The sequence below is a fragment of the Marinobacterium profundum genome, from assembly GCF_001528745.1.
Classification (GTDB): Bacteria; Pseudomonadota; Gammaproteobacteria; order Pseudomonadales; family Balneatricaceae; genus Marinobacterium_A; species Marinobacterium_A profundum.
Genome location: NZ_BCNS01000207.1, coordinates 1 through 57376, shown reverse-complemented (window position 1 = coordinate 57376; position 57376 = coordinate 1). Strand labels below are relative to the sequence as shown.

The window sequence follows — 57376 nt, the reverse complement described above, 5'->3', positions numbered from 1 at the left end:
CATGACGCTGGATCAGGCTGCTGAACTGAAAAACACCCAGATTGCTGATGAGCTGGCATTGCCGCCGGTGAAAATTCACTGCTCGGTGCTGGCTGAAGACGCGATCAAGGCTGCGGTTGCCGATTACAAGCAGAAGCAGGGTAAGTAAGGCTTCATCTATTCAGCTGTGGCGCCGTGTAACACGCGGCGCGGGGAAGTATTGACCTATGGCTATTACCATGACACCGGCCGCTGTCAAACACGTGGTCGGCTATCTTGAAAAACGTGGGCACGGTGAAGGCGTTCGTCTGGCCGTCCGCACTACGGGGTGTTCAGGCATGGCATACGTGCTTGAATTTGTCGATGACGTCGAGGCGCAGGACGAAGTGTTCGAGGCCAGCGGTGTCAAGGTTGTGGTGGATCCAAAGAGTCTGATTTATCTGGACGGTACAGAGCTGGATTATGTACGCGAAGGGTTGAACGAAGGTTTTCAGTTCAATAACCCGAATGTGCGTAATGAATGCGGTTGTGGCGAAAGCTTTAACGTCTGATCCAGTTCGTCCGGAGTCGCATGGATATCAAGCAAAACTTCTTTGAGTTTTACGGCCTGCCCGAGGTCTTTGATATAGATCTTGGGCTGCTGTCGCAGCGTCACCTTGAACTGCAAAAAAAACTCCATCCCGATCGCTTCGCCCATCTTTCCGACCAGGAACGCCGACTGTCCGCGCAGTACACAGCCTATCTGAATGAAGGCTATGCCACCTTGCGTGCGTCCTTGTTGCGGGCTCAGTATCTGCTCAAATTGCAGGGTATTGACACCCATAATGAGAGTAGTGCACCTATGGACCCTGTGTTCCTGATGCAGCAGATGGAGTTGCGTGAGCGGCTCGAAGATGCACCGCAGCATGCTGATCCTGAGTCTGAACTCGCTGCGCTGGATAAGGATGTCGAGCAGATGATGGCACCCTTGCAGGCCGAGTTTTGCAGTCAGATTACGATCCCCGCCGAAGCCTCGCTCCATGCCGCTGCTGCGGCCGTCAGGAAGATGCAGTTCCTGGATAAGTTGAGGCGTGAAATAGAGCGTCTTGAAGACGACTTGTACTGATTCTGAGTTGAACAAATGGCCTTGTTGCAAATAGCTGAACCCGGACAGAGCCCGGATCCCCACAAGCGCAAGCTCGCGGTGGGTATTGATCTGGGTACCACAAATTCACTGGTCGCGACGGTTCGCAGTGGCGAATCGGTGACTCTGCCAGATGAGCAGGGGCGGCATACGCTGCCATCCGTTGTGCGTTATCTTGCCGAAGGCGGGCCCGTAGTGGGTTATGACGCCCATGCCCAGACGGTTGCTGACCCCTTCAACACCATTCAGTCCGTCAAGCGCCTCATGGGGCGCGGTGTTACTGATATCAAGAAGCTGGGCGATGAGTTGCCTTACCGGTTTGAGCGTCTGGACGAGGGCATGCCCTATCTGTCGACGGCCGCCGGTGTGAAGAGCCCGGTGGAAATCTCCGCGGATATTCTGCGCACCTTGCAGCGCCGCGCCGAAGATTCCCTGGGTGGCGAGCTGACAGGTGCCGTGATTACGGTGCCAGCCTATTTCGATGATGCACAGCGTCAGGCCACCAAGGACGCGGCGACTCTGGCGGGGCTTAAGGTGCTGCGCCTGCTGAGCGAGCCGACTGCGGCTGCCGTGGCCTACGGGCTTGATGAGGCTGCGGAAGGCGTGATCGCGGTTTATGACCTGGGCGGCGGCACTTTCGATATCTCCATTTTGCGCCTCAGCAAGGGTGTGTTCGAGGTCATGGCGACCGGTGGCGACAGTGCTCTGGGTGGAGATGATCTGGATCTGGCGCTGGCCAACTGGTTGGTGGGTCAGCTGGGCGTTGCCCGTGGCTTGGGTTCGGCAGATGCACGTTACCTGACAGAACAGGCGCGCAGCATCAAGGAGCGCCTGACTGATGAGCCCGTGGTTGAGGCGCTGCTTGCTGTTGCCGGTGTCGAGAAGCATGTCTGTATCGACCGGGACCAGTTTGGTGAGCTTATCCATGACCTGGTCGCACGCACCATTCGGGCTTGTCGACGTGCCCTGAAAGATGCGGGTGTTAGCGTGGCGCAGGTGCAGGATATCGTCATGGTGGGTGGCTCGACGCGAGTACCCCAGGTACGCGAGGCCGTACAGCAGTTTTTTGGCAAGGCACTGCGAACCGATATAGATCCGGATCGCGTGGTGGCGCTGGGTGCGGCACTGCAGGCTGATGTGCTGGCGGGTAACAAGCCTGACAGCGATATGCTGCTGCTGGACGTTATTCCGCTCTCCCTGGGGCTGGAAATCATGGGCGGGCTGGTTGAAAAGCTGGTACCTCGCAATACCGCGATTCCAGTCGCCAAGGCACAGGAATTCACCACCTATCAGGATGGCCAGACGGCCATGGCGATTCACGTGCTGCAGGGCGAGCGCGAGCTGGTTGACGACTGCCGCTCACTGGCACGCTTTGAGTTGCGAGGCATTCCGGCCATGGCTGCCGGTGCTGCCAAAATACGCGTGACCTTCCAGGTGGACGCTGATGGCCTGTTGAATGTGGAGGCCAAGGAGCTGTCCTCTGGTGTCGAGAGTCGAATCCAGGTCAAGCCGTCCTACGGTCTGAGTGATGTCGAGATTGAGCGCATGCTAAAGGAATCCTACAGCTTCGCGCAGGACGATCTGGTGTTGCGCAATCTGCGCGAACAGCAGGTGGATGCAGATCGTTTGCTGCACTCGCTGGAGCAGGCGCTGATCGAGGACGGTCCTGCATTGCTGACGCAGGCAGAGCGTGAGGTTCTGCAGGCCGCCATGATGCAGCTGCAGGAGGTGCGTGCCGGGTCTGATCACCGCGCCATCGAAAGTGGTGTAAAAGCGTTGGCTGTCGCCAGTGACGAGTTCGCCTCGCGCCGGATGGATGCCAGTATTCAGCGTGCTCTGCAGGGGCACAATATTGATGAAATCGAGGAGAGTCGTTAATGCCGCAGATTATATTCCTGCCCCACGCGGATCTGTGCCCGGAAGGCAAGGTTATTCAGGTGGAACCGGGTGTGACCGTCTGTGATGCGGCTCTGGCCAATGGCTTGGAAATTGAGCATGCGTGCGAGAAATCCTGCGCCTGCACTACATGCCATATTATTGTGCGCGAAGGTTTTGTCTCTCTGAATGAGGCGGATGAGCTGGAAGAAGACATGCTCGACAAGGCCTGGGGGTTGGAGCCGGAGTCGCGGCTGAGCTGTCAGGCACTGATTGGGGATGAAGATCTGGTTGTCGAGATTCCCAAATACACCATCAATCAGGTTTCTGAACGGCACTGATCCAGGAGGCTAGTGTGGGAATAAAGTGGGTAGATGTTAACGATATAGCCATCGAACTGTGTGAACGGTTCCCTGATATAGATCCCATTACGGTCAGCTTTCCGGATTTGTATCGCTGGGTTATGGAGCTTGAGGGGTTCGATGATGACCCGAATCATTGCGGCGAGAAAATCCTCGAAGCCATTCAGATGGCCTGGATAGAAGAGCAGGACTGAACAAGCCCGTCTTCGAGCGCTTTTACAGAATCCGGTATTCCTTGTGGGATACCGGATTTTTTGTGGCTGTTTGGCAGCTTGCTGCGCTGTGGCATCGTTGATCGGTACATCTTGTTTATGCGTAGACCTCTACTATGGACGGTGCTGTGATAGCGCCCGTTAAGGTCGAAGCTGCGTTGGGTGGAAGGCGGGCGTGCGGGTTCCGCTTGGGGTGAGATTGCTTGTCGCACGGCTTTTGGTCAGTCTTGTGGTTCTGTGGTAGCGTGTCAGCAGCTTCCATTTTGTTGAATACATGAATAAATACTTTGCTGCAAAGACGGCGCTGATTGTCGACAGCAATCGGGCTGATCTTGGCGCATTGCGTGATATCTTTGGGCAGTTTGGTCTGGCGACTGTTGCCGTAGCGCCATCGGCCAATATGGCGTCGAGCTATCTGCAGGCGCAGACATTCGACTTTTGCATCGTTGCCCATGATCTGGGGCGAGGGGAAAAGAGCGGATTGCAGATAGTGCAGGAGGCCCTGCTCGACGGCTATCGCCATCGCCGCACGATCTTTGTGCTTTTGGCTGCGGCGCCCCAGGCATTGCAGTGTGCCGGTTTGGTTGATTATGCGCCGGATATCTGTTTGCCCAAGCCCCTGGATAGAGTCAGGGCGCAGGAGCGACTGGAAAAACTGGTACAGCTGAAACGGGTGCTGGCCCCAATCGACAGCCTGCTTGAGCAGGGGCACTGGGCGACCGCGCTCAGTGAGTATGAGAAGCTGGGTGAGCGCTTTCCGGGGCTGCAGGGTTTGTTGTCTCGCTTGCGGGGTCAGCTTCTGCTTCGGCTGGGTAATTTCGATGCTGCGAGAGATCTGTTTGCGAGCCTTGGGGTACGGCAGTCGCAGCGGTGGGTCACGGTTGGGCTGGGTCGTGCGCTCTACGGGCTCGGCGATTATGTCAAAGCGCGGCAATGGCTTGAGCGGGAGGACGAAAAGACGCCGCTATCCCCTGAGGTCTGTTTGCCTCTTGCTCGCAGCCTGAGAATGGAGGGGCAGCGCCCCGCGGCACTAGCTCTGCTGCGCAAGGCTTTGATTCAGAATCCGGCCATGGCGCAGCTGCAGGCTGAGCTGGGTAGCATGCAGGGGCAGTCGGGCGACTGGGATTTGGCGACTGCTGCCTATAGAGAGGCTGTGCGTTACGCGCGCTTTTCACCCTTTCAGTGCGTCGAATATTACTGTGCCCTGGTGCGTGCGCTGTTGTCTCAAATCGATGGATTGGGCACAGAGCGTTCGGTCGCCGCCGAAACAGAGGCCGTTCAGACTCTTGAAAATCTGTTGCGGGACTTTCAGGATGACCCTGCAACCGTTGTGCGTGCAAAGCTGATGAGCGTTGAGGTCTATCTTGCCAGCGGAAACAGGCAGATGGCGGATCAGGCGGCGCGGGATGCGTTTCGCCGCTTTGAGGCGCTGGAGCTTTCTGAGCAGCTGCTGTTGCCCGACCTGCTGGTGGATACGCTTGAGCAAAGCTGTATGGCGGATGTGGCGCAGACTGCCCGCCGGGAGGCAATTCGACAGATGTCACGTCTGGGCTGGGGGCGATGTAATTTGGCGGGCATGCTTAGCTATCGCAAAGGAGACTTTGCCGCAGCCTATGAGCAGTTTTGTACGGCGGACGAGCTTTGCCCAGGTAACCCGAGCATTGTGCTTAATCTGGTGCAGTCGGGGCTGGAGCTGGCGCGCTCGGCCCCCGATCAGTTCCAGCCACTGGTGTGTCGCTGTAATGACGCACTCAGCGTAATCCACTTTGGTGCTCTGGGAAATCGTCAGCGGGAACGCTGTCGCAGCCTGTGGTTGCGACTTGAGGCGTTATACGGTGATCACTCAGAGCCAGGATTCGTCGTCCTCGATGAGGATTGAAGGGGTCTGCAGGGTGTCAGATGTTTTGGTGTCTGGCCCAGGCGATTCTGATTGGATAATGCTGCGCGCCAGTTTGCGGCTGAGTAGCTTTTTCTGCGAAGCGAGCGGGAAGTCCGTAAACAGAATCAGATTTTTGGAGATAAGAATCTCGATCATGTCCTCAATAATACGAACAGTACTGACATCGGACTGGTCGAGAAAATCTTCGGCCGAGAACTCTTCGTCGTTGATTGACAGGAATTCCAGAACTTCCCTGTTTTTTACGTCTACGGCCTGCAAACCGGGCCGGACAGATTCGGTCAGGCCAATGATGCGGCCCTCCGGGTTTCTTATGGCATAGAGCATCAGAGTCAGGGATATCAGGTAGTTAGGTTGCATGCTAGTATGTAGGCCGCGTTCCGAGCAGGTCAAGGACATGGAAGAAATTCAAGACCCCCTTCTGAGTTGTCTGGTTGAGCTTAGTAAGCAGAATCACAATCCGTTGTCGGCGGCAGTGCTTAGTGCTGGGCTGCCACTAGAGGCTGGTCGGTTGACACCCAAGCTGTTTGTGCAGGCGTCCAAACGCGCCGGTCTTGCAGCACGGGTATTGCAGCGCCCACTGGCTGAGATAACTCCGCTGGTACTGCCTGTAGTGCTGATACTCGAAGGCGGTCAGGCCTGCATACTGCAGGAACTGGATGCTGAGGATGGCTCGGCCTTTATCATTCAGCCCGAAAGTGGCGGCAAGCATCGTATTGGTTTAAGCGAACTTGAAGAGCACTATACCGGCTTTGCCATTTTCGTGCGGCTGGAGTATCGCTACAGCGAACGTGTATCCAAGGTGCTTGCGGATCGGGAAGGACACTGGTTCTGGGGTACGCTAAAGCGTTCAGTGGCTATATATAGGGATGTGCTGCTGGCGTCCCTGATGATAAACCTGTTTGTGCTAGCCAGTCCGCTATTCGTGATGAACGTTTATGACCGGGTGGTGCCGAATGCGGCTATTGAAACCCTGTGGGTGCTGGCGATTGGCCTGTTCGTGGTGTATATCTTCGATTTTGGCCTGAAAATGCTGCGCGCCTACTTTATCGAAGTGGCGGGCAAGAAAACCGATATTCTGTTGTCGGCACTGTTGTTTGAAAAGGTGCAGGCCATCAAATATGGCTCCATGCCGCGTTCTGTCGGTTCCTTCGCCAATAATCTGCGCGAATTTGAAAGTATTCGCTCAATGCTTAGCTCCACCGTAAATACGGTGCTGATCGATATTCCCTTTGCACTTATATTCCTTGGGGTCATCGGCCTGATTGGTGGGCCGCTGGTTATTGTGCCGGTGGTGGCTATTCCGATTATTTATATTTTCTCGCTAATTGTGCGCCCGCGTCTGCGAGAGTCCGTTGAAAAAACCTTTGAGTCAGCCTCTCAGAAAAACTCTATCCTGATTGAAACCCTGACGGCTATGGAAACCGTGAAAACGCAGCGTGCCGCCTCACCGCTACAGTTGCGCTGGGAGCAGGCCGGCGGTTATATCGCTCGCTGGGGTTTACGCTCTCGGATGCTGTCGTCGTCAGTGGTCAATTTTGCCGGCCTGGTGCAACAGTTAACCTCAACCGCGCTGGTGATCTTCGGTGTTTATCTGATCAGTGAAAACGAGCTGACCCTCGGTGCCCTTATCGCCAGTGTCATTCTGGCCGGCCGGGTTATCGCGCCCATGGGGCAGCTGGCGGGGCTTATTACCAATTTTCACCAGGCCTCCACGGCACTGAAAACACTGAATCAGATCATGGATATGCCGGAGGAGCGGGAGAATGACCGGCACTTCGTGCATCGCCCGGTACTCAAGGGCGCAATCGAATTTAATCAGGTGTCGTTCGCTTACCCTGGAGAGCAGCAGAAGGTACTGGATCAGGTGTCCTTTCGCCTGCAAGCTGGGGAAAAGGTCGCGCTCATTGGTCGTATTGGCTCTGGGAAATCCACGATTGAGAAGCTGCTGATGGGGCTTTACAGTCCGACCGAGGGCGCCATCCGCATTGATGGTATCGACATCAGTCAAATTGACCCTGTCGATCTGCGCCGTCACTTGGGCTACGTGCCGCAGGACATCATGCTGTTTGCCGGCAAGCTGCGGGATAATATTACCCTGGGCTCACCCCATGCCACCGACGAGCAGGTGGTGCGGGTAGCGGAGCTGTCGGGCGCGGACCATTTTATCAACCGTCATCCGCTGGGCTTTGACATGCAGGTGGGGGAGCGCGGCGCGGCTTTGTCTGGTGGTCAGCGCCAAGCCGTGGCTGTATCGCGGGCGCTGATTCATGACCCCAGTGTGCTGGTGCTTGATGAGCCGTCCAATGCCATGGATAACGCCTCTGAAGAGTATCTGAAGAAGCAGTTAGCCAGCTATGCCAGCGAACGTAGCCTGCTGCTGGTTACGCACAAGATGTCGCTGCTGACGCTGGTGGATCGGCTGATCGTGATTGACGGGGGCAAGGTGGTGGCTGACGGGCCCAAGCAGGCCGTGCTGGATGCGCTGAAGCAGGGCCGCCTGCAGATCCGGACCTAGGGAACTGACATGAAAAGCATCGCCAAACAGCAGGACATCCAGTTCATGACCAGCATCAGTGAGGCCATGCTGGAGCAGACACCGCGCAGTGCCCGGGTTCTGCTCTGGGCTATGGCACTGTTTGTGCTGCTTGCGGTGCTCTGGGCCAACTGGGCCGAGCTTGATGAGATCAGTCGCGGAGAGGGCGAAATTATCCCGTCGCGCCAGTTGCAGGTGATACAGAACCTGGAAGGCGGTATCGTCTCCGAAATTCTGGTACGTGAAGGCGACCTGGTCGAGCGGGGGCAGGTACTGCTGCGTATAGACGATACCCGCTTTGCCAGCTCTTTTAACGAGAGTCAGGTGCGCGAGTTCGAGCTGGTTGCCAAGGTGGTGCGGCTGCAGGCCGAAGCGGATGGGGCGCCCTTTGTTGCGCCCGACAATTATCCAGTGCAGTTCACGCTACAGCTGGAGCGTGAGCGCAACCTCTATCGGGCCCGCGAGCAGGAGCTGCGAGCGAACCTGGCGGTGACAGAGCGTCAGCTTGAGCAGCGGCAGCAGGAGCTGCGTGAGGCCCGGTCCAAGGAAGAACAGATCCGCAGCAGCTACAGCCTGATGCTGCAGGAGCTCGATATCATGCAGCCGCTGGTGGGTGAGGGCGTGATTTCTGAAGTCGAGTATCTGCGTCTGCGCCGCCAGGTCAATGACATGAAGGGCGAGCTGGCCGGTATTCGCCTCAGTGTGCCCCGGATAGAGGCGGCGATTTCCGAGCATCGCAGCCGTCTGAATGAAGGCGAGTTGCAGTTTCGCTCCAAGGCCCGTGCCGAACTGAATGAAATGAGCGGCGAGCTGGCCCGCCTTAAGGAAACGCTGCAGGGCATGCAGGACCGTATTACCCGCACCGAAGTGCGGTCGCCGGTCAAGGGTACGGTCAAGCAGCTGCTGGTAAATACTGTCGAAGGTGTGGTTCAGCCTGGCGATCAACTGCTGAATATAGTGCCCTGGGAGGACCGCTTGCTGGTTGAGGCGCGGGTGCGTCCAGCCGATATTGCCCAGATTCGGGTCGGACTACCGGCAAGGGTAAAAGTTTCTGCCTATGACTTCTCCATTTATGGTGGACTGGATGCTACCGTGGAGTTTGTTTCACCGAGCACCATACTCGATGAGGAAAAGCAGGCCTATTATCTGGTGCGTCTTGAAACCAAGCAGCCTTATCTGGGGCCTGCGGACAAGAAACTCCCGTTGATTGCTGGCATGACAGTGAGTGTTGATATTCTGACAGGGAAGAAAACAGTAATGGATTACATTTTGAAGCCGATACTTAAAGCCCGGGATCGGGCTTTCACGGAACGCTGACATGCATCTTGGTTTTTTTTCAGTACAGACGAATGTTGCGAGCCGGTGGGGGCGTCTGCTCTCTGAATATCAGGTGCGCCAATTACAGGTGGAGGAACTCGCTGAAGGGCTGCCGGGTGGTCTTATGCTGCTGCATCTGGATTCGGTAGCGCCGCAAGCGCGCCGTGATCTGCTACAGCGGCTCGAATCGATGCAGCAGCTGTTCGTTATTATGGCGGATCGTCCGCAGAATGATGAAGGTATTCGGTTGCTGGCTCAGGGTGCCAGGGGTTACGCCAGTACCTTTATTACCGGCTCACTTATGCAGCAGTTGCTAGAAACGGTGTGGCGTGGTGATATCTGGGCCACGCCCGCTGTGATGCAGCAATTGCTCAAGCGGCTGTTAAATGGTCATCCTTCATCCTTATTATCGGTACAGTCTGAAAAAGTAGGTCTGGCCGCTGATTTGAGTGAGCGGGAGCAGCAGGTGCTGGATATACTCATGACAGGTGCGTCAAACAAGCATATTGCGAGAGAATTGCAGATCACGGAGCGAACTGTAAAGGCGCATACAAGTGCCATACTAAGGAAAACTGGGGCTGGAGATCGGGTTTCTCTGATTCTGATGGCGCAGGAACGACACACAATTCATTGAACGGTAGGCGTAAGTCGCTGCCAAGGAGATTCGGAATATGATGAAAACGACAGGAGTATTGTTGGGTCTGGCAATTGCCTCGGCAGTTCAGGTGGCTCAGGCTACTCCGCTGGAACAGGTTGTGGCTGAGTCCATGTTACAGAATCCGGAAGTGGCGGCTGCAATCAATGCCAAGCGTGCCGTGGCCGAAGAGGTGCGTGAAGCCGTGGGTGGGCGTTACCCGGATATCGATTTGTTGCTGGGTGTGGGCTATGAGTGGACCGACAGCCCGTCGACCCGCAGTGCCGAAGGCGCTACAGGTGACGGCGACAAGGACATGTGGCGCAAAGAGGCGACGCTGAATTTCCGTCACATGCTGTTTGATGGTCTGGCTACAGAGAGCGAAGTACAACGTCAGGAAGCGCGTTTGCGTTCGGCCGATGCCCGCGTGCGTGAAGTGGCGGAGCAGTTTGCGCTGGATACCACCCGTACCTATCTCGAGTTGATCCGCCGCCAGGAGTTACTGCGCCTGTCCAAGGAAACCCTCTACAACCACGTTCGCATCTACGACCAGATTCGCAAGCGCTCCGAGTCTGGACTCGGCAGCCTGTCTTCCATTCAGCAGGCAGAGAGTCGTCTGTCGCTGGCTGAAGTCAATGTGCTGGCAGCGGACAACAATCTGCGCGATGCCAAGGCCAACTACATTCGTGTGGTGGGTGCGGAGCCGCCAGTACAGTTCGAAGTACCCATGGGGGTGAGTGTGCCGGCTAGCCTGGATCAGGCGCTGCAACAGGCGGCGGCCAATCAGCCCACGCTGCAGCTGGCGGCGTCCGATATAGACGCAGCCAAGGCGCAGTACGAAGCGGCCTACAGTCGTCGCTTGCCCACCTTCCATTTTGAAATGGAACGCACCCTGTTTAACGACATCGACGGTGTCGGCGGCGATAACGAAGATTTCACCGCCATGCTGCGCGTGCGCTACAACCTCTACAATGGCGGCTCAGACGACGCCCGGCTGCGCAAGACTCAGTATCAGATCCATGAAGCCGAAGAAATTCGCAACAGCGCCGATCGTCAGGTCGTGCAAAGTCTGGGTCTGTCCTGGAACGCCTATGAAATTCTTGGTCAGCAGGTGAAATTCCTTGAACAGTACGTGGCGTCCGCTGAGAAAACACGGGATTCCTATCAGAAGCAGTTTGATATCGGTCAGCGCTCCCTGCTCGATTTGCTGGATACTGAAAACGAGGTTTTCTCGGCCAAGAACACACTGACAGACTCCACATTCGATTACCTGATCGCCCAGTATCGGGTCATCAATGGAACCGGTCAGTTGCTCAGCGCCCTCGATGTTTCCCTGCCGCAGGATAGCGTCATGCAGGACTCAACCGCGATGGTGGGTAGCAATCCATAACAGGACGGGTTTGCATCTGCTCAGGCGGCTAGATAAAATCCGCGCTGCCTGAACATTCTTAGAGCTCAAGGGTTGCATGGCGCAACCCTTTTTAATTGGTGCGGCATCCTCCTTTATGAAAGCACACAAGATCCAACAGGCCCCCATACCGATGCGTTCGGTAGGGCCGATTCGTCTAACGGGCCATCTGGTTGACGATAAAGTGTGGGTGCCGCTGGCGACCTATGAAACACCGCTATGGCATTCCGTAGGTCGCGGGGCGCGTATATCGGTGCTGGCCGGCGGTATTAAAACGTCGGTGATAGACGAGCGCATGAGCCGCTCGATCTTGCTGGAAGCCGATGATGCCTGGGCGGCGCACCAGGCGCTACTGTCGATCAAGAGCCGTCGCGATGCCATGAATGAGGTGGTTGGCGCCTCCAGTCGCTTTGCGCAGCTGATCGACATGCATTCTCAGGTTGTGGCCAACCTGATCTATCTGCGCCTGGAGTTCACCACCGGTGATGCTTCGGGCCACAATATGGTCACCAATGCCGCCGACAAGCTGATCCCCTGGATTCTGACCGAGTACCCGGATCTGCGTTACTCTTCGATATCGGCCAATTACTGCTCAGACAAGAAGGCTACGGCGGTCAATGGCATCCTCGGTCGCGGCAAGTACGTAGTGACTGAAATCCTGATCTCGCGGGAGCTGTGTGAGCGCAAGCTGCATACCACACCCGAGAAGATAGTCGACCTCAACATCAAGAAAAACCTGATAGGCACCCTGATCGCAGGTGGCTTGCGCAGTGCCAATGCGCACTACGCCAATATGCTGCTGGCATTCTATCTGGCCACCGGCCAGGATGCCGCCAATATTATCGAGGGTTCCCAGGGCGTGGTGCATGCAGAGGTGCGCAACGGCGATCTGTATTTTTCCTGTACTTTGCCCAACCTGATAGTCGGTACCGTGGGCAATGGCAAGGGGCTCGACTTTGTCGAGGAAAACCTGCGTCTGCTCGGGTGCAAGGAAGACCGTGACCCGGGTGCCAATGCGCGGCGGCTGGCAGCCATCTGTGGCGCGACAGTACTCTGTGGCGAACTGTCTTTGCTGGCGGCACAAACCAACCCGGGTGAGCTAATGCAAGCTCATCTCAAGCTGGAGCGATAATGTCGGACCCGACGAACGAGCGCAAGATAGAGCATATCAGGGCCATCGAGAAGGATCCGGCGATTGAGCGCGCAGGGGCCTGGTTTGATCGCATTCATCTGCGCCACCGGGCGCTGCCCAACCTTGATCTTGCAGCCATCGACAGCTCGACCAGCTTGCTTGGCAAGACACTCAGCTTTCCGCTGCTGATTTCTTCCATGACCGGCGGTGATCATGCACTGGTTCGTACCATCAATCACAACCTGGCCGTGGCGGCCGAGCGCTGCCAGGTTGCGCTGGCCGTGGGGTCGCAGCGGGTAATGTTTACTCAGCCTGAAGCGCGTGCCAGCTTTGAGCTGCGGCATCTGGCGCCGACCACCTTGCTGATGGGCAATGTCGGCGCCGTGCAGCTGAACTACGGTTTTGATCAGCGTCAGTGTCAGCAGGCGGTAGACTGCCTGGAGGCCGATGCGCTCTATCTGCACCTGAACCCGCTGCAAGAAGCCATACAGCCAGAGGGCGATACCAACTTTGCAGGCCTTGGCGAGCGCATAGCAGCGTTGTCGAGCTCACTGTCGGTGCCGCTGATTTTGAAGGAAGTGGGCTGCGGCCTGGCACCTGAGGATATAGCCGCAGGGCTTGCCGCCGGTGTTACCCTGTTCGATGTGGCCGGCAGTGGCGGCACTTCCTGGAGTCGGATCGAGTACCATCGTTGTTCGGGCGGGGAAGATCCTACCGGGCTGCGTTTTCAGGACTGGGGGACGCCCACACCACTGGCATTGCAGCTTGCCCAGCCCTATGCAGACCGTGCCACGCTGATCGCCAGTGGCGGTCTGAGGGATGGGATTGACATGGTGAAAGCTGTTATACTCGGCGGCTCTTTGTGCGGTCTGGCTGCGCCCTTTCTGCGCCCTGCCATGGAGTCTGCGGATGCCGTGGTTGCTGTTATCGAACAGCTGCGCAAAGAGTTTAGAATCGCCATGTTTCTGCTGGGAACTCCGGATATCGCGTCGTTGTTCAGGAACCAAAATCTGCTTCTTGAAGAGCGTTGAGGAACACAACCACTTATGTCAGTCGGTATTGATGAAATCAGTTTCTATACCTCGAACTATTACCTGGATCTGCGCACTCTGGCCGAGGCCCAGCAGACGGATCCGGATAAGTACTATGTCGGTATAGGACAGGAAAAAATGGGCATGGCGGCGCCGGACGAGGACATCGTCACCATGGCGGCCAATGCGGCTATGCCCCTGGTTGCAGAAGGCGCAGGTGAGCGCGTAACAACGCTGCTGTTTGCGACCGAAACCGGTATCGACCAGTCCAAGGCCGCGGGTGTCTATGTGCACCGGTTGCTGGGGCTGTCGTCGAACTGTCGCGTGGTTGAGTTGAAGCAGGCTTGCTACAGCGCCACGGCTGCAATTCAGATGGCCTGTGCCCTGGTAGCACGCAGACCCGACACCAAGGTGCTGGTGGTCGCGTCTGATGTTGCCCGTTACGACCTGAATACGCCGGGTGAGGCGACCCAAGGTTGCGGCGCCGTGGCCATGATGGTCAGTGCCAATCCGCGGCTGGTGGAAATTGACCCGGAAGTCGGCAATTACACCGAAGATGTGATGGATTTCTGGCGGCCCAACTACCGGAGTACGGCGCTGGTTGATGGCAAGTATTCGACCAAAATCTATCTCAAGTCACTGAAAAAGGCCTGGGAAAATTTCCATAACGCCAGCTCGCTGCTGTTCACTGACTTCGGTTATTTCTGCTACCACCTGCCGTTTGGGCGCATGGCGCAGAAGGCGCATCAGCACCTGGCCAAACTGAACAAATGTGTGCTGAATGCGGAACAGATCGAGGGGCAGATCGAGGACACGCTGCTGTATAACCGCGCCATCGGTAACAGCTATACGGCCTCTATGTACATTGGTCTCGTATCACTGCTGGAAAACTGCCAGCAGAACCTGGCAGGTCAGCGCATCGGCTTTTTTAGCTATGGTTCTGGCTGTGTGGCTGAATTTTTCTCCGGCCGAGTGATGGATGGGTATGAGCGCTGGCTGCACCGCGATCAGCACCGCCAGTTGCTGGATGCACGCCAGGAACTCAGCTATGAAGAGTACCTGCAGCTGTATCGTTATCCGGACCCCCGTGACGGTGAGCACCACGATATCCCGGCGACCACTACGGGGCGCTTCCGTCTGGCGGCCATTTCCCACCACAAGCGCGAATACGTTGTGTGCTAAAGCAGGTTTGCGCCCCCGGCAAGATCATCATCAGTGGTGAACACTCTGTCGTATACGGGGCGCCGGCACTGGCACTGGCGGTAGATCGTCAGATGCGCGTCAGCTTTGAGCCCGACCGTCTGCCCAGGCTAAGCTGGCAGACCCACGAGAAGACCCATGTTCTGGGCTTCGACAAGTTTCATTCCCTGCGTACCCGACTGGACTCCTACTTCGAGCGCTATCTGCGTGGCGAGCTGTCCATCGGTCAGATCCTGAAAAAACCTGCTGAGCTTGTGTTCTATGCCGTGGATATGGCGCGCTTGCTGTCGGGTCTGGAGCATCTGCATGGCGGACGGGTGAAGATTGATTCCGATATTCCCATTGGCGCCGGCATGGGTTCATCCGCGGCGCTGATTGCTGCACTGTTAAAACTATTTGGCGAGTTCGATGATATTGAGGCGCTTGTCCAGCAGGTGCGTCATTGCGAGCGGCTGCAACACGGTCAGGGCAGTGCCATTGATGCGGCGGCGGTGTGCCATGGTGGTCTGGTTAAGGTGCGCGACGGCGCTGTCAGTCGCCTGCCTCTGGCCGAGCAGGGGCTGGGGGAAGGCTGGTTCTGGCTGTTTACCGGCACGCCTGCAGCAAGTACAGGCGCCTGTGTCGACCGGGTGCGGCGCAACTTTACCGGCTCCGCTATCTGGAAGGATTTTGCCGCTGTTACCGATCATGTGGAGCAGGCACTACTACAGGGTGAGTCGCTGGTGGAGCCGGTGCGGGAGAACCACCGTTTGCTGACACGCATAGGCGTGGTGCCAGCCCCCCTGGTGCGGCTCGCTGAGCAGGTAGAGCAGCGCGGCGGCGCAGCCAAGGTGTGCGGTGCGGGTTCTGTATCCGGTGATCAGGGCGGGCTCATGCTGCTGTGGTTGCCAGAGGGGGCGCCGGACAGGCTGGATCTTGCGCCGGATTGGCGCTGGGGCAAACTGAAGGAAGACCGTCAGGGCGTGCGCTGGCTGCCCTGAGTTTAAGTACAGCGATCGGGCGAGCGCCGGGAATCCGTAGAAACGCAGAGCCGCAGTGGAACAGAGGCACGAACATGAGTGAATGGACCGCCATCAGGGTCAGCGCGCCTGGCAGCATTATGGTTATGGGCGAGCACGCAGTACTCTTCGGCCACCGGGCCATCGCCTGTGCGGTGAACCGCTTTATGCACCTGCATCTGGTGCGACGCAATGATCGCGAGATACATGTGCGCTCCGCGCTGGGCACTGTCAGCGGTACCCTGGATACGCTGCCCAGGGATGAAAACCTCAGTTTTGTACTGGCCACCATTGGTCTGTTCGCCGAGCGCCTGCCGTGTGGCTTCGAGCTTGATATTCAATCCGAATTCTCCCATACCGTGGGGCTGGGTTCCTCGGCGGCGGTGACTGCGGCGCTGGTGGCGGCATTGCTGGCCTGCTGCAACGAGAGTACTGAGCCGGACTATGTGTTTGATCACGCGCTCGCGATCATTCACCGGGTGCAGGGGCGGGGCTCGGGCACCGATCTTGCTGCCAGCGTTTATGGCGGCCTGATTGGTTACACAGTGTCCCCCCGCAGTGTTGACCGCTTGCCGGGCCTGCCGCCGATAAGTCTGTACTACGCCGGTTACAAGACCCGCACGCCTGACGTTCTGGCGCTCGTGGCGCAGCAGGCGGCCAGCGGCCTTGAATCTTTGCATAGCGGGCTCTATGAGCTGATGCACCGCAGTACAGTGGCGGCTGAAGTGGCTGTGCGGCAACAGGACTGGCCGCAACTGGGCAAACTGATGAATATCTATCAGGGCCTCATGGACGCCCTGGGGGTGAATGACCCGACACTGGCGCAGATGATTTACCGCCTGCGCGCCAACCCTGCTGTGCTGGGGGCCAAAATATCAGGATCAGGCCTGGGCGACTGTGTACTGGCGCTGGGCGAGGATAGTACGCTGGCGGCGGAGTTTGAGCGTATCGAGGTGGCGGTCAGCGGTCAGGGCCTGCGGCTGGAGCGCGACTGAGGCGATTGGCATTCCAGAATTTTTACAGAATAGCGACAGGAGGCGTACAGCAGATGATCAGCAAACTACAGGTCGTACAGGCCCACCTTCCGGCGACGCTGGCGCCAGGGCACGAAGCAGAGGCCTTTGCGCCGAGCAATATTGCGCTGTGCAAATACTGGGGCAAGCGCGATGCCGAACTGAACCTGCCGATCAATGCGAGCCTGTCGGTGTCCCTGGCGCACCTGGGAACCCGCACCCGCCTGACCCTTGCTGCCGATGGCTGTGACCGGGTCTGGCTCAACGATGCGGAGCAGCCGCTGGACAGTGCTTTTAGCCGCAAGCTGCTGGCCTTCGTCGATCTGTTTCGCGCAGGCCGCTCGCTGCCGGTGCATGTGCATACACGTAACAATATTCCCACGGCCGCAGGGCTAGCATCCTCTGCCTCGGGTTTTGCCGCGCTGACGCTGGCGCTGGATCAGTGGCTGGATCTGCAGCTGAAACCAGCGGTGCTGTCGGCCTTTGCCCGCATGGGCAGTGGCAGTGCCTGCCGTTCGCTGTTCGAGGGTTTTGTGCAGTGGGACGATGGTGTTCGTGATGATGGCATGGACTCCCACGGTGTACAGCTGCAGGCAAGCTGGCCCGAGCTGCGCATTGGTCTGGTGAAGGTGGCGACCGGCAAAAAGGCCGTTGACAGTCGCGCCGGCATGAAGCGCACCATCGAAACCGCCCATCTTTATCAGAGCTGGCCGTTACAGGCCGCCGCCGATCTGACCCGGCTGCACCAGGCCATCGGCGACAAGGACTTTGCGCTGCTGGGTCAGACGGCGGAGCAAAACTCGCTGTCGATGCATGCCACCATGATCGCGTCCTGGCCGCCGCTGCTGTACTGGACACCGGATTCGGTAGCCGCCATGCAGCAGGTCTGGCAGTTGCGTGAGCAGGGTCTGGCGGTTTATTTCACCATGGATGCAGGCCCTAACCTCAAGCTGCTGTTCGAGGCCGCCGATCAGGCGTCGATTGAGCAGGCCTTCCCGGGGCTTGAAGTTGTGGCGCCCTTTCGCGCTTGAGTGCGCCGCCTGATCTGACGGGCTTTGTGCTAAGCCGGCAGCAGCGTGATACCCGCGAGGGTATCGAATTGAGCTACTGGCTCAGCACCGATACGGGCGCGCAGGAAGTGCGCATTGGCGGCCAAAAGGCCGTCTTCTTTGTCCGCCGCAGCCAGACCGATCAGGTAGAGCTGCTGCTGCAGGACCTGTCAGGCTGGACCCTGACCGAGCTTGAGCTGCAGGATCTTACCGGTGAACCGGTGTCGGCGCTCTACAGCCAGAGCCTGAAGCTGCAGCGCAGCCTGATTGAACGCCTGACCCAGGGTGGCGTTGCGCTGCTGGAAGAGGATATCCGCCCGGTGGATCGCTTTCTGATGGAGCGCTTTATTCAGGGCGGTGTCAGAGTGCTGAGCCGCAGTGATGCGACGCCTCTGCTGCGCCCGTCTGACTACAGCGCACAGCTGCGCATGTTGTCCATCGATCTGGAAACGACCCTTAACGCCGATCGAATTCACTCCATCGGACTCTATGGCGAGGGTATGCGCCGGGTGCTGATGCGCGGTCAGGGCGAGGATTCCGACTGGCTCGAGTTTTTGCCCGATGAGTGCGCTCTGTTGCATCGGCTGATGGCGCTGGTGCGGGAATTCGACCCCGATATTTTTATCGGCTGGAATGTAATCGACTTCGACTTCAGGGTGCTGTCGCAGCGCGCCCGGGCGCTGGGTGTGAAGCTCTGCCTGGGGCGGGATTCCAGCGTGCTTAAGTTGATTGATTCTGCTGCAGGCAAGGGGTTTGTGCGCCTTGCCGGCCGGCTGGTGATTGATGGCATTGATACCCTGCGCGGTGCCACCTTCAGTTTTGAGAGCTTTTCGCTGGAGCATGTGGCGCGGGTATTTTTGCAGCGTGGCAAGCTGGTCGACAAGGTGGATACGCGGGGGGAGGAGATCCAGCGCCTGTTCCGTGAGGATCCGCTGGCGCTGGCGCGCTATAACCTGGAAGACTGCGTGCTGGTGTGGGATATCTTCGCCAAGGCGCAGCTACTGCATTATCTGGTTGAGCGCGCCCGTCTGACCGGCCTGCCACTGGACAAGATTGGCGGCTCGGCGGCGGCCTTTGATAACCAGTATCTGCCGCAGCTGCACCGTCGCGGCTATGTTGCCTCCGAATATGCCTCGGGCCAGTCGGGGCTGTCGATTCCCGGCGGCTTTGTGATGGAGTCGGTGCCGGGGCTCTATCGTCAGGTGCTGGTGCTCGACTTCAAGAGTCTGTATCCCAGTATTATCCGTACCTTCTGTGTCGATCCCTACGGCATGGCCCGGGGATTGTGCGAGGGCGCCGAGCCGGATGATCTGGTGCCGGGCTTTAACGGCGCCATTTTTTCCCGCAGCCAGACCATTCTGCCGCGCATTATTGAGCGCCTGTGGCAGGCCCGGGATGAGGCCAAGCAGGCGCGCAATGCGCCCCTGTCCCAGGCCATCAAGATCATCATGAATTCCTTCTACGGCGTGCTGGGATCCACTGTCTGTCGCTTCTTTGATCAGCGTTTGGCCGGCTCCATTACCCTGCGCGGCCACGAAATTCTTAACCGCACCCGGGATGAGATCGAGCGGCACTTTGGCTACAAGGTGATCTACGGCGATACGGATTCGGTGTTTGTCTGGCTGGGTGACAGCTGCAGCGATGCAGACGCCCAGCGCAGTGGCGAGGCGCTGGCCGTACATCTGAATGGCTGGTGGCAGGACCAGCTAATGCAGCGCTTTGGCCTTGAGTGCCATCTGGAAATTGAATACGAAACTCATTACCAGCGCTTTCTGATGCCGCGCATGCGCCATTCCGACAAGGGCAGCAAAAAGCGTTACGCCGGTCTTAAGCGCCTGGCGGAGGGTGGCGAGGAACTGGTGTTCAAGGGGCTGGAGAATGTGCGCACCGACTGGACACCGCTGGCGCGGCGACTGCAGCTGGAGCTGTATGAGCGGGTTTTCCACGATCAGCCCTACGAGGACCTGATCCGCGATACCGTGGCCAGGGTGCTGGCCGGAGAACTCGATGAGGAGCTGGTGTATCGCAAGCGGCTGCGGCGGCCGCTGGATCAGTATCAGCGCAATCGTCCGCCCCACGTGCAGGCGGCACTGAAGGTAGAGCAGGAAATGCTGCGCCAGGGGCGGCGCAGTCCGTTTCGTCCCGGCAGCCATGTAGAGTATCTGATTACGCTCAGCGGTCCGGAGCCGCTGGGCTGGGTGCGATCACCGCTGGATTATCAGCATTATATCGATCGTCAGCTCAAGCCGGTGGTCGATACCCTGCTGCCGTTTCTGGGACAGGATTTCGATGGCCTGGTAGCGCCCCAGTTCGGGCTCTTCTGAAGCGCCAGCTACCTATGGTCAATCACTGGTTAATTACCGTACTGGCTGACGAAAGTATCGAGCCTGGCCTGGAGCGCGGCCTTTTCGTCATCGCTGATAAAGGCGCTGTCAAAGGCATTGCGGCTGAGCTGGATTGCCTGGTCTCGGGTCAGTGACAGGCCACTGTGCAGTGCCAGGAAGTTCTCCTCCATATAGCCGCCAAAGTAGGCCGGATCATCGGAGTTGATGGTGATGCGCAGCCCCTGTTGCAGCAGCTCCAGCACATTGTGATCCGACATTCTGTCGAATACCCGCAGACGCACATTGGACAGTGGACAGACGGTGAGGGGAATCTGCTCGCGCACCAGACGCTGGATCAGGGCCGGGTCTTCGCTGGCCCTGACGCCATGATCGATACGGGCAACCTGCAGCAGGTCCAGTGCCTGCCAGATGTAATCAGGCGGGCCTTCTTCGCCGGCGTGGGCTACGGTGAGCAGCCCCAGACTGCGGGCCTGGTCAAACACACGCTTGAACTTGGCCGGCGGATGGCCGGCTTCCGAGCTGTCCAGGCCGACGGCGACGAAGTGCTGCCTATAGGGCAGTGCCTGCTCCAGGGTGCGGGCGGCATCCTCTTCACTCAGGTGGCGCAAAAAGCACAGGATGAGCCGGCTGCTGATGCCGAGCTGTTCACGGCCGTGCTGCAGGGCGCGGTCTATGCCGCGGATAACTGTCCCTATATCAATGCCGCGGGCTGTGTGGGTCTGCGGATCGAAGAAGGGCTCGGTGTGGATCACATTCTGAATTTCGCACTGCTTCAGATAGGCCCAGGTCAGGTCGTAGAAATCCTGTTCGGTTTGCAGGACTGCAGCGCCCTGGTAGTAGAGGTCGAGAAAGTCCTGCAGATTGCCAAAGTTGTAGGCTGCGCGGATCTGGTCAACGGTGTCGTAGGGCAGGTCAATGTTGTTGCGCCGTGCCAGTTCGAACATGAGTTCGGGCTCAAGGCTGCCCTCCAGGTGCATGTGCAGTTCGGCTTTGGGCAGATTGTTGAGAAAGTGTTCCATGGCCGTGATCTCCTTTGCGCAGGTCCGGTTATCCGCCGCTGTAAACGGGCGAATCACTCCCTGAGTTAAACCGAAAAGAAGTCGGGATGCCAGCGTGGCGACACCGGACGATGCCGCCACTTGGGTATTGAAGAAAAATGCGGGGAGGGCTGGGGTATTTAGCGGTCGGCCATAGGAGGCGCGAAGGCGTAGTCCATGTCCCAGGGGAAGCGGATCCAGGTATCCTGGCTGACTTCGGTAATAAAGGTATCCACCAGGGGCTTGCCGGCGGGCTTGGCGTAGATGGTGGCGAAATGGGCCTTGGGCAGCAGGTCGCGCACGCATTGGGCGGTTTTGCCGGTATCGACGAGATCGTCGATCAGGATCATGCCCTCACCGTCACCCTCGACGCTTTTGATAATGTTGAGGTCTCCGCGCACCATGGCGGCACCGTCCTTGTCGTCGGCCTTTGCATAGCTGGTGACGCAGATGGTATCAATCAGGCGTATATCGAGCTCGCGGGCCAGAATGGCTGCCGGCACCATGCCACCACGGGTAATGGCGATGATGCCTTTCCAGGGGCCCAGTTCAAGCAGACGCCAGGAAAGGGCGCGGGCATTGCGATGCAATTCCTCCCAGGAAACCGGAAAGTCTTTGCGATAGGGCACTGAAGCCATGGGTCTGTTCTCCTGATCGATTCGGGGCTGCGCGAACGCGGCGATGCAGAATCATAACCGATTAGTCAGGCTTTGCTAAGCGGGAGCGGCCAGTCCGCCCCCGCTAGCTCCACAGAATGCTACAGGTAATACCGCAGGATAAGTAAGGCTTAGTGGCTGGCCATGGCCTTTGCTGCCAGTCGCTTGGCTGCCTGGCGATGCTGCGCCATTAACTGGTGCAGGTCCTGACCCGGCAGGGTGCCGTCTATCACTTTCCACTCGCCCGCTACCATTACACGATCGGCCTGCTGCGCACCGCACAGCAGCAAGGCTGCCAGTGGGTCGTGACTGCCGGAAAAGCGCAGTTCGTCGAGGCGGAACAGGGCAATATCGGCCTGTTTGCCAATATCCAGGGTGCCTATATCATCCCGCCCAAGCACCCGGGCCGACCCTGCAGTGGCCCAGCGGTAGGCATCAAAGTGGGTAACCCTGGATGCGCCGTAGCGCAGACGCTGCAGATAGAGGGCCTGGCGGACTTCGTTGATCATGTTGGAGCCATCGTTGGAGGCCGAACCGTCGACGCCCAGACCAATGGGGGATCCTGCGGCTTCGAGCTCGCGATTACGACAGATACCCGAGGCCAGCATCATGTTGGAGCTGGGGCAGTGGCAGATACCCACGCCGGCCTGGCCCAGGCGCTGGATTTCCTGATCATCGAAATGAATGCCATGGGCCAGCCAGGTGCGCGGCGACAGCCAGCCGACGCTTTCGAGGTAATCCACGGTGCGCATGCCAAAGCGCTGCTGGCAGAAGGCTTCTTCGTCGAGGGTTTCGGCCAGGTGGGTGTGCAGCCGTACGTCCAGGCGCTCGGCCAGGACTGCGCTCTCGCGCATGATGTCGGTGGTGACCGAGAAGGGTGAGCAGGGTGCCAGGGCGATCTGGATTTTGGCGCCCTCGCCACGCTCGTGGTAGCGGTTTATAAGGCGTTCGCTGTCGAGCAGAATCTGCTCTTCGGTTTGTACCGTGCTCTGGGGCGGCAGGCCGCCGTCTTTTTCGCCCAGGCTCATGGAGCCGCGGGTCAGTACGGCACGAATACCGAGCGTGCGGGCTTCCTCAACCTGAATGTCGATGGCCTGCTCCATGCCGGCGGGAAACAGATAGTGGTGGTCGGCGGCGGTGGTGCAGCCCGACAGCAGCAGCTCTGTGAGGGCCAGTCGGGTAGCCAGGGCGTGCATCTCCGGTTCCAGGTGCGCCCAGACGCCGTACAGGCTCTTGAGCCAGGGAAACAGCTCCTTGTTGAGGGCGTCTGGATAAGCGCGGGTCAGTGTCTGGTAAAAGTGGTGGTGGGTGTTGATCAGCCCGGGTATGACGACATGCTCGCGGGCGTCATAGGTGTTTTGGCAGGGTTGGGCCGGTTGCTGTCCGACAGCCAGCACTTCAACAATGCGGTTGCCTTGGACGACGATGCCGCCGCGGGCATCCTGGTCGGTGCCAGTGTAGATGGCTAGTGGGGATTTGATCCAGAGACGCGGGTTCATGGTGACTTCCTCAAACAGTTAGATCGTCGACAGTACGCATCGGTTGCGCTGTCGGTTCGGTCGGGTTGTTTTAGGCGTGAACCCTTCGCCACTGTCCCTGGTATCGGCGCCAGACGCCGACGTCAAGAGACGTTGCAGTACACAGAATATCTGTATACAAAAATAAGATTGTTCGTGCGCATTATGCGATGTTTGGGGGCCAGGCGGCAAGTCGGGGAGCTGGCTTGGCCGTCCGATCGGCTTGCTATCGATCTCATTTTTATCTATCTAAAGTCGTGGGCGGGGCATCTGTACAGATGGCTCAGGCGCCATTCATACTGGGGCCCCGATACTGCTGATTTTCTGCCGGAGTTGCATACTATGTTGTGCCGATTTTCGTCCAAGGGTTTTACCGGGCTTGTGTCTCTGGCGCTAGGCCTGTTCTGGCTGCTGAGCGCATCGGTCCAGGCGCAGGATCTGTCGACGCAACAGGTAGAGGCTTACATTGCCCTCATGCCTGAGGTGAAGACCTTCGCCAATCAGATCGACCCTGCCCTGGGCCAGCGCCTGCGTACAGAGTTGCAGCCCGTGGCCGGTGAGGCTTTTCGGCCCCATGCTCGGGGTCTGACTATTCTGCAACAGCAGCAGCCCGGCCAGTTTGGGCAACTGGATCAGCTGGCGCGCGGCGGCCGTTTCGTCGATGCCCAATCCTGGGCCTGGGTGGGGGATCGGGTACTGATCGGCTATGCCGCGCTCAAGGCCGAGGCGGCCTATCCGCAGATACTGGAACTGGCCCGCAGCATGCAAACGATGGACCCTGCCCTGCAGGCCATGATGCCGCCGCAGTTTCAGGCCCGAGTCTCCCAGATCGGTGTGATGGCGCAGGAAGTGTCCAAGGTGTCTGAGGCCGATAAGCAGGTGCTGCGCCCGTTTCTGGGGCAGCTGGACACACACTGGAAAAATGAATGGCAGGCGTATCAGTCCAGTACCACTGCGCGCTAAAGCGTGCGGCTGGTCGAGTACTTGGCTGAACAGGCCCTCCTTGCATTAAAGAGCCGCGGCAGCAAATGCTGAGCAACTCATATTGCTGAAAAGCCCGGCCGCCGAGCGGCCGGGTCTGACTATTAACCCGGCGGGTTAATACATGAAGCAGGGATGCTTCATCATTGGCCGCAGGCCAATGCGAACGCCAGAAAAACCAGCAAGTCCATGCACTTGCGCTAGTTTTTCTGTCGTGACGGACAAATAGGGAGGGAACCTATTTGTCCACCGGGTTAATAGTCAAGTACTGCTGTGCTGTCAGAGCGCCTGGTGCGGACCAAAGAGTTCGTAGTGCAGGCGACTGTCGGCCACACCCCAGGCTTTCAGCTGGCGGTGGATTGCTTGCATGAAGGGCAGGGGGCCACAGAAGTAATATTCAGTGTTGTCCCGCTCAATGGCTGCCCGCAGCGGTGCCAGATCCATCAGGCCTGTGGCCTGATAGTTCCTGTCGGCAATATCGCTTGCCAGCGGAGCCTGGTACCAGCTGAAGCTGTGCAGCGACTCGTGATTGGAACAGCGTTCTGCCACATGCCCTGCAAAGGCGTGCTGGCGACCATTCTCACAACCATGCAGATAGTACACTGGTGCGCTGTGATCGGACTCTGCCAGGCTGTTGAACATGCTGAGCATGGGCGTCAGGCCCACACCGCCACTGAGCAGCACCACCGGCGTGTCCGCGGCCACGTCCAGGTAAAAGTCCCCGGCAGGCGGCAGCAGATCAATTTCGTCACCTGGCTGAAGCACATCGTGCAAATAAGTAGAAACCTGTCCGGGGACGGGGGCGGTTTCCCGCTTGACGCTGATGCGGTAGCTGTGTCCATTGGGGGCGTCGGACAGCGAGTACTGTCGATACTCATGCTGGGCCAGGCTTGGGTGACTAATGGAGAGCGTCAGGTACTGGCCGGGCTTGAACAGGCTGACAGGCGCACCGTCGATTGGCTCAAATTCAAATGAGGTAATTAGGTCGGTTTCCCTGGTTTTGCTGGCCAGGCGAAAGCGCCGCGTGCCACGCCATCCACCCTTTGCATTCGCGGCCTGATCGTAGATCTCTGCCTCGCGGCCGATGAATATCTGGGCCAGCTGACCGTAGGCGAGCTCCCAGGCTTTGAGCACTTCGGGGGTGGCGGCATCGGGCGCGAGTTCACGGATGGTTTCGAGCAGGTGATGGCTGACAATGCTGTACTGTTCGGGACGAATCAGGAAACCAGTATGTTTCTGGGCTATGCGCTCAACCGCCTGGCTCAAGACCGCCGGGTTGTTCAGATGACGCGCGTAGGCAAGGATGGCGTTGAACAGCGCGACGGGCTGGGCGCCTGATGTCTGGTGGGCGAGGTTGAATACGTCCTTGAGTTCCGGGTTGTCGCGGAACATGCGGGCATAAAAGTGTTCGGTGAGGGCCGGACCTGCGGCCTCCAGCAGTGGCAGGGTCGCCTGAACGGTCTCGATGTGGTGGGGCTGCAGCATGGCAAAGTCCTCAAAGATGTCATTTAGGTGCATATTTAAAGATGTATTATCTATATATGTATATGGAAGTCAACAGAATCCGCGGGCCAGGGCGCTGCCCGCTGAACCTGTCGCTATAAAGTTACAGTCGTATAAGTAAGCGACTATTGTCTACAGAGTGCTTGGCCCCTCAAGATCATCTATTGTTAAACTTTGGCTTCGGGACTTCGCCCGCATCCATTTGGAGGCCTATACCCGATGAGTCCGTTGGACGCCCGTTATCTGCGCAGAAAACTACTGGAGGCTCAGCATGAGCAAACGCCGGTTGCACTGGGCGGGGGAGTTTTTGTGTCTGCCTGTGCCGGTGGTTACTATTGGTGGTTAACGCAGCAGGCGTTTTATCTCTATTGGCTGCTGATCGCGGCCCTGGTTATCTTGTTGCGTCTGTCGCTGTATCTGTGCTTTGCTGCCTGGCGCAGGAGCCAAAACGGCAAGGCTGTCGAGTCGGCCAACTGGCGGCGCCTGCATTTCGCAGGTTTCGTTGCCGCCGCCCTGACCTGGGCGACTATCGGCCTTTACGTTGATTACAGTCTGCCCTTTGCTCAGGCGGCCTTTATCTATGTATGCCTGGCCGGAATGGTGGCGGGCAGTGTGGTGAGTACCGCGTCAGTATCGCCACAAATGTTTCTGATTTTCTCTGGGATTACACTGCTGCCGCTGTCGCTGGTGCTGCTGATTTCGCTTGAGCCACAGAAGATGGCGATGGGGTTGGTCTGCATGGGTTTTTTCGTCTTTTCAATGCGTTCTATTTACCGTATCGCGGATATCTTTCAGGGGTTTGTGGCCAGTGGCCTGGTGAATGAACAGCTGCTGCATGAGCTGCGTCAGGAGCAGCGTCAGGTGCTCAAGCTGAATGAGCAGTTGCGTGAAGACATAGCAATACGTACCCAGACCGAACTGCAGTTGCGTGCACAAAAGCAGCGAGCCGAGTCACTGGCTGAAAAACTGTACGAGCTTTCCTCGATCGACGGTCTGACTGAAATTCCCAATAGACGCTATTTTGACGAGCACTTTGCCGAAGAGTGGAGCCGCGCTCTGCGCGTGCAATCGGTGCTATCGCTGATCATATGCGACATCGACTACTTCAAGGACTTCAATGATCACTACGGCCACCTGATGGGAGACGATTGTTTGAAGGCCGTCGCCAGTGCTCTGGATCTGCATGCACGGCGGGCGGGAGATGCGGTGGCCCGGTTTGGCGGTGAGGAGTTTGCGGTCATTCTGCCCGGTATCGGGCTGCCGGAGGCGTGCCAGCTGGCTGACCAGATGCGAGAGGCGGTGCTGGCGCTGGGGATTATGCATGCCGCGTCTAAGGTCAGTGAGCGGGTGACGATCAGCATGGGCGTGGCCTGTACCATTCCCAGTAAGGAGGCCCTGCCCGAGATGTTACTGCGCCACGCCGATGAAGCGCTCTATAGGGCCAAGCGCCGGGGGCGCAACCAGGTGGTCAGCGCCGGAGCTGATTAAGGTTTCGTTCTCGCGGAGTCGGTGTCAGCGGCGTTACTTGATGGCTACGCCACAGCCGCGCAGGATAATGTCGGTCAGCGTTCGGGTGGCCGTTTCGTATACATCGGGCCCCAGTGACTCTTCCCCGAGAGCGGCTTCAATCTGAACGGCGAAATCGGCATAGTGCTGAGTTGAGCCCCAGAGCAGGAAGATCAGATGGGCCGGATCAACGGCTGCCATCTTGCCATCGGCAATCCAGTGCTCGAATACCGCCGCTCTTTGCTTGAACCAACTGCGATAATCCTGTTTGAAAAATTTGCTCAGATGAGGGCCTCCGCTCAGTATTTCCATGGCAAAGATGCGTGAGGCCAGGGGATACTGACGGGAGAACTCGATTTTGGCGGCGATATAGCGCGGCAATACGATGGCCGGGTCATCTTCCGGGCTCAGTTCATTGAAGGTGCTGTCCCATAGGTCGATAATGTTGGCCAGCACTGCGTAGTAGAGTCCAAGCTTGTTGCTGAAGTAGTAGTGGATATTGGCTTTTGGCAGGCCAGCGCGATCGGCCACCCGCTGCATGCTTGTACCTTTGAAACCATGACAGGAAAACTCCTGCTCAGCCGCGCTTATAATCAGCTTTTCGTTTTGCTGCCGAATGCGACCGACGGGTTTGTCTGCGCTGTGAGCATTGACTTCAAACTGCATGCCTGCGAACTCTTGTGACCTGAACGATGCGTGCATTATAAGGGATCCGGTGCTCTTGCGGGGGACTCCTTTGGGCGCCGCTGCCATAGAGACGGGCGCTCTGTGTTTTCAACAAATTCAACGATACGGGTCAGGGATAGACATTCAATGATGGCGAAGAACCTGCAGGCCGACCTGCTAATGCTGCTGGTCACATTGCTTGCGGCGATGGGCTGGATGTTTTCCCACGAGGCGCTGAGGGAGATGCCGCCGCTGGGTTTTATGGGCGTGCGATTTTTACTGGCGGGCTTACTGGTGGGGGCGCTGGGCTGGCATCAGGTACGCCGTTTGCAACGGCAGGCCTGGCGACGTGCCGGAGCCACCGGGGTGGTGATGGGGCTGGCGATGGTGTGCTGGATACTGGGGTTGTCCAAGGCCACTCAGCTGGGGGTGGGTGCCTTTATTACCAGTCTGAGCGTGGTGCTGGTACCGGTGATCGGCTGGTTGTTTTTTCGTCAGACGTCATCGATCAGCACCTGGATCGCCCTGCTGGTGGCGACCCTGGGCCTTGGCAGTCTGTCGCTGGAGACGGGGCTGAACTTTGCACTCTCCGATGGCTACTTCGCGGCGGCGGCGGTGATACTGGCGCTGCATTTCAACCTTAACAGCCGCTATGCGCTCAGTATTCCACCAGTGGCGCTGACCGGGATTCAGCTCGGCGTCGTTGGTCTGATGGCGTTAGTGGCGTCCGGCCTGACCGAGACCTGGGCTGTGCCCATCAGCGGGGTTGGTATTGGCTGGCTGCTGGCGAGCATTTTGATCGCGACCAGCCTGCGGTTCTTCCTGCAGATCAAGGCCCAGGGCATGGCATCCGCCAGCCATGCGGCGATCATCATGACACTGGAGCCGGTGTGGACGGCGCTGCTGGCGATGCTCTGGCTGCAGGAACAAATGAGCCTGCAGCAGCTGATAGGCTGCTCGCTGATCTTTTTGTCGCTGCTGATCAACCGTTGGCGCTGGCTGTTGCACAGGCCAAGGTAGCCCTGGTCAGCACTGGGGGCTAAACGCCGGCCTCCGGCGTCGGTCGTGCTCGATCAGGAAGGGCGGGCGATGGAAAATAACTCACCCAGGCTTGCGTACTGAGCGCCGCCCAAACGGGTCAGCGGATCCAGTGCGGCGGCATCGATACTGTGGCGGCCGTTATTCTCACTCAGGATGTCGTCGCTGACGTAGAACTGGCGCACGCGGGCGTAAACGATGGCCTGCTCGGCCGGGCCCAGGTAGTGCACCTCGTGGAACTCACAGTGCATGGCAATGCCGCTATCGCTGATGCGCGGTACGCTGCAGCCGGGAAAGTCCGCCAGTTCCAGTTCCAGGGATGCCAGCTCGGACTCGCCGTACTCAAGGCTGGCTGCGCTGGCGGTCACGGCGGCGGCGTGATGGCGGGAGGGTATCTGAATCACAAAGTCCCGCTTGCTGAGAATATTGCGGCGTGAGTCCTTGATTTCGCCACCGTCCTTGCGCCCGATTGACAGCATCAGCAGCGGCGGATCGGAGCAAACAGCATTGAAAAACGAAAACGGAGCCAGGTTCAGGCTGTCGTTGTCGTTGCGGCTCAGAATCCAGGCAATGGGGCGCGGTACCAGGCCCTGCGTTATCAGGTGATAGCGGCGGTTGGGTGACAGGGTGTCGAAGTCAAAGATCATAGGCAACTCGGTGCTGATGGAGGTTGGCTGTCGAGGCGCGGGCGAGCCTTTGCCTGGCCGCCGCTGCACGGAGCAGCTTAAGGCCTTTGCGCCGGGCCGGCAATGTTGCCGGCCACCGGGTGACCGCCTTGCCCCTTGGCCGCTTAAAGCATGAGCGCCAGGTACACCTGGCCTGACAGCTGTGACAGACGAGCCTGATCGATACGCCCGCTCAGGCTGTAGCCCCAGTGTTCGTCAACCCAGTAGAAGGTCGAGACGCCTCGGTGCTCACTGAACAGGAAGCTGCTGGGCTGACTGTCGGCCGCCGCAGCAATGTACAGGGTGATACGTTCGCCACCGGCATCCTGGTACATCAGTTGAGCTGCAGGGCCGTCCTGGGCCGGCAGCAGGCGCCCGCCGAGCAACTGAAAGCCAAGGCCGCTCAGGTCGGGTGCTGCCAGCGGGCGGTCCAGTCGTTTGGAAAGCCACTTCAGCAGGTGGGCCTGCTCCTGCTCGCCGACCTCGACGGGGTGGCGTACCTCCACGCTGTAGAGCGCATGGGCTTGCATGGCGCTCTGCACAAAGGTGGGCTGGCTTGCAGGCTTAATGGGCGCGGTGGCCCAGAAAGGGATCAGCAGTGCGCTGCAGACTGAACCCAGGGCAAAGGCTGCCAGGGTGGGCAGTGCTGGCCAGCGCAGCCAGGGCCGGGCAGGCGGCGTTTGACGGGGCGCCAGCGCGTAGTCGTCGAGGTTGCGCTCATCGTGCACCGGATCAAGCTGCGCCAGCAGCCGTTGGTCCTGTTGCAATGCCTGCCAATAGGCTGCCTCTTGCGGATGCTGGCTTAGCCAGTCATCGATCCGGCGTTGCTGGGTGCCTGGCAGGCGTGCCGTCAGCCACAGCTCCATCTGGTCGGCATTGAAGGGCTGGCCAGCGCGCGGGCTTTCATGTGAAGTACTCATTGCTGTTCCCGGTAGCGGTGGTCGTCGGCCTGTTCTAGCAGTTTTCGCAGTTTCTGGCGTGCCCGGTGCAGCCGTGACATCACTGTGCCCAGCGGCAGGTCCAGAATATGGGCAACCTGCTCGTAACTGAAGCCCGCCTGGGCCACGAGCAGCAGCAGTGAACGGTCATCCACCGACAGGTATTGCAGGCCCCGGTGCAGACCGGCACAGGACTCGGCGAAGGGCTGTTCCACCGGGTCGCCATAGAGTGAAACCAGGCTTGGGAAGTGCTTCTCGCGGGTTTTACCCTGTTGCACCAAGTTGACGAAGTTGTTGTGCATAATGCTGAAAAGCCAGGGACGGCGTTTGCTGCGCCGCAGCCACAACGGCATGCTCGCCAGTGCCGACAGCAGGGTTTCCTGCACCAGATCCTCTGCATCACTTGGGGCGTAGAGCAGCGAGCGGGCATAGCGGCGCAGATCTGGCAAATGTTCTACAAGGTCATTCTTGTTCACGCAGTACGGTCCTTGGAGCGGCAGGTCGCCGGTGTCGCCGGATCCTGCCGCTGGCGCGATCAGTCAGGCGTTGCGGGCCTATGGGTCAGGGGCGAGCCAGGTGCCAGACATCCTTGACGCCGTCACCGGTGATGTCGCCGGCCTGCTGATCCTTGATGAAACCATAGAGCGGTGCGCCTTTGTAGGTCCACTGCAGGCCGCCGTCACTACGTTCGCTAATGGCAAAGTCGCCGTCTGCTTCGACGCCGGCTTCAGCCAGCAGCGGTGGCCAGTTCTGAGCGCATGCATCATAGCAGGCAGACAAGCCGTTGCTGTCTTTGTCAAAGGTATAGAGGCTCATGCCCTGGTCGTCGGTTAGGATCGCGCCCTTGGTGCTGTCGCCAGTCATGGCGGGTGCTGCGAACAGGGGAGCGCTGATCAGTATGGACAGCGCAGTCGCCAGTGTGAATTTACGCATGTTGAACGATTCCTTCAGTGGTTGGGTCTTCACACTCATGAACAGCTGAGCGATGCTTTTATTCCCAGCGGCCGCAATTATTTTTTCCAGGCGTTGCGCCGCCGCACGCGATTTTGCGAAACTGGCGCGATATAGCGACAGCTCTGTGGGGCCGCTTATCACATTAATGGGAGAAACCCTATGTCCGAGACAGCGCTGCGTCTGCTGATTTTTGTGGCTGTCTTTGCGCTGGTGGCGCTGTGTGAACATGCCTGGCCCAGGCGCGCCCGTCGACAGAGCAGGGGGACACGCTGGAGCATCAACCTGGGGTTGCTGGGTATCGATATACTGGCGCAGCGCTTCACGCTGGGTGCCGCAGCCATAGGGATGGCGGCTTACGCCCAGGTGCAGGGCTGGGGGCTGTTCAATCTGCAGGCCTGGCCTGTTTGGCTGAGTGCGGTGGCCGGTTTTCTGTTACTGGATCTGGCGATCTATCTGCAGCACCGGCTGTTTCATATAGTGCCTCTGTTCTGGCGCCTGCACCGTGTACACCACACGGATCTTGATCTTGATCTGTCCAGTGGCTTTAGGTTTCACCCGCTGGAAATTCTTCTCTCTCTGCTGTACAAAGTCGCGCTGGTGGCGGTGCTGGGTATCAGTCCTGTTGTAGTTCTGGTCTTCGAGGCGACGCTCAGTGCAGCGGCGCTGTTTAATCATGCCAACCTGCGTTTGCCCACGAAACTGGATGCGGGCCTGCGCTGGCTGCTGGTAACGCCGGACATGCATCGGGTGCATCACTCGGTGATTGCGGCAGAAACCAACAGCAACTACGGCTTCTTTATCTCGCTGTGGGATCGTCTGCTGGGCAGTTACTGTGCCCAGCCGTCTGCCGGGCATCTGGGCATGACAATAGGGTTGCGTGAATACCAGCGAGAAGATCGGCTGGGTCTGATGCAACTGGTGCTTATTCCGTTCAGAACGGCTGAGGCGGATAGCGCGAAATCGGCTGGCAAAGCGGATAGGCACTGAGCCTGTCTAACTGTATTTTTTGTACAGTGATGCTGCGAACAGTGATGCCTGCGATGATGTTTTACAGGCTGGATCTGGTTGTTATTTGTACAGAGGCGGCGGGGCAGCGAATTGTGCAAATGCGTAATCTCTGAGTGTTATTTGATCAGTCGTTCCCTGGGTCCGCAAGCTGCATATCTGGCCGTATTGTAAAGCAGTTTTTTTATATAAATTTACTGACTCGGAAAATTCGGCACAGCTCCCGAAGTACCTGCTTTTGGGGCCGGAAATGGCCTTGGCTACACAGAAAACTTGGCTAAATCAAGAGTTGAAAAAAAACGGTTTATATCTATATTTAGTGCCAATTAATCCAGCGTCCACTATATGTAGTGTTTCACCTGCGGCGATCCCACAGTTGAAACTGGCTTTGCTGTTGCCTGAATTCACCTTTGAGGCTTGCCCTCGAAGTTGTATTGGCAGTGGCTTTTGTGCGATGAACTGGCGTTCAGATGACAGACATAACATCCAGGAGTAGGCGGCGGATGCAGCAAGATTTGATGGTTACTAAACGGGATGGTCGACGTGAAAAAATCGATCTGGAGAAAATTCACCGTGTCGTAATCTGGGCTGCCCAGGGCCTGGACAATGTGTCCCCGTCCGAAGTCGAGCTCAAGGCCCATCTGCAGTTTTATGATGGCATCAAGACCTCCGATATCCACGAGACGCTGATCAAGTCGGCGGCTGATCTTATTTCGGAATCAGCCCCGGACTATCAGTACCTGGCTGCACGCCTGGCCATCTTCCATTTGCGCAAGCGTGCCTTTGGCGTCTTCGAGCCGCCACACCTGCAGGCACATGTTGCCGGCATGGTGGAGAGCAAGCGTTACGACCGTCACTTGCTGGAAGACTACAGCGCACAGGACTGGGATACGCTGAACAGCTACCTGGTGCACGATCGCGACATGAACTTCAGCTATGTGGCCGTCAAGCAGCTGGAAGGCAAGTATCTGGTGCAGAACCGGGTTACCGGTGATATCTACGAAAGCCCGCAGATCCTTTATATGCTGGTGGCCGCCTGCCTGTTTGCAAACTACCCGGCGGAAACGCGGCTGGACTACGTGCGTCGCTTCTATGATGCGACCTCGCTGTTCAAGCTGTCCTTGCCGACGCCGATTATGGCGGGTGTGCGTACCCCCACGCGTCAGTTCAGTTCCTGCGTGCTGATTGAGTGCGATGACAGCCTGGACTCGATCAATGCCACCGCCGGCGCCATCGTCAAGTATGTGTCCCAGCGCGCCGGTATCGGCATCAACGCCGGCCAGATCCGCGCCATCGGCAGCCCCATTCGCAACGGTGAAGCTTTTCACACAGGTTGCATACCCTTCTACAAGCATTTCCAGACCGCGGTGAAGTCCTGCTCCCAGGGCGGTGTACGTGGCGGCGCGGCGACCCTGTTCTACCCACTGTGGCACCTGGAAGTGGAGTCCCTGCTGGTGCTCAAGAACAACCGCGGCGTGGAAGAGAACCGCGTGCGCCATATCGACTACGGCGTGCAGCTCAACAAGCTGATGTATCAGCGCCTGATCAAGGGTGAAAACCTGACCCTGTTCAGCCCGCACGAAGTGCCGGGCCTGTACGATGCCTTCTTTGCCGATCAGGCCGAATTCGAGCGCCTGTACGTGAAGTACGAACAGGACCCGTCGATCCGCAAGAAGACCATCAAGGCGGTTGAACTGTTTGGTCTGCTGGCGTCTGAGCGAGCCTCCACCGGCCGTATCTACATCCAGAACGTCGATCACTGCAATACCCACAGCCCGTTTGACCCCAAGGTTGCGCCTGTAAAACAGTCCAATCTCTGCCTGGAAATCGCGCTGCCTACCAAGCCGCTGCGTGATGTAAACGATCCGAACGGTGAGATTGCGCTCTGCACTCTGTCGGCGTTCAACCTCGGTGCTCTGGCGAACCTCGACGAGCTGGAAAACCTGTCCGACCTGATCGTGCGTGCGCTGGACAACCTGCTGGATTACCAGGACTACCCGATTCTGGCGGCCCACAATGCCACCAACTGGCGTCGTACCCTGGGTGTGGGCGTCACCAACTTTGCCTACTATCTGGCCAAGAACGGCGTGCGCTATTCTGATGGCTCGGCCAACGGTCTGGTGCACCGTACCTTCGAGGCGATTCAGTACTACCTGCTCAAGGCCTCCAACCAGCTGGCCAAGGAGCGTGGCGCCTGCCCGAAATTCGATGAGACGACCTATTCCAAGGGTCTGCTGCCAATCGACACTTACAAGCGCGAGATCGACGAGTTCTGCGACGAGCCGCTGCACTACTTCTGGGAGACGCTGCGCGAAGACATCAAGGAGTTCGGTCTGCGCAACAGTACCCTGACTGCACTGATGCCCTGCGAAACTTCATCGCAGATCACCAACTCCACCAACGGCATTGAACCGCCCCGTGGTTATGTGTCGGTAAAGGCGAGCAAAGACGGCATCATGAAGCAGGTGGTGCCGGAGTACCTGGAACTCAAACAGCAATATGAGCTGCTCTGGAGCATCCCGAACAACGAAGGCTACCTGCAGCTGGTGGGTATCATGCAGAAGTTCGTTGATCAGGCTATTTCATCCAACACCAACTACGACCCCAGCAAGTTCCCGGGTGACAAGGTGCCGATGAAGCAGCTGCTCAAGGACCTGCTCACCGCGTACAAATACGGCATCAAGACGCTGTACTACCACAACACCCGTGATGGTGCCTCCGACGGCCAGGATGATGGCTGTGAAGGCGGCGCCTGCAAGCTGTAGCAACACAGCGTTCAGATAATTCGGGCTAGCAGCCTGTCGGGCTTTTCCGCAGAAGATCAGTGTTAAGTCCGACAGGCTGCCAGGCCGCCGTCCCCTGACGGCTGCCTTGGCCTGTCCGGTTGTAGTTCTTTCGGAGCTTTAAGGAATTAATGGCTTATTCCACGTTCAACCCGTCTACCCATGATGCCACGCTCGAACCCATGTTCTTCGGTCGCAGTGTCAACGTTGCCCGTTACGACAAGCAGAAGTTTCCCATCTTCGAAAAGCTGATCGAGAAACAGCTGTCGTTTTTCTGGCGTCCCGAGGAAGTCGACCTGTCGTCTGACCGCAAGGACTTCATGGCGATGCCGGAACATGAGAAGCACATCTTCCTGAGTAACCTGAAATACCAGACGCTGCTGGATTCGGTGCAGGGGCGCTCGCCCAATATCGCTTTCCTGCCAGTGGTGTCTTTGCCGGAGCTGGAGACCTGGTTCGAGACCTGGGCCTTCAGTGAAACCATTCACAGCCGCTCTTATACCCATATCATCCGTAATATCATCACCGAGCCGTCCCTGGTGTTCGATCAGATCGTCACGAATCAGGAGATCGTCAAGCGCGCCGAGTCTGTTACGCGGTTGTACGATCAGTTCATTGCTCTGGTGCAGGTCTATGGCATTTATGGCCCCGGTGAGCATGAGATCAACGGCAAGAAGGTGGATGCCACGCTGCGTAACCTCAAGCGCACCCTTTACCTGACACTGGTGTCGGTCAACGTGCTGGAGGCGATCCGCTTCTACGTCAGTTTTGCCTGCTCCTTCGCTTTTGCCGAGCGGGCGATCATGGAAGGCAACGCCAAGATCATCAAGTTGATCGCACGGGATGAGGCGCTGCACCTGACAGGCACTCAGCACATGTTGAACCTGATGGCCAGTGGCGCCGATGATCCGGAAATGAAGATTGTGGCGGCGGAGTGTCGCGAGGAAGCGCTGAGCATCTTCGCAGAAGCTGCGCAGCAGGAGAAAGACTGGGCGCAGTACCTGTTCCGTGACGGCTCCATGATTGGTCTGAACGCCAAGATCCTCAGTGACTATGTCGAGTACATCACCAACGTGCGCATGAAGGCGCTGGGTTTTGAAGAAATGTTCAAGACTCAGCAAAACCCATTACCCTGGATGAATGCCTGGCTGGTGAGTGACAACGTGCAGGTAGCCCCTCAGGAATCGGAAATCAGCTCTTACCTGGTTGGTCAGATTGACAATGAGGTGGCAGACGGCGATTTCGACGACTTTGATTTCTAACCGCGTTATGCCTGCAGATAAGGAGCGAGCCATGGCCGGGATTCCGCGCATCAAGGTCAGCAACTATCCCACCTTCTATTTCCAGTACGAGTTTTCGCTGCTGGATGCACTGGAGGCGCAGGCGATTCCGGCGCCATACAGTTGCCGGGGCGGGTACTGCGGAACCTGCAAGGTGCGTCTGCTGGATGGTGAAGTCGAAACCGTGCAGGATTGCTTAGTCGACCTGCACGACGATGAAATCCTTACCTGCTGTTGCAAGCCCAAAACGCATATCGAGATAGAACTTCCGTCGGACTAGGGAGTAGAAAGGGGCTAGGGGCTAGGTTCGAGGTTCGAGGTGCGAGGTTCGAGGTGCGAGGGAGGGGCACTCAGTGGCAAGTGGCAAGGGCGTCGCTGTTCGCAAGGAACAGCATTGCAGGTCTGCACGATGATGCAATGCTCTCCTCTGTTGCAAGCCTAAACCACCTATCGAGATTGAGCTTCCGTCGGACTAGGGCGTTGAAAGGGGCTAGGTTCGAGGTGCGAGGGAGGGTCACTCAGTGGCAAGTGGCAAGGGCGTCGCTGTTCGCAAGGAACAGCATTGCAGGTCTGCACGATGATGCAATCCTCTCCAGCTGTTGCAAGCCCAAACCGCCTATCGAGATAGAACTTCCGTCGGACTAGGGCGTTGAAAGGGGCTAGGTGCGAGGTGCGAGGGAGGGGCACTCAGTGGCAAGTGGCAAGGGCGTCGCTGTTCGCAAGGAACAGCATTGCAGGTCTGCACGATGATGCAATGCTCTCCTCTGTTGCAAGCCTAAACCACCTATCGAGATTGGGCTTCCGTCCGAGTAGGGAGTCGAAGGGGCTAGGGCACCTTCTTTTTGCTTACCTCTAGCCCCTAGCCCCTTTTATCTTGTTCCTCGCACCTCGCACCTCGCCTCTTTTTCCGCTTTTAACCTGCTTTTTAGATCCCTAAATTCGGCGCTATAAAAATCTTTTGCACAGCTGAAGATAACCTGCTGTCAATATTGACTTTGGCTGACTCACCTCAAGTTGATGATCTTTTTTACGACGTAACTTGCTGAAAAATAACACTTATCCTGAGTTGTTCGAATATTGCACGTTTTTCTGTAAGCCCCGCAGGCGCTGCTTTTCAGGTACATACGCAATAGTTATGCAGTGACTTATGCACAGATTGTGTGAGTAAGCCGGCAAATGGTTGATGCAGCTGTATAAGCGACGCTTCGCGGCGGTTACTGCCATACTTTTGGCAGCAACGGATCCGGAGAATCGTTATGTTTGAGCATCAACCCGCGCTGGTTTCCCTGATAGGCAATACGCCGTTGATCGAACTGCGTCAGGTATCGGAGCTGACCGGTTGTACCATCCTTGGCAAGGCCGAGTTTCTTAACCCCGGCGGCTCGGTGAAAGACCGCACGGCGCTGGGCATTATCCGGGATGCCGAACGCAGGGGTCTGCTTGAGCCCGGCGGCACTATAGTGGAGGGCACTGCGGGTAATACCGGTATCGGGCTCTGTCTTGTGGCCAATGCGCTGGGCTATCGCACCGTTATCGTTATGCCGGAAACCCAGAGCCAGGAGAAGAAGGACCTTCTGCGCCTCTACGGTGCCGATTTACGCCTGGTGCCAGCGGTGCCATACGCCGATGAAAATCATTACACCCGTGTCTCGGGCCGAATTGCTGTGCAGATGCAGCAGCAAGGTGAGAGTGCCATCTGGGCGAATCAGTTCGACAATACCGCTAATCGCGAGATTCACTATAAGACAACCGGGCCTGAAATCTGGCGCCAGTGCGGCGGACAGCTCGATGCGTTCTGTTGTGCAGTTGGCACAGGCGGCACTTTGGCGGGGGTCGCCAGAGCGCTGCGCGAACAGGATAAAAGCGTAAGCATAGTGCTGTCGGACGCCGAGGGTGCTTCTTTGTGCAATTACTATCGCGGGGGTGAGCTGCGCTCAGAGGGGTCCTCGGTAATGGAGGGGATCGGGCAGAGTCGCATCACCGCCAACCTGGAAGGGCTGGAGGTCGATGATGCGCTGGAGATCAGTGACCGCGAAGCCTTGCCCTATCTGTATGACCTGCTGCAGCACGAGGGGCTTTGTCTTGGAGGCTCCAGTGCCATCAATGTGGCAGGAGCGGTACAGATTGCCCGCACCCTGGGTCCGGGGCATACGGTGGTGACTATTTTGTGTGATTTAGGCTCGCGCTATCAAAGCAAGCTGTTTAATCCATCTTTCCTGCAAGCAAAGGGTTTGCCTTTGCCTGTCTGGTTACCGGTACCGCCCTGAAATGATAAATCGGTATATATTCGGCATGATTTCGGCTGCCTGTGGCAGGGTGGTGATCTGGTCTAGCCCTAAGTTACCCACAGGCCTGGGGATGTTTTAAGGCCTGTGTGTAGAAGTCGTGAGTCCTTGTCGGCCTTTTCAGAAAGATGAACAAAGAACAAGTGGCAAGGATGAGAAAGAGCAGAGAAATCAGTCTTGACAGTCATCCTCTGTGTTGATCATCCACACCCCTAAGATGCACCTTTAGCGTTGCTGCAGGAACCTTGAGAATTAGTGGATAAACTCTGTTGACTTGAGTAACTATATGATTTTAAAGGTAAAAAATGATGTGGTTATATTTTGATCAATCCAAGGGAAGCCCTTGAATGCTGGGGGCTGGGGGCATCTGCCCAAACTTTACCAACAGTTTTATCCACAGAAAATGGGGGTAACTGAATTATCAACAATCCGCCATCAAAAAGACATAAACTGACCGATCGATCAATAGTTTTAGCGGTCACATTGAGTGTTTTTTCAACTCAATCTGTATGTTTTTTGTTCGCTGAGGTGGAGGGTTGTGTTGCAGTGATGATGCAGTCGCGGCTGTAGCAATCGTTTAGGTTGCAGGATTTGGTTTGTGCGCCGCTTTGGAGTAGGGGCCTGTGTACAGTTTGGCGCGGCGGGCAGGGTCAATCGACTGCCAGAGCTGCGTCCAGGTCCGTGCTTTTGGCCGCGCATATGGCGCCTGGTACTCAGCGCGCCCAGCAGGACGGCACCCGTGTGAATTGCGTTGTATATATGGCGGAGATAGCCAGCAGTCAGGTGGTAGGTGGTAGGTGGTCGGTGAGCGGGAGCTGTAGCAGTGTGCAGATAGGGTCGTGACGGTAGCGGCATTCGGCTCAGAGCAATAATTCGGCGTCCATTCTGAGCTTATAAGAAAGAGCCAAGTCAGGTTGCTCGATGAATTGTTCGCGCATCACTGTGATTTTACCGCCTGTCTTAAGCGATAACCGGCTGCAGGGGAGTGGCTCAGTATGACTCAGAGGCGTTCAGGAGGTCTCAGGGACTGTCTGTCTTGTCCTTGTAGTCGCACAAGTCTTCGATCAGGCAGGACATGCAGCGCGGCTTGCGAGCGATGCAGACATAGCGTCCGTGCAGAATCAGCCAGTGGTGGGCATCCAGCAGAAATTTCTTGGGGATAAAACGCATCAGCTTTTTTTCGACGTCCAGCACCGTCTTGCCGGGCGCTATGCCGGTACGGTTGGAAACGCGAAATATATGGGTGTCCACCGCCATGACGGGGTGGCCGAAGGCGGTATTGAGTACCACATTGGCGGTTTTACGGCCTACGCCTGGCAGGGCTTCGAGCGCCTCGCGAGTCTCTGGAACTTCAGAGGCGTGCAGCTCGATGAGCATGCGGCAGGTTTTGATAACATTCTCGGCCTTGCTGTTATAAAGCCCGATGGTCTTGATGTAGCTTTTTAGCCCGTCGACGCCCAGCGCCAGTATGGCCTCGGGGGTGTTGGCGACGGGAAACAGCTTGCGGGTCGCCTTGTTGACACCCACATCTGTTGCCTGTGCCGAAAGCGTCACCGCCACCAGCAGCTCGAACGGCGAGCTGTATTCCAGCTCGGTCCTCGGGTGCGGGTTTTCGTCACGCAGGCGGGTAAATATCTGCAGCCGTTTTGCCGCGTTCATGGGCAGGGCTCCAGGTTAGTTGATGCTGCCGGTGACGCGCACGCGCCGGCTGCCACCGCCGTCAGGCTTGGGCTTGCGTGCCTTGCGGCGCTCTTCCAGCCGGGCATCCACAATGTTTTTGACCGCGATAAGCAGTCCCATGCCGACGAAGGCACCGGGGGGCAGGATCGCAAACAGAAAGCCTGAGTAGTCGTCGATCAGGGTGATCTTCCAGTTTTCAGCCATGGGGCCGAACAGCAGCTGCATATCGGCAAACAGAGTGCCCAGACCCAGCACCTCACGCATGGCGCCGAGGATCATCAGCACTATGGTAAAACCCAGCCCCATCATCAGACCATCCAGCACCGAAGCGCCTACCGGGTTCTTGCAGGCGAAGGCGTCGGCCCGTCCCATGATCGCGCAGTTGGTAACGATCAGTGGAATAAAGATGCCCAGAATCTGGTACAGCTCGTAGGTGAAGGCCTGCATCAGCAGTTCAATCGAGGTCACGAAGGAGGCGATGATCATGACGAAGATCGGCAGGCGTACGGATTCCGGCACGAAATGGCGAAACAGGGACACAGTCAGGTTGGAGCCGGTCAGCACCAGGGTGCTGGCAACGCCCAGACCAATGGCGTTGACGACCGAGCCTGTGACGGCCAGCAGCGGACACAGCCCCAGCAGCTGCACCAGTGCCGGGTTGTTGTGCCAGAGGCCATCGAGGGTGATCTTTTTGTAATCAGCCATTGTCGCGAGTCTCCTGTGGCGCGTCGACGCTCAGGCCGAGCAGTTCGCCGCGGTGCAGACGAAAGTAATCTATCGTGCGTCCGACAGCATTAACGACCGCGCGGGGGGTGATGGTGGCACCGGTGAACTGGTCAAAGCGCCCGCCATCCTTGCTGACACCCCAGCTGGGGTCTATTTCGGTTTTGCTCTGGTTGGCAAAGCCCAGCACCCAGCGGGATTTCTTGATATCCACCTTGTCACCCAGCCCAGGGGTTTCCTTGTGGGCCAGTACGCGCACGCCGGCAACGCTTGCATCGCTGTTGATGCCCACGATCATGCTGATTTCCCCGGTATAGCCATCGGGTGCCACCACCGGCAGTATGACCATCACGGCTTCGCCGTTGCGGATGGCGCGGTAGGCGGTTTCAGGGCGGCTGTGGCCGAGCAGGTCAGGGGCGACAAACTCGACACCATTTTCCAGCAGGTCGCTGTCGAGCCCTTCGCGGGGGATGATTTCGTACAGTGCCCGGGCTTGCTGCTCGCGCTCATTCTGCTTGATGCGATCGGCCGTGCCGACCTGGGTAATGGCAATCAGGCTGGCGGTGACCACGGCAAAGATGGCAATGCCGGTGGTGCTGCGGCTGATGGCGCTGAGCATTTGCATCAGGTGCTCTCCTTCTGGCCGCGTTTGGGTTTTGCGTGGCCGTAAGTACGTGGCTGGGTGTACTGGTCGATAAAGGGAGCACAGAGGTTCATCAGCAGTACGGCGAAGGCCACGGCATCGGGGTAACTGCCCCAGGTGCGGATAATGAAGATCAGCAGGCCTATTCCTATGCCGTAATAGATCTTGCCACGGTTGCTGGTGGCGGCGGTGACGGGGTCCGTGGCAATAAAGAAGGCGCCGAGCATGGTGGCGCCCATGGTCAGGTGAAAGAAGGGATCAGCATAGGTATCGGGCGAAAACATGTAAAACAGCGTCGACAATACCGCCAGGCTGCCAAGAACCGCCACGGGCGTATGCCAGGTGAAAACCTTGCGGTACAGCAGGAAAACGCCGCCCATAAAGTAGGCAGCACTGACCGCATGCCAGGCGCCCACACCGTTGGCCAGTACGGTTGAGTTGCGAAAGGCCTCTTCCGTAGTCAGGCCGCCGCGGTGGCGCAGTTCATCCAGGGGGGTGGCCGAGGTGAAGGCATCCAGGGTGCTGTGCTCAATGGCGCCAAATATCAGTTTGAAGGTGTCCATAAAGCCGAGGATATGCCAGCCGTCCTCGCCCTGCAGCACGAAGGGAGCTGTCCAGCGCGTCATGTCGACGGGAAAGGATATCAGCAGCAGGGCATAGGCCACCATTGCCGGGTTGAATGGGTTGTTGCCCATGCCACCATAGAGGTGCTTGGCAATCACTATCGCAACGAAGATACCCACCACCATTAGCCACCAGGGGGCGAAGGGTGGAACAGCAAGCCCAAGCAGCACGGCAGTGACCAGTGCACTGTAGTCGCGCAGGTAGAAGCTGGCGGGGCGACCGCGCATCTTCATGACTGCAGCTTCAAAACCCAGCGCCAGCAGCATGGCCCAGACAACCTGCAACAGGGTGCCCCAGCCGAAAAAGAATGTCATGGCCGCCAGGCCCGGCAGGGTGGCGACCAGCAGCAGGCGCATCAGGCTGGCGGTGCTGCCGGCCCGGCGCAGGTGGGGTGAACTCGAACGAATCAGTGCCATTTTCCGTCAATCCCTATTCAAAACGGCTGAGCGTTTTGCTTAATTCATCGGCGTGGCTGCGGGCCTGGAGCAGAGCCTGCTCCAAATCGGCAACGGCGGCGCTGTCGGCGGTGCCCAGGGCACGCTCGGCTTTGGTAACCTGGGCGCGGGCCATGGCGGCATCGATTTGCAGTTGCTTGAGATCGACGCCGGCGGCGGCGGCCATCTCGATGCGTGCCTGCTCGGCCCTGTTGAGCTCGGCTTTGGCGCTCTCAAAGCGGCCACTCAGTTCCTGCACCTCAGCACTGAGGCTGGCTTGGCTATCTGCATCGGTGTCCTGCAGGGCCTTCTCGGCCTTTTTCAGCTTGGTGCGCATAATGGATAACTGCTGTTTCAGTGCCTTGATATCCACAACTGTGCCGGCTGCGGGCTCTGGTTTTGGTGCAGTACCGCAGGCTTGGTCAAAGGCGGTTTTGGCTTCAAGGTACCTGCCATGCAGCTTGGTAACGCCTGCGGTCATTTTCTCTACCGCAGGGCTGCCGGAGGCGATGGCGCCTTCCAGTGCGGCCTGGGCCTTGTCGGCCTTGGCTTTGGCTGACTCCATGTCGGCCTGGAGTTCGGCGAGCTTTGCCGGGCTCGCCGCTGGCGTTACCGCAGAAGTGCTGGCGGCGGCGTCATGGGCGGCTTTGGCTTCGAGGTACTTGCCGCGCAGCTTCTCGACGCCGGCGGTCATTTTCTCGGCCGCCGGGCTGCCGGAGGCGATGGCGCCTTCCAGTGCGGTCTGGGCCTTGTCGACCTTGGCTTTGGCTGTGTCCATGTCGGCCTTGAGTTCAGCGAGCTTGGCCGGGCTCACGGCTTGGGCGGCGGCGGGGGGGTCGGCGGCGTCAAAAGCGGCCCTGGCTTCAAGGTACTTGCCGCGCAGCTTCTCGACACCGGCGGTCATTTTCTCGGCCGCCGGGCTGCCGGAGGCGATGGCGCCTTCCAGTGCGGTCTGGGCCTTGTCGACCTTGGCTTTGGCGGCGTCCATGTCGGCCTTGAGTTCGGCGAGCTTGGCCGGGTCAATGCCCGGGGCGCCGGCGTCGTCGGCGGCGTCATAAGCCTTTTGGGCATCGCTGGCCCGCAGTTCGAGTTCGCGCACTCGGGATTCCAGCGCGGTTATCTCATCGCTGCCATTGTCGCGGGCAGTCGCCAGGGCCTTTTCGGCCTGCTTGAGCTTGGTGCGGGCGACGGCGGCGTTGGTCTTGAGCTGTTTGGCATCGGGCGCGGTGCTGGCGGCACTGTCGGCATTCAGGGCCTGGTCGTAGGCCTGCTGGGCCGCATCGGCCTTGGAGGTCAGTTCGCTGATGGTGGTGCGCAGGGCGTCAGCGCCATCAAATCCCTTGTCTTCAGTGTGCTTGAGTGCCTTCAGCGCCTGCTTGAGCTTGGTGCGCGCCACTGAGGCGGCGGTTTTAAGCTGTTTCAGGTCGGGTTCTGCCGCCGGCGCTGGCGCCGTTGTCGCGGCGTTGCTGGCGACGGAGGCGGCTACCTGGGGCTTGTCCTTGCGTGCGGCCTGGTTGCGGGCGGCTTCTTCGGCGCGGGCCTTGCGGCGCGCTTCCTTTTCGGCCTGCTCGGCTTCCAGGCGTGCCTGGCGTGCTTCGAAGCGCACGCGGGCATGTTCGGCCTTGCGTTGCTCGGCGTCGTCGCTGCGGATTTCCGCCTTGGCGTTACGGTAGTACTGAACCAGGGGAATGGCGCTGGAGCAGACATAGGAGCAGGCGCCACATTCGATGCAGTCGAACAGGTTGTGGTTTTTGGCCTTGTCGAGCTCGCGGCCCTTGGCGAACCAGTACAGCTGCTGGGGCAGCAACTCGGCCGGGCAGACCTGTTCGCACAGGCCACAGCGGATGCATTCCTGCGCCGGTGGCGCTTCTGGCATCTCGTCGGGGCTGGCGGCGATAAGGCAGTTGGTGGTCTTTATCACCGGGATCTGATCGTTATCGACGCTAAAGCCCATCATCGGGCCGCCGACAACCAGGCGGTACAGGTCGTTCGGGCTGACCCGTGCCGCGCGCAGTAGCAGCGAGTAGGGGGTGCCGATCAGGGTTTCAAAATTCTGTGGCTGGGCCACGGCTTCGCCGGTCAGGGTCACGATGCGGGAAATCAGCGGCTCGCCCTGGTGCACTGCTCGGGCGGTGGCGTAGGCGGTGCCGACGTTCTGACAGACGATGCCGACATCGGCGGGAATGCGACCACTGGGAACCTCGACATTGGTTAGCAGCTTGATCAGCTGTTTTTCGCCACCGGACGGGTACTTGGTGGGTACGACACGCAGATCGATATTCAGCTTGCAGCCGACCAGTGCCTTTTCAAGCGCGCGTATGGCCTGGGGTTTGTTGTCCTCAATGCCGATCAGAATATGACTGGGCTTGAGCAGGTGATCGATGATTTCGATGCCGGCCACTATATCGTCGGCGCGCTCACGCATCAGCATGTCATCGGCGGTGATATAGGGCTCGCATTCGGCGGCATTGATGATCAGGGTGTTGACGATATGATCATCACCCAGATGCAGTTTCACGTCGGTTGGAAAGCCTGCGCCGCCCATGCCGGTAATGCCGCTGTTGCGAATGTAATCGGTCAGCGGACCCTTGCCCAGGCTTTGGTAATTCGCGAGGCCTGCATGCTCGACCCAGCGGTCTTCACCGTCGCTGTCGATAACGATGCAGTTGGCCTGCATGCCAGACGCATGGGGAATCGGATGCGGACCTATCGCACTTACGGTGCCGGACGTCGGTGCATGCAGCGCAGCGCTGATACGGCCTACGGGCTCTGCGATGCGCTGTCCCTTGAGAACCTTGTCGCCCACCTTGACCAGGGGTTCTGCCGGCGTTCCTATGTGCTGCGATAGCGGCAGTATCAGCTGATCGGGCAGCGGCGCCTGGCGAATCGGTGTGCGGGTCGACTGGCGCTTGTTTTCCGGCGGGTGTACACCGCCGTGGAAGGCAAATACATGGCCCATCAGGCGAGGCCTCCCTGCTGGGCGCTGCCGCGTCCGGCGTCGGTGGCGATCAGTTCGATGCCAGGTTTGGGGGCCGGCCATTTCCAGGTGCTGAGGGTGGTTTCAATCGGGATCATGTCGATACAGTCAACCGGGCAGGGTTCAACACAGAGATCGCAGCCGGTGCACTCGGATATGATCACGGTATGCATCTGCTTGGCGGCGCCGAGTATGGCGTCGACCGGGCAGGCCTGGATGCACTTGGTGCAGCCGATGCATTCGTCTTCGCGGATATAGGCGATAGAGCGGGGTTTTTCCTCGCCGTGTTCGTCGTCCAGCGGAATGACTTCGACGTCCAGCAGGTCGGCCAGTGCTTCGATGGTGGATTGGCCGCCGGGCGGGCACTTGTTGATGGTATCGCCGCCGGCAATGGCTTCGGCATAGGGACGACAGCCAGGATAGCCGCACTGGCCGCATTGGGTCTGGGGCAGCAGGGCGTCTATTTGCTCGACGATGGGGTTGCCTTCAACCTTGAAGCGAACCGAGGCGAATCCCAGCACTATGCCGAATACGACGGCGAGTCCGAGCAAAACCAGGATGGCGATAATTACTGCGCTCATGGGGAGTCTCCGCTCAGAATGACACCAGGCCGGTGAAGCCCATGAAAGCCAGTGACATCAAGCCGGCGGTGACCATGCCAATGGCCGCACCGCGAAAGGGTGTCGGTACATCGGCGACGGCGACGCGCTCGCGAATCGCTGAAAACAGTATCAGGGCCAGGGAAAAACCCACAGCGGCACCGAAGCCGTAGACGATGGATTCCATGAAGCCGTTCATCTTCTTTATATTCAGCAACGCCACGCCCAGAACCGCACAGTTGGTGGTAATCAGGGGCAGAAAGATACCCAGCACCCGATACAGCAGCGGGCTCGTTTTGCGTACTACCATTTCGGTGAACTGCACCACTACGGCAATCACCAGAATGAAGGCGATGGTTTTGAGGAAGGCCATCTCCAGGGGTGCCAGCAGGTAGGTGTAGACCAGATAGCTGCACAGGGACGATAGCGTCAGTACAAAGGTGGTCGCCAGGGACATGCCCATGGCGGTTTCCAGTTTGTTGGAAACGCCCATGAAGGGGCACAGGCCCAAAAACTGCACCAGTACAAAGTTATTCACCAGCACTGTGCTGATCAGAATAAGCAGAAATTCCGTCATCGCGATGCTCAAGTTGCAGGGGGCGCGGCATTTTCACCGCTCAAGGGGCACGCTTGTCACTGCGCACCCGCCAAAAATCTACCGGGGTTTATGCGGATAGCCCGGGTCCGCTGGAAATCGAGCGCAGAATTTTACCGGATTGACCCCACCTCGGTACAGGCTTGCGTCAGCTTTAACGGGTCTTATTAAGCAGCAACTCAGGTCGATGGCCGTTGCGGCACGGTTATTGGCTGTTCATCAGGGGCCTGTCCGCCGGATTTATAACGTATCGGGCCCGGTCACAGAGGTCTGTGCCGGGCCCGAGGGTGCCGTTGCGGCCGGTCCAAACGTTTGGCGGTTAGGCCAGAGCGTGGGCCTTGAGCAATGCCAGCAGTGCCTTGACCTGTTCCTGCGGGCTCTGGGCTGCGCTGTTCAGGCGCAAATCGCCAGCCTGGCCATCCAGATTGACACTCAGGGCGCCCGGCAGGGCGCTGTCGCTTTCGACCAGGACCACCAGGCCGTTATCGGCCAGTACGGCGGCGGTAGCCTCGAGATTGGTCTGCAGAGCTGCTGGCAGATTACGGGGCGTCAGTACGGCGACGGCGCGGCCGGCGTCAAACAGGCGCTTCTCGGTGCTGTACAGCAGCTGGTCGCGGGACTCTTCGGTGCCGCCGCTGACGCTGATGATACCGGCACGCTGACCGTAACGGCGTTCCTTGTCGCTGCGGCTGACGCGGGAGTCGACATTGATGGTGTCGATGTCTTCCTGCTGTGCCTGGTCGCCTTCATTGATAATCATGCCGGCGGCCACGGTAGCGTTGCTCAGGCGATCGACAATGATGAAGGAGCCGGTGCCACGGTGATCGCGGTAGTCGTCGGCGATGATGGAGCGCTCGATATTGAGTTCACAGCGGGCGATTTCGTTCAGGCTCAGGCTGCTGGCCGGAATCTGTTCGTGGGTGTTGACGTCGATGCGGTGACGGATATGGCTGATGCTGCCGGCCACGGTCTGGGTGGCGAGCTTGACGTCGTAGGTGCGGCCCGGCACCAGTTCGGCTTCGGCCATCCAGACTACCATGGCGTCGAAACGGCTGGTGACTTGGGGCAGCTTGTCGCTGTGTACCAGGATGTCGCCGCGGGAGATGTCGATCTCATCTTCCAGTGTCAGGGTCACGGACATTGGCGGGTAGGCCTCGGCCAGTTCGCCATCGAAGGTGACGATGGATTTGACGCGGCTCGACTTGCCGGACGGCAGCACAGTAACGGCATCGCCGGGGCGCACAATGCCGGAGCTCAGGGTGCCGCAATAGCCACGGAAATCCAGGTGAGGGCGGTTGACGTATTGTACCGGGAAGCGCAGCTCGTCAAAGTTGGCGTCGTTGGCAAGCTCAACCGACTCCAGCAGGCCCATCAGCGGCTCGCCCTTGTACCAGGGGGACTGCTCAGATGGGGTGACCACGTTGTCGCCCTTCAGAGCCGACAGCGGTATGAACTGCAGATCGGGCAGATCCAGTTCCTTGGCGAATGCCAGGTACTCTGCCTTGATTTCTTCAAAACGCTCTTCGCTAAAGCCCACCAGGTCCATCTTGTTGATGGCAACGATGGTGTGCTTGATGCCCAGCAGGGAAACGATAAAGCTGTGGCGCTTGGTTTGCACCTGCACGCCGTGGCGGGCATCGACCAGAATAATGGCCAGATCACAGGTAGAGGCGCCGGTGGCCATGTTGCGGGTGTACTGCTCATGCCCCGGGGTGTCGGCGATGATGAACTTGCGCCTGGAGGTCGAAAAATAGCGGTAGGCCACATCAATGGTTATGCCCTGTTCGCGCTCGGCCTGCAGACCGTCAACCAGCAGTGCCAGGTCGATTTCGTCCCCGGTGGTGCCGGATTTCTTGCTGTCGGCGGTAATGGCGGCCAGCTGATCTTCGTAGATCATCTTGGAGTCGTGCAGCAGGCGGCCAATAAGGGTGGACTTGCCATCGTCCACGCTGCCGCAGGTCAGGAACCGCAACAGTTCCTTGTTTTCGTGCTGGGACAGATACTGCTGAATATCAGTGGCGATCAGGTCGCTTTGGTGACTCATGTGTTAGCTCCAGGCTTGACGCTGCCGGCGGCGGGGCCGCGGCAGCAGCGTCTTGGTGTCGTATTGGGTGTTTTGTCCGGGCCAGACCTGCGTTATCTACAAGTAATGGCAGAGGCCTGGAGGCTGATCAGAAGTAGCCTTCGATCTTCTTCTGTTCCATGGAGCCGGCACCGTCGTGGTCAATGGCTCGGCCCTGGCGCTCGGACGTTGTGGTCAGCAGCATTTCCTGGATAATTTCAGGCAGGGTGTCTGCTTCGGACTCAACGGCACCGGTCAGCGGGTAGCAGCCCAGGGTACGGAAACGCACCTTTTTCATCACAGGCTCTTCGCCAGGCTGCAGCGGCAGACGGTCGTCATCCACCATGATCTGCATGCCGTCACGCTCGACAACCGGGCGCAGTGCGGAGTAGTACAGTGGTACGATTTCGATCTGCTCGAGGTAGATATACTGCCAGATATCGAGCTCCGTCCAGTTGGACAGCGGGAAGACGCGGATGCTCTCACCCTTGTCGATACGGGTATTGAAGGTATTCCAGAGCTCCGGGCGCTGGTTCTTCGGGTCCCAGCGGTGGTGCTTGTCGCGGAACGAGAAGACGCGTTCCTTGGCGCGGGATTTCTCCTCATCGCGACGGGCGCCGCCAAAGGCCGCATCGAACTTGTACTTGTCCAGCGCCTGCTTCAGGCCCTGGGTCTTCATGACGTCCGTATGGGTTTTGGAGCCGTGCACGAAGGGGCTGATGCCCATTTCAACGCCCTCTGGGTTGATATGCACGATCAGATCCATGCCGGCCTTTTCCGCCATCTTGTCGCGAAAGGAAATCATTTCGCGGAACTTCCACGTGGTATCCACGTGCATCAGCGGGAAGGGTGGCTTGCCTGGGTAGAAAGCCTTGCGCGCCAGATGCAGCATGACGGAAGAGTCCTTGCCGACGGAGTACAGCATGACGGGGTTGTCAAAGCTCGCGGCCACTTCCCGGATGATGTGGATGCTCTCGGCTTCCAGCTGTCTTAAATGTGTCAGACGGTGTTCCGGCAACTGATTCATGGATTGAGCCCTTCCTTACCTGTAATGAGTAGACAGTTTGCTGCCCTGTGGGCGCCAAACGGCTATTAACCTATGATGCGGCGCATTATTGCAGCATTGCGCATACAATCAAAAAGAATATATTAGACTTCACTTAGATCTATATGGAATAAAGGGCTGGTGGGTTCTATTGGGCTGTTTGTGGTATTTTGGTTATAACAAAATTTCAAATAAGTATTTAGAGTTATAAGTGGTGGCCAGTATGATGGCCGCAATTAATAGCAGCAGTGCGCCTGCATAAGTGGTTGAGCAGCATGGAATTCGCATACAGTTTTGCAGGCTTGGTAGTCGGTTTTATCGTTGGGCTGACCGGTATCGGTGGTGGTGCCTTGATGACGCCGATTCTGATTGTGGTCTTTGGCATAGCGCCGGTCGTGGCCGTGAGCACCGATCTGCTTTATGCCGCGGTTACCAAGTTCGGCGGCATGTGGTCCTATGCACGGCGCAAGATGGTGCACTGGAAGGTGGTTGGGATGCTACTGCTGGGCAGCGTGCCGGGCAGTCTGCTGACGTTGCATTACCTGAAAGGGCTCGAGGCGCTGGAAAGCATCGAGAGCCTGATGAACATGACCCTGGGTGTGTCGCTGGTGTTGACCTCAATCGCCGTGTTCCTGCGCAATCAGATTCGCGAGCGTGCCATGCGCCTTGAAGGCCATCCGCTGGCGCATCATGCACGGCGCTGGCGTCCTCTGGTTACCACCCTGATGGGACTGCTGCTGGGTGCGCTGGTCACGCTGTCATCTGTTGGTGCTGGCGCTTTGGGAACGGCCATGCTGATTGTGCTGTACCCGCGTCTGAGCATGCCTGCCATCGTGGGTACCGACCTGGTGCACGCGGTGGTGCTGACCAGTATCGCAGGCGCCGGTCACTATTCGATGGGTAATGTCGATATGACATTGCTGATATACTTGCTGATCGGTTCCCTGCCCGGTGTATTTCTGGGCAGTCATGTAGGCGTCCGGCTGTCGCCGCGGGTGATGCAGCCGATCATGGGGTCGATTCTATTCGCGATTGGTCTGCGCTTTGTGCTGGCAGGCTGATCGAATCTTTCCACGGGCTTTGAGATGAGTGGCGGGCCTCCCCGTCAGGCAAGGTGTAGTTAGCATGTATCAATATACAGAAGTAGATCAGAGACTGGTGGATGCGCGTGTAGCGCAGTTCCGAGACCAGACCCGACGTTTTCTGGCGGGTGAGCTGCCAGATGAAGAGTTTTTGCCGCTGCGACTGATGAATGGCTTGTACATTCAGCGTCAGGCTCCGATGCTGCGTGTGGCGATTCCATACGGTCTGCTGTCGTCCGTACAGATGCGCAAGCTTGGGCACATAGCCCGCACGTACGACAAAAACTATGCTCATTTCACCACCCGCACCAACGTGCAGTTCAACTGGCCCAAGCTGGAAGAAGTGCCCGATATCCTGGCGGAACTGGCGCAGGTGCAGATGCACGCCATCCAGACTTCCGGCAACTGTATCCGTAACACCACCACGGACCATTTCGCTGGCGTGAATGCCAACGAAATCGAAGATCCGCGGCCGTTCTGTGAACTGATTCGCCAGTGGTCCACGCTGCACCCTGAGTTTGCCTATCTGCCGCGCAAGTTCAAGATCGCCGTCACCGGTGGTCCGGAAGACCGCGCTGCATCCCAGGTCCATGATATTGGTCTGCACCTGATCAAGAATGATGCCGGTGAAGTCGGCTTCGAAGTGCTGGTCGGTGGCGGTCTTGGCCGTACGCCCATGATCGGTAAGTCGATCCGCAGCTTCCTGCCCAAGGCTGATCTGCTGTCTTACCTGGAAGCGATACTGCGCGTTTACAACCTTAATGGTCGTCGTGACAACAAGTACAAGGCGCGTATCAAGATTCTGGTGCACGCACTGGGTGCTGAAGAGTTCGCCCGTCTGGTTGAGGCCGAATGGGAGCTGATCAAGGCCGAACAGCCTGAGCTTGAAATCACGTCTGAAGAATTCGCCCGCGTGGCCGGCTTCTTCAATACCTTTGCGTATGACGCGGCAGCGGCTGAAGATGTCAGCCTGAACGCACAGCTCGAAGCTGATTCGGATTTCCGTGTCTGGTACGAGAAAAACACCGTTGTGCACAAGGTGAACGGCTATCGTGCAGTGGTCGTTTCGCTCAAGCCCATGCTGGCACCGGCAGGCGATGCTACCGATCTGCAGATGGATGTCGTGGCCGACCTGGCTGATCAGTACTGCGGCAGTGAGATCCGTGTGACCCATACCCAGAACCTGGTTCTGGCGGATGTGAAGAACGCTGACCTGTACGCACTCTGGAAGGTTCTGGCCGAGCACAATATGGCGCGGCCGAACATCAACATGCTCAGCGACATGATCGTGTGCCCGGGTGGCGATTTCTGCGCCCTGGCCAACGCCAAGACCCTGGGAATTGCTGATCAGATCAACCAGAAGTTCGAAGATCTGGATTATCAGTACGAACTGGGTGAAATCCGCCTCAACATGTCGGGCTGCATCAATGCCTGCGGTCATCACCACGTCGGCCATATTGGCATCCTCGGTGTCGACAAGGGCGGTGAGGACTGGTATCAGATCACCATCGGTGGATCGGACAAGGAAGACGCGTCTCTGGGCAAGGTGCTGGGCCGTTCTGTAGAGGCCCATGACGTTGCCAACACGCTTGAAAAGCTGCTGCTGACCTACGTTGAGTCCCGCGAGGAAGGTGAATTGTTTATTGATACGGTGCGTCGTATCGGTGTTGCCCCGTTCAAGGAGAAAGTCTATGCCGCTGCTCATTAATCGCGAAGTTGTAGCCCAGGATAACTGGCTGTTTCTGGATGCGGAAGCGACCCTCGAGCAGGTGCCGCAGGACGGCGATATCGTTGTACCGCTGGCGCTTTACCTGGAGAACCGCGACAGCCTGAATGGCCGCAGCGGTGGTCTGGGGGTGCAGTTTAATGGTGATGACAACATTGAGCCGCTGCTGGCTGATCTGTCATCGCTGGCGCTGGTTGCCATCGAGTTTCCGGTATTCCGCGACGGTCGCGGCTTCAGTCAGGCACGCCTGGTGCGTCGCGCAGGTTTTACAGGTCAGCTGCGGGCCGTGGGTGATGTCACCCGTGATCGTCTGGACCTTATGCAGCGCTGCGGTTTTGATGCCTTGGCCGTGCCGGAAGACCGCTTCAAGCCTGAAGTGCTGAATGCCTTCGGTGAAGTGAGCGTGCATTACCAGGCCGGCGCTGACGATCCGCGTCCGATCTACCGTCAGGGTTAAGCGGGGCGGTCATTAACCCGTGAGGTTAATAGCCCCGGGATAGACATCTTGTCGCCAGAACGGCTGTTGCCGTGCTTGTCGGACTTTCCGCGGCATGGCCGACAGCCGTTTTTTATAGAGGATACTTTGCATGAGTGAGCAGTTAAGTGCCGAGCTGAATGCCCGGGTTGAGCATGTTGCAGGCCTGCTGAAGCAGGCGGCCGCAGACTATAGCGATGGCATCGTTTTTGCCAACAGCCTTGGCGCTGAAGACATGGTGCTGACTGACCTGATCAGCAGGTATGCCCCGGGCATCGGCATTTTCGTGCTCGATACCGGGCGTCTGCCGGAGGAAACTCTGAAGCTGCTGGCTGATGCCAAGGTCCAGTATCCGCAGGTGGGCTTCAAGGTCTATTACCCGGAGGCAGCTGATGTGGAAGCCTTTGTGGCGGATCATGGAATTAATGCATTCTATGAGTCGCAGGATCTGCGCAAGGGCTGCTGCTTCGTGCGCAAAATCAAGCCGCTCAAGCGTGCACTGGCCGATCAGAAAGCCTGGATTACCGGTATGCGTCGCGAACAATCGGTTACCCGTGATGAAATCGCCTTCAGCGAGTGGGATCAGGGTAACGGCCTGCAGAAGCTGAATCCGCTGGCTGACTGGAGCGAGAAGGATATCTGGGCCTATATTCGGGCGCTGGATGTGCCCTATAACGCGCTACACGATCAGCACTATCCAAGCATCGGCTGTGCACCCTGTACCCGTGCGATTTCCATGGGCGAGGATGTACGTTCTGGTCGCTGGTGGTGGGAAAATGCGGACAACCGCGAGTGCGGCCTGCACCCGGCGACGCCACTGAAATTCAAGTAAGGTCGGATACTGTGCTCAGACGCCGCTGCGAGTTACCGCCGCGGCGTTTTTGTATCTGCATTCGGGGTAGGGCTGGGTGCTCGTTTTTGGTGCGATAGGTCGCTCCTTTATGGGGCGCTTAAGCCGCTGCGGTACGCGGGCCGCGCCTGAATCGGCTGGAATCGTGCGTTCTTTGTCCATCGGGCCCCGAAATGGTGCCAACAGAGCGCTGCGACAAGGCTTGGCACCTTGGCAGCGATCTTGCTAAAGGCTTGTGAGTACGTGCGCTGAGAGCGCGGCGAATTGAGATACACTACAGATTGTCATCAGGCAGCAGGAGTTCGGATCGTGGAGTACCTTCCTCTTTTTTTCCGTCTAAAGGACCAGCCGGTTTTGCTGGTGGGTGGTGGGCAGATTGCCATGCGCAAGGCCAAGCTGCTGTTGCGCGCCGGTGCCCGTTTGACCGTGGTGGCACGGGAAATCTGTACGCAGTTGGCCGAAATGGTCGAGGTGCAGGGCGGCCAGCAGGTGATTGGCGAATATCATGCGGCTCTGCTCGACGGTTGTGTACTGGTGGTGGCTGCGACGGATGACGAAGCGCTGCACCAGCGTATTCATTACGATGCGGTTCAGCGCCGTTTGCCGATTAACGTGGTGGACTGCCCGGCGCTCTGTACCTTCGTCTTTCCAGCCATTGTGGATCGTTCCCCCATCGTTATCGGTATTTCATCGGGCGGTGCCTCACCTGTGCTGGCGCGCATGTTGCGAGCTCGGCTCGAGACTCTTATCCCCAATGGCTATAGCCAGCTCGGAGCCCTGGCGGGGCGCTTCCGCGATCAGGTCAAGGCACGCTTTGGCGGCGTGAACCAGCGTCGCAAGTTCTGGGAGTCGGTGCTGCAGGGACAGGTGGCTGAGCAGGCCTTTGCCGGGCGCATGCAGGCGGCGGAAAAGCTGCTGCAATCCAAACTCGATGAAGGTGATCCCGAACACCAGGTGGGCGAGGTTTATCTGGTGGGGGCAGGACCCGGCGACCCGGAGCTGCTGACCTTCAAGGCGCTGCGCCTGATGCAGCAGGCCGATGTGGTGCTCTACGATGCTCTGGTGTCAGAGGCAGTGCTGGATCTGTGCCGGCGTGATGCGGATATGGTCTATGTCGGCAAGCAGCGGGACAACCACGCCGTGCCCCAGGAGGGCATCAACGAGCTGCTGGTGAAGTATGCCCTGCAGGGTAAGCGTGTCTGTCGTCTCAAGGGCGGCGATCCGTTTATCTTCGGCCGTGGTGCCGAGGAGCTGCAATCGCTCAAGCCCCACGGTATCCCGTTTCAGGTGGTGCCGGGGATTACCGCCGCCAGTGCCTGTGCTACCTATGCCGGCATACCGCTGACGCACAGGGAGCATGCGCAGTCGGTGAAGTTTGTCACCGGGCAGCTTAAAAACCGCACCACGGATCTCAACTTCGCCGAACTTGTGCACCCCAATCAGACCATCGTATTTTACATGGGGCTGCATACGCTGCCCGAGTTGAGCGCCAAACTGGTGGCCCATGGCAAGCCGGGCAGTACACCCGCTGCCATCATATCCAAAGGCACCTGTGCTGATCAGCAGGTGCTGACCGGCACCCTGGATACGATCGCCGAACTGCAGCGCCAGGCGCAGCTGGCGGCGCCTGCGCTGGTGATCGTGGGCGAGGTGGTGAAGATGCATGAAAGCCTGTCCTGGTTCGGAGATGAACTGGTGGAGGGGGGCAATCACACCCTGATGAAGGTACATCACGGCGTCGACGATAGCCCTCAGGATTAAGCCGGGCCTGGGTGCCGTGCCGCTGTCAGTCGGTGCTGCTGGGTTGGGCCTCGGTAGCGCGAGTGTGGGTGGCGTACTGCAGTAGCAGGCGCCCTGATACATAGAGCACCATCAGGCTGGCGAGGCCGAGTTGAGTTGTCGCCAGCACGTCTATCTGGCCAACCACATCTGCAGGGGCCCCCAGTGTCTGCAGGGCTTCAGTGAGCTGCAGCATCGCCAGGGCGCTGATCACCACTGGAAACGCAAAGGCGGCGTGGGAGGTGCTGAAGGGCAATCTCATTAGCTGAAAAAATGCCATGTATATGATCAGCGTCATCAGCTGGGCCACCGTGCCCAGTACCGCAAGCAGCAGAATGGAGGGTTCATCAATAATGCTGATATAGCCTGCCAGACAGAGGTTGGCGGGTGCCGCCAGTATGGCCAGGATGGGGCGAGCCGCCCGCGGCAGGCGCTTGGCGAAAATAAGCCGGTACAGCATTAATGGCAGCAACAGACTGTAACTGATCAGGCCAAACCACATCAGGTTACGTGCCAGATCAACGGCTTCCGGCGGGCAGGTCAGGGCTGCGCTGACGATGCCTACGGGCGGCACAAACCAGCTTGGCGCCATATGGTGCAGCTCGAATTTCCGAATGCGGTGCAGCGCGAACAGCAGCAGAAAGGTCAGGTGCAGTGCGACCGCCAGTAACCAGATACCACCGGCAAATGTCGGCATCAAAGGGTGTAGTGCGTCGCTGATAACCATGGTGGCCATGCTGAACGTGGGTACCACGCCGCCCACAACGGGATGGGCCAGATCGCGCCACAGCAATAGCGGATTGAGCACAAACTTGCATAGAACCGCCAACAGCAAGACGCTCGCCAGTACAGCACCCGTCAGCTGGGCCTGCTCCTGGTGCGGGCTGTACAGTTCCCAGCAGGCGCCGAGTGCGGCTATACCCAGAGCAAGACCGGCCAAGGGGGTCGGCACCTGGCGGACGGCGAGTTTGAAAGCGTTGAACATGGACCTGATCTCAGCAAGGCGGGCGAAAAGAGCAATACATGCAAATGAGTTACTGCTTTAAATAACATCTGCACGTATTGTACGGCTTGTTAAACAGAATTAAATACCCAGCAGCCTGTCGGACTTGGCACTGATCTAGGACCGGCCAAGCCCGACAGGCTGCTAGGAGGCT

51 protein-coding genes (1 of these 51 cut by a window edge) are annotated in these 57376 nt (G+C 58.3%); 31 read left to right on the top strand and 20 right to left on the bottom strand.

The features are described 5' to 3' along the window. From iscU to MPRO_RS22715, 7 genes are all read left to right on the top strand, one after another. On the top strand, positions 1-148 hold the end of the coding sequence (gene iscU / locus MPRO_RS22745) for a Fe-S cluster assembly scaffold IscU (protein WP_020683723.1). Its footprint begins 236 nt before the window's first position; 148 of the gene's 384 nt are visible here — the last part of the coding sequence; the start codon falls outside the window, past its left edge; the stop codon is at positions 146-148. A 58-nt stretch (positions 149-206) separates the two neighbouring features. Continuing rightward, a complete protein-coding gene (iscA, locus tag MPRO_RS22740) occupies positions 207-530 on the top strand; it encodes an iron-sulfur cluster assembly protein IscA (protein WP_067298597.1) in 324 nt (107 codons plus the stop codon). A gap of 20 nt (positions 531-550) precedes the next feature. Then, entirely contained in the window at positions 551-1084 is a 534-nt protein-coding gene (gene hscB, locus MPRO_RS22735) for a Fe-S protein assembly co-chaperone HscB (RefSeq protein WP_067298596.1), read from the top strand. A gap of 15 nt (positions 1085-1099) precedes the next feature. Next, positions 1100-2980 (top strand): Fe-S protein assembly chaperone HscA, encoded by a 1881-nt coding sequence (gene hscA / locus MPRO_RS22730; RefSeq protein ID WP_067298595.1) that lies wholly within the window; start codon positions 1100-1102, stop codon positions 2978-2980. Then, on the top strand, positions 2980-3318 hold the full coding sequence (gene fdx / locus MPRO_RS22725; RefSeq protein WP_067298594.1) for an ISC system 2Fe-2S type ferredoxin: 339 nt from the start codon (positions 2980-2982) through the stop codon (positions 3316-3318). Before hscA ends, fdx begins: the two co-directional genes overlap by 1 nt. Positions 3319-3332: 14 nt before the next feature. Next, positions 3333-3533 carry a Fe-S cluster assembly protein IscX gene (gene iscX / locus MPRO_RS22720; RefSeq protein ID WP_102136353.1) on the top strand — a complete coding sequence of 67 codons (201 nt, stop codon included), beginning with the start codon at positions 3333-3335 and terminating at the stop codon, positions 3531-3533. Positions 3534-3825: 292 nt separating this feature from the next. After that, entirely contained in the window at positions 3826-5430 is a 1605-nt protein-coding gene (locus tag MPRO_RS22715; protein ID WP_067298593.1) for a tetratricopeptide repeat protein, read from the top strand. Here the strand turns inward: MPRO_RS22715 and MPRO_RS22710 are convergent. Beyond that, positions 5395-5808 carry a hypothetical protein gene (locus MPRO_RS22710; RefSeq protein ID WP_245635185.1) on the bottom strand — a complete coding sequence of 138 codons (414 nt, stop codon included), beginning with the start codon at positions 5806-5808 and terminating at the stop codon, positions 5395-5397. The two genes, MPRO_RS22715 and MPRO_RS22710, sit on opposite strands and share 36 nt — an antisense overlap. Positions 5809-5845: 37 nt before the next feature. On the opposite strand from MPRO_RS22710, the gene MPRO_RS22705 reads away from it, so the two are divergent. The 11 genes from MPRO_RS22705 to MPRO_RS22655 all read left to right on the top strand — a co-directional run bounded on the left by MPRO_RS22705 (position 5846) and on the right by MPRO_RS22655 (position 20090). Next, a complete protein-coding gene (locus MPRO_RS22705; RefSeq protein WP_173645541.1) occupies positions 5846-7966 on the top strand; it encodes a type I secretion system permease/ATPase in 2121 nt (706 codons plus the stop codon). Between the two features lie 9 nt (positions 7967-7975). Next, complete coding sequence (locus MPRO_RS22700) at positions 7976-9301, top strand: HlyD family type I secretion periplasmic adaptor subunit (RefSeq protein WP_067298591.1); 1326 nt, start codon at positions 7976-7978, stop codon at positions 9299-9301. A gap of 1 nt (position 9302) precedes the next feature. Continuing rightward, a complete protein-coding gene (locus tag MPRO_RS22695; RefSeq protein WP_067298590.1) occupies positions 9303-9935 on the top strand; it encodes a helix-turn-helix transcriptional regulator in 633 nt (210 codons plus the stop codon). A 37-nt stretch (positions 9936-9972) separates the two neighbouring features. Beyond that, positions 9973-11325 (top strand): TolC family outer membrane protein, encoded by a 1353-nt coding sequence (locus MPRO_RS22690; protein ID WP_245635184.1) that lies wholly within the window; start codon positions 9973-9975, stop codon positions 11323-11325. Between the two features lie 115 nt (positions 11326-11440). Next, positions 11441-12475: a hydroxymethylglutaryl-coenzyme A reductase family protein gene (locus MPRO_RS22685; RefSeq protein ID WP_067298589.1), complete on the top strand. Its 1035-nt coding sequence runs from the start codon at positions 11441-11443 to the stop codon at positions 12473-12475. Further along, on the top strand, positions 12475-13506 hold the full coding sequence (gene fni, locus MPRO_RS22680; RefSeq protein ID WP_067298588.1) for a type 2 isopentenyl-diphosphate Delta-isomerase: 1032 nt from the start codon (positions 12475-12477) through the stop codon (positions 13504-13506). The genes MPRO_RS22685 and fni overlap by 1 nt, the downstream gene beginning before the upstream one ends. Before the next feature lie 15 nt (positions 13507-13521). Further along, positions 13522-14688, top strand: a complete 1167-nt coding sequence (locus tag MPRO_RS22675; RefSeq protein WP_067298587.1) for a hydroxymethylglutaryl-CoA synthase — start codon at positions 13522-13524, stop codon at positions 14686-14688. After that, positions 14682-15686, top strand: coding sequence for a mevalonate kinase family protein (locus tag MPRO_RS22670; RefSeq protein WP_067298586.1), 1005 nt, complete (start codon positions 14682-14684; stop codon positions 15684-15686). The genes MPRO_RS22675 and MPRO_RS22670 overlap by 7 nt, the downstream gene beginning before the upstream one ends. A gap of 74 nt (positions 15687-15760) precedes the next feature. Then, positions 15761-16699 carry a mevalonate kinase family protein gene (locus tag MPRO_RS22665; RefSeq protein ID WP_067298585.1) on the top strand — a complete coding sequence of 313 codons (939 nt, stop codon included), beginning with the start codon at positions 15761-15763 and terminating at the stop codon, positions 16697-16699. Between the two features lie 53 nt (positions 16700-16752). Beyond that, positions 16753-17748, top strand: coding sequence for a diphosphomevalonate decarboxylase (gene mvaD / locus MPRO_RS22660; RefSeq protein ID WP_067298584.1), 996 nt, complete (start codon positions 16753-16755; stop codon positions 17746-17748). After that, the gene (locus MPRO_RS22655; protein ID WP_067298583.1) at positions 17745-20090 is read left to right on the top strand and encodes a DNA polymerase II; all 2346 of its coding nucleotides are present in this window, start codon (positions 17745-17747) and stop codon (positions 20088-20090) included. The genes mvaD and MPRO_RS22655 overlap by 4 nt, the downstream gene beginning before the upstream one ends. A gap of 29 nt (positions 20091-20119) precedes the next feature. Here the strand turns inward: MPRO_RS22655 and MPRO_RS22650 are convergent, their stop codons facing one another. The 3 genes from MPRO_RS22650 to MPRO_RS22640 form a co-directional block, all read right to left on the bottom strand. Beyond that, positions 20120-21130 carry an adenosine deaminase gene (locus MPRO_RS22650; RefSeq protein ID WP_067298582.1) on the bottom strand — a complete coding sequence of 337 codons (1011 nt, stop codon included), beginning with the start codon at positions 21128-21130 and terminating at the stop codon, positions 20120-20122. Between the two features lie 158 nt (positions 21131-21288). Continuing rightward, positions 21289-21786 (bottom strand): xanthine phosphoribosyltransferase, encoded by a 498-nt coding sequence (gene gpt / locus MPRO_RS22645; RefSeq protein WP_067298581.1) that lies wholly within the window; start codon positions 21784-21786, stop codon positions 21289-21291. A gap of 149 nt (positions 21787-21935) precedes the next feature. Beyond that, entirely contained in the window at positions 21936-23303 is a 1368-nt protein-coding gene (locus tag MPRO_RS22640) for an 8-oxoguanine deaminase (RefSeq protein ID WP_067298580.1), read from the bottom strand. A gap of 360 nt (positions 23304-23663) precedes the next feature. On the opposite strand from MPRO_RS22640, the gene MPRO_RS22635 reads away from it, so the two are divergent. After that, positions 23664-24284 carry a hypothetical protein gene (locus MPRO_RS22635; RefSeq protein ID WP_067298579.1) on the top strand — a complete coding sequence of 207 codons (621 nt, stop codon included), beginning with the start codon at positions 23664-23666 and terminating at the stop codon, positions 24282-24284. A gap of 297 nt (positions 24285-24581) precedes the next feature. Here MPRO_RS22635 and hmpA read toward each other — a convergent pair whose 3' ends face one another. Next, on the bottom strand, positions 24582-25787 hold the full coding sequence (gene hmpA, locus MPRO_RS22630; RefSeq protein ID WP_067298678.1) for an NO-inducible flavohemoprotein: 1206 nt from the start codon (positions 25785-25787) through the stop codon (positions 24582-24584). Between the two features lie 237 nt (positions 25788-26024). Between hmpA and MPRO_RS22625 the strand changes: the two genes are divergently transcribed. Then, entirely contained in the window at positions 26025-27293 is a 1269-nt protein-coding gene (locus tag MPRO_RS22625) for a GGDEF domain-containing protein (RefSeq protein ID WP_067298578.1), read from the top strand. Positions 27294-27326: 33 nt separating this feature from the next. Here MPRO_RS22625 and MPRO_RS22620 read toward each other — a convergent pair whose 3' ends face one another. Continuing rightward, a complete protein-coding gene (locus tag MPRO_RS22620) occupies positions 27327-27977 on the bottom strand; it encodes a TetR/AcrR family transcriptional regulator (RefSeq protein WP_067298577.1) in 651 nt (216 codons plus the stop codon). A gap of 147 nt (positions 27978-28124) precedes the next feature. Between MPRO_RS22620 and MPRO_RS22615 the strand changes: the two genes are divergently transcribed. Then, positions 28125-28997, top strand: a complete 873-nt coding sequence (locus MPRO_RS22615) for a DMT family transporter (protein WP_067298576.1) — start codon at positions 28125-28127, stop codon at positions 28995-28997. 53 nt (positions 28998-29050) lie between these two features. Here MPRO_RS22615 and MPRO_RS22610 read toward each other — a convergent pair whose 3' ends face one another. From MPRO_RS22610 to MPRO_RS22595, 4 genes are all read right to left on the bottom strand, one after another. After that, positions 29051-29662, bottom strand: coding sequence for a flavin reductase family protein (locus tag MPRO_RS22610; RefSeq protein WP_067298575.1), 612 nt, complete (start codon positions 29660-29662; stop codon positions 29051-29053). Between the two features lie 143 nt (positions 29663-29805). Further along, on the bottom strand, positions 29806-30600 hold the full coding sequence (locus MPRO_RS22605) for an anti-sigma factor family protein (protein ID WP_067298574.1): 795 nt from the start codon (positions 30598-30600) through the stop codon (positions 29806-29808). Continuing rightward, complete coding sequence (locus MPRO_RS22600; RefSeq protein ID WP_067298573.1) at positions 30597-31094, bottom strand: RNA polymerase sigma factor; 498 nt, start codon at positions 31092-31094, stop codon at positions 30597-30599. Before MPRO_RS22600 ends, MPRO_RS22605 begins: the two co-directional genes overlap by 4 nt. A gap of 85 nt (positions 31095-31179) precedes the next feature. Then, entirely contained in the window at positions 31180-31551 is a 372-nt protein-coding gene (locus MPRO_RS22595) for a COG4315 family predicted lipoprotein (protein WP_067298677.1), read from the bottom strand. A 180-nt stretch (positions 31552-31731) separates the two neighbouring features. On the opposite strand from MPRO_RS22595, the gene MPRO_RS22590 reads away from it, so the two are divergent. From MPRO_RS22590 to MPRO_RS22570, 5 genes are all read left to right on the top strand, one after another. Further along, on the top strand, positions 31732-32559 hold the full coding sequence (locus MPRO_RS22590; RefSeq protein WP_067298572.1) for a sterol desaturase family protein: 828 nt from the start codon (positions 31732-31734) through the stop codon (positions 32557-32559). A 521-nt stretch (positions 32560-33080) separates the two neighbouring features. Further along, positions 33081-35342 (top strand): class 1a ribonucleoside-diphosphate reductase subunit alpha, encoded by a 2262-nt coding sequence (gene nrdA / locus MPRO_RS22585; protein ID WP_067298571.1) that lies wholly within the window; start codon positions 33081-33083, stop codon positions 35340-35342. Positions 35343-35491: 149 nt separating this feature from the next. Next, positions 35492-36622: a class Ia ribonucleoside-diphosphate reductase subunit beta gene (gene nrdB, locus MPRO_RS22580; RefSeq protein ID WP_067298570.1), complete on the top strand. Its 1131-nt coding sequence runs from the start codon at positions 35492-35494 to the stop codon at positions 36620-36622. A 31-nt stretch (positions 36623-36653) separates the two neighbouring features. Further along, positions 36654-36920: a class I ribonucleotide reductase maintenance protein YfaE gene (gene yfaE, locus MPRO_RS22575; protein ID WP_067298569.1), complete on the top strand. Its 267-nt coding sequence runs from the start codon at positions 36654-36656 to the stop codon at positions 36918-36920. 976 nt (positions 36921-37896) lie between these two features. Next, positions 37897-38907, top strand: a complete 1011-nt coding sequence (locus MPRO_RS22570) for a cysteine synthase A (protein ID WP_067298568.1) — start codon at positions 37897-37899, stop codon at positions 38905-38907. 1038 nt (positions 38908-39945) lie between these two features. On the opposite strand, the gene nth is transcribed toward MPRO_RS22570, so the two are convergent. From nth to cysD, 9 genes are all read right to left on the bottom strand, one after another. Continuing rightward, on the bottom strand, positions 39946-40584 hold the full coding sequence (gene nth / locus MPRO_RS22565; protein ID WP_067298567.1) for an endonuclease III: 639 nt from the start codon (positions 40582-40584) through the stop codon (positions 39946-39948). A gap of 15 nt (positions 40585-40599) precedes the next feature. Further along, complete coding sequence (locus MPRO_RS22560; protein ID WP_067298566.1) at positions 40600-41310, bottom strand: electron transport complex subunit E; 711 nt, start codon at positions 41308-41310, stop codon at positions 40600-40602. Next, positions 41303-41953, bottom strand: a complete 651-nt coding sequence (rsxG, locus tag MPRO_RS22555) for an electron transport complex subunit RsxG (protein ID WP_067298565.1) — start codon at positions 41951-41953, stop codon at positions 41303-41305. Before rsxG ends, MPRO_RS22560 begins: the two co-directional genes overlap by 8 nt. After that, a complete protein-coding gene (gene rsxD, locus MPRO_RS22550; RefSeq protein ID WP_067298564.1) occupies positions 41953-43011 on the bottom strand; it encodes an electron transport complex subunit RsxD in 1059 nt (352 codons plus the stop codon). The genes rsxG and rsxD overlap by 1 nt, the downstream gene beginning before the upstream one ends. Positions 43012-43024: 13 nt before the next feature. Further along, a complete protein-coding gene (gene rsxC, locus MPRO_RS22545; protein WP_067298563.1) occupies positions 43025-45988 on the bottom strand; it encodes an electron transport complex subunit RsxC in 2964 nt (987 codons plus the stop codon). Further along, positions 45988-46587, bottom strand: a complete 600-nt coding sequence (rsxB, locus tag MPRO_RS22540; protein ID WP_067298562.1) for an electron transport complex subunit RsxB — start codon at positions 46585-46587, stop codon at positions 45988-45990. The genes rsxC and rsxB overlap by 1 nt, the downstream gene beginning before the upstream one ends. A 13-nt stretch (positions 46588-46600) precedes the next feature. Further along, positions 46601-47182 (bottom strand): electron transport complex subunit RsxA, encoded by a 582-nt coding sequence (rsxA, locus tag MPRO_RS22535; protein WP_067298561.1) that lies wholly within the window; start codon positions 47180-47182, stop codon positions 46601-46603. A 337-nt stretch (positions 47183-47519) separates the two neighbouring features. Next, complete coding sequence (gene cysN, locus MPRO_RS22530; protein WP_067298560.1) at positions 47520-49244, bottom strand: sulfate adenylyltransferase subunit CysN; 1725 nt, start codon at positions 49242-49244, stop codon at positions 47520-47522. A 127-nt stretch (positions 49245-49371) separates the two neighbouring features. Continuing rightward, on the bottom strand, positions 49372-50289 hold the full coding sequence (cysD, locus tag MPRO_RS22525; protein WP_067298559.1) for a sulfate adenylyltransferase subunit CysD: 918 nt from the start codon (positions 50287-50289) through the stop codon (positions 49372-49374). A 293-nt stretch (positions 50290-50582) separates the two neighbouring features. Here cysD and MPRO_RS22520 point away from each other — a divergent pair, with 293 nt between their 5' ends. The 5 genes from MPRO_RS22520 to cysG all read left to right on the top strand — a co-directional run bounded on the left by MPRO_RS22520 (position 50583) and on the right by cysG (position 56201). Next, positions 50583-51368: a sulfite exporter TauE/SafE family protein gene (locus tag MPRO_RS22520; RefSeq protein ID WP_067298558.1), complete on the top strand. Its 786-nt coding sequence runs from the start codon at positions 50583-50585 to the stop codon at positions 51366-51368. A 64-nt stretch (positions 51369-51432) separates the two neighbouring features. After that, a complete protein-coding gene (locus tag MPRO_RS22515) occupies positions 51433-53097 on the top strand; it encodes a nitrite/sulfite reductase (protein WP_067298557.1) in 1665 nt (554 codons plus the stop codon). After that, entirely contained in the window at positions 53081-53572 is a 492-nt protein-coding gene (locus MPRO_RS22510) for a DUF934 domain-containing protein (RefSeq protein WP_067298556.1), read from the top strand. The genes MPRO_RS22515 and MPRO_RS22510 overlap by 17 nt, the downstream gene beginning before the upstream one ends. A gap of 130 nt (positions 53573-53702) precedes the next feature. Continuing rightward, positions 53703-54422: a phosphoadenylyl-sulfate reductase gene (locus MPRO_RS22505; protein ID WP_067298555.1), complete on the top strand. Its 720-nt coding sequence runs from the start codon at positions 53703-53705 to the stop codon at positions 54420-54422. A 327-nt stretch (positions 54423-54749) separates the two neighbouring features. Beyond that, positions 54750-56201: a siroheme synthase CysG gene (gene cysG / locus MPRO_RS22500; RefSeq protein ID WP_067298554.1), complete on the top strand. Its 1452-nt coding sequence runs from the start codon at positions 54750-54752 to the stop codon at positions 56199-56201. Between the two features lie 25 nt (positions 56202-56226). Here the strand turns inward: cysG and MPRO_RS22495 are convergent, their stop codons facing one another. Then, positions 56227-57204, bottom strand: coding sequence for a TDT family transporter (locus tag MPRO_RS22495; protein ID WP_067298553.1), 978 nt, complete (start codon positions 57202-57204; stop codon positions 56227-56229). Between the last annotated feature and the right edge of the window lie 172 nt (positions 57205-57376).

Bases quoted from the DNA above. Each gene is read 5' to 3' on its own strand.
- iscA (WP_067298597.1), top strand. From the start codon at position 207: ATGGCTATTACCATGACACCGGCCGCTGTCAAACACGTGGTCGGCTAT.
- hscB (WP_067298596.1), top strand. From the start codon at position 551: ATGGATATCAAGCAAAACTTCTTTGAGTTTTACGGCCTGCCCGAGGTC.
- hscA (WP_067298595.1), top strand. From the start codon at position 1,100: ATGGCCTTGTTGCAAATAGCTGAACCCGGACAGAGCCCGGATCCCCAC.
- fdx (WP_067298594.1), top strand. From the start codon at position 2,980: ATGCCGCAGATTATATTCCTGCCCCACGCGGATCTGTGCCCGGAAGGC.
- MPRO_RS22715 (WP_067298593.1), top strand. From the start codon at position 3,826: ATGAATAAATACTTTGCTGCAAAGACGGCGCTGATTGTCGACAGCAAT.
- MPRO_RS22710 (WP_245635185.1), bottom strand. From the start codon at position 5,808: ATGCAACCTAACTACCTGATATCCCTGACTCTGATGCTCTATGCCATA.
- MPRO_RS22705 (WP_173645541.1), top strand. From the start codon at position 5,846: ATGGAAGAAATTCAAGACCCCCTTCTGAGTTGTCTGGTTGAGCTTAGT.
- MPRO_RS22700 (WP_067298591.1), top strand. From the start codon at position 7,976: ATGAAAAGCATCGCCAAACAGCAGGACATCCAGTTCATGACCAGCATC.
- MPRO_RS22695 (WP_067298590.1), top strand. From the start codon at position 9,303: ATGCATCTTGGTTTTTTTTCAGTACAGACGAATGTTGCGAGCCGGTGG.
- MPRO_RS22690 (WP_245635184.1), top strand. From the start codon at position 9,973: ATGATGAAAACGACAGGAGTATTGTTGGGTCTGGCAATTGCCTCGGCA.
- MPRO_RS22685 (WP_067298589.1), top strand. From the start codon at position 11,441: ATGAAAGCACACAAGATCCAACAGGCCCCCATACCGATGCGTTCGGTA.
- fni (WP_067298588.1), top strand. From the start codon at position 12,475: ATGTCGGACCCGACGAACGAGCGCAAGATAGAGCATATCAGGGCCATC.
- MPRO_RS22675 (WP_067298587.1), top strand. From the start codon at position 13,522: ATGTCAGTCGGTATTGATGAAATCAGTTTCTATACCTCGAACTATTAC.
- MPRO_RS22665 (WP_067298585.1), top strand. From the start codon at position 15,761: ATGAGTGAATGGACCGCCATCAGGGTCAGCGCGCCTGGCAGCATTATG.
- mvaD (WP_067298584.1), top strand. From the start codon at position 16,753: ATGATCAGCAAACTACAGGTCGTACAGGCCCACCTTCCGGCGACGCTG.
- MPRO_RS22650 (WP_067298582.1), bottom strand. From the start codon at position 21,130: ATGGAACACTTTCTCAACAATCTGCCCAAAGCCGAACTGCACATGCAC.
- gpt (WP_067298581.1), bottom strand. From the start codon at position 21,786: ATGGCTTCAGTGCCCTATCGCAAAGACTTTCCGGTTTCCTGGGAGGAA.
- MPRO_RS22640 (WP_067298580.1), bottom strand. From the start codon at position 23,303: ATGAACCCGCGTCTCTGGATCAAATCCCCACTAGCCATCTACACTGGC.
- MPRO_RS22635 (WP_067298579.1), top strand. From the start codon at position 23,664: ATGTTGTGCCGATTTTCGTCCAAGGGTTTTACCGGGCTTGTGTCTCTG.
- hmpA (WP_067298678.1), bottom strand. From the start codon at position 25,787: ATGCTGCAGCCCCACCACATCGAGACCGTTCAGGCGACCCTGCCACTG.
- MPRO_RS22625 (WP_067298578.1), top strand. From the start codon at position 26,025: ATGAGTCCGTTGGACGCCCGTTATCTGCGCAGAAAACTACTGGAGGCT.
- MPRO_RS22620 (WP_067298577.1), bottom strand. From the start codon at position 27,977: ATGCAGTTTGAAGTCAATGCTCACAGCGCAGACAAACCCGTCGGTCGC.
- MPRO_RS22615 (WP_067298576.1), top strand. From the start codon at position 28,125: ATGATGGCGAAGAACCTGCAGGCCGACCTGCTAATGCTGCTGGTCACA.
- MPRO_RS22610 (WP_067298575.1), bottom strand. From the start codon at position 29,662: ATGATCTTTGACTTCGACACCCTGTCACCCAACCGCCGCTATCACCTG.
- MPRO_RS22605 (WP_067298574.1), bottom strand. From the start codon at position 30,600: ATGAGTACTTCACATGAAAGCCCGCGCGCTGGCCAGCCCTTCAATGCC.
- MPRO_RS22595 (WP_067298677.1), bottom strand. From the start codon at position 31,551: ATGCGTAAATTCACACTGGCGACTGCGCTGTCCATACTGATCAGCGCT.
- MPRO_RS22590 (WP_067298572.1), top strand. From the start codon at position 31,732: ATGTCCGAGACAGCGCTGCGTCTGCTGATTTTTGTGGCTGTCTTTGCG.
- nrdA (WP_067298571.1), top strand. From the start codon at position 33,081: ATGCAGCAAGATTTGATGGTTACTAAACGGGATGGTCGACGTGAAAAA.
- nrdB (WP_067298570.1), top strand. From the start codon at position 35,492: ATGGCTTATTCCACGTTCAACCCGTCTACCCATGATGCCACGCTCGAA.
- yfaE (WP_067298569.1), top strand. From the start codon at position 36,654: ATGGCCGGGATTCCGCGCATCAAGGTCAGCAACTATCCCACCTTCTAT.
- MPRO_RS22570 (WP_067298568.1), top strand. From the start codon at position 37,897: ATGTTTGAGCATCAACCCGCGCTGGTTTCCCTGATAGGCAATACGCCG.
- nth (WP_067298567.1), bottom strand. From the start codon at position 40,584: ATGAACGCGGCAAAACGGCTGCAGATATTTACCCGCCTGCGTGACGAA.
- MPRO_RS22560 (WP_067298566.1), bottom strand. From the start codon at position 41,310: ATGGCTGATTACAAAAAGATCACCCTCGATGGCCTCTGGCACAACAAC.
- rsxG (WP_067298565.1), bottom strand. From the start codon at position 41,953: ATGCAAATGCTCAGCGCCATCAGCCGCAGCACCACCGGCATTGCCATC.
- rsxD (WP_067298564.1), bottom strand. From the start codon at position 43,011: ATGGCACTGATTCGTTCGAGTTCACCCCACCTGCGCCGGGCCGGCAGC.
- rsxC (WP_067298563.1), bottom strand. From the start codon at position 45,988: ATGGGCCATGTATTTGCCTTCCACGGCGGTGTACACCCGCCGGAAAAC.
- rsxB (WP_067298562.1), bottom strand. From the start codon at position 46,587: ATGAGCGCAGTAATTATCGCCATCCTGGTTTTGCTCGGACTCGCCGTC.
- rsxA (WP_067298561.1), bottom strand. From the start codon at position 47,182: ATGACGGAATTTCTGCTTATTCTGATCAGCACAGTGCTGGTGAATAAC.
- cysN (WP_067298560.1), bottom strand. From the start codon at position 49,244: ATGAGTCACCAAAGCGACCTGATCGCCACTGATATTCAGCAGTATCTG.
- cysD (WP_067298559.1), bottom strand. From the start codon at position 50,289: ATGAATCAGTTGCCGGAACACCGTCTGACACATTTAAGACAGCTGGAA.
- MPRO_RS22520 (WP_067298558.1), top strand. From the start codon at position 50,583: ATGGAATTCGCATACAGTTTTGCAGGCTTGGTAGTCGGTTTTATCGTT.
- MPRO_RS22515 (WP_067298557.1), top strand. From the start codon at position 51,433: ATGTATCAATATACAGAAGTAGATCAGAGACTGGTGGATGCGCGTGTA.
- MPRO_RS22510 (WP_067298556.1), top strand. From the start codon at position 53,081: ATGCCGCTGCTCATTAATCGCGAAGTTGTAGCCCAGGATAACTGGCTG.
- MPRO_RS22505 (WP_067298555.1), top strand. From the start codon at position 53,703: ATGAGTGAGCAGTTAAGTGCCGAGCTGAATGCCCGGGTTGAGCATGTT.
- MPRO_RS22495 (WP_067298553.1), bottom strand. From the start codon at position 57,204: ATGTTCAACGCTTTCAAACTCGCCGTCCGCCAGGTGCCGACCCCCTTG.